Source organism: Sulfurovum sp., from assembly GCA_020525365.1.
Classification (GTDB): Bacteria; Campylobacterota; Campylobacteria; order Campylobacterales; family Sulfurovaceae; genus Sulfurovum.
In genome coordinates, this window is the sequence record JAIZOF010000001.1 from 1,374,558 (window position 1) to 1,415,158 (window position 40,601).

The window sequence follows — 40,601 nt, forward strand, 5'->3', positions numbered from 1 at the left end:
GGCTACTGTCAAAATAGGAATATCGATATCAATATCAAAAGGTTTAACCAGTGGTGGCATGGTATTCTTGGGGAGCTGATCCATATTTTGCATCACTTTATCATAGAGCTTTAGATTAGAAGATTCACGATTCTCTCCAATATAGTACTGCACATTGACAATACCAAAATTGTTCATTGCTGTGCCGTAAACATGCTCCACCCCTTTGATTTCACGTATACGACGCTCAAGTGGCTTGATAACCACATTGAGTACCTCTTTGGGTGAAGCGCCTGGCATTGCCACTATAACAGCACCGCCACTAACCTCAATCTGTGGATCCTCCTCCCTTGGCATTGTATTAAGAGAGATAAACCCCAAAAGAAGAATGGCTACAGCAAGAATAGGTGTGAGTGGATTACTAAGAAATGTTTTTGAAAAGTATCCAGCAATATTTTTTATTTTATAATTTTCCATTACGGTCATTATAGCAACAATTAGCATAAAATAACTATTTTTATATTCATTTTAATTGATTATTTTATCTATAAAGATAAGAATAAACTAATACATCTATAAATATTTTTATGGCACAATGTTTACCGAAATACATAAATTAGAATTTAAGGATAGATTATGACAAAGACAATTACAAGGCTTACAATAACAATCTTGCTCTTTCTGTTTGCCTCTACAACTGTAGAAGCAAAAGAGAAAACTGCCTACTTTAATGCATCGTATGCTAGTACAAAAACGGTTGTTTCCAAACTTAAAAAAGCAGGTTTTACTGTATTGACTACCTATTCACCGGCACAAAAGGGATACCTAAAAGTTATTGTTGTCACCAACAGCATACTCAAAAAAATAGCACGTAAACCAAAGCGTGGTTTTGCTGCAATCCAAAAAATACTAGTTAACTCCAAAACAAAAACCGTATTAACAACCAACCCAACCTACTGGCTCAAGGCATTTCTCCAAAAAGACTACAATAGCGGTGTTGCAAGCAGTACCAAGAAGATGCTCAGTCAAGCACTTGGAAAACTAATACCTACAAAAGATATACTCGATGATGAAGAACTTTCTGGATACCACTTTATGATCGGCATGCCCTACTATGAAGATATGCTCAAACTTAAAAAAGATGCCAAAGGAATCAAAGGAACAAAACAACTCTTTGCATTGAAGCTCTCTAGCAATACAACACTTTATGGTATCAAAATGGGTAAAGATGTAGAGAGTTTTATTGATACCATCGGCGAGGATAAAGCACTTGTACTTCCCTATACCGTACTGATTGAAGGAGGAAATGCATATGCGCTACATGCAAAATATTACCTTGCCATCTCCTACCCATTGCTAACCATGGGTGAATTTATGAAGATCTCTAGTATTCCCAATACTATTGAAACATTACTTACAAAAGCAGTTCAGTAGTATAATAACCCATGTATACGTTTTATAAACAAGAATCTCATTTATGAGGATAAAACATTCAAGTATATAAAACCAAATAGGTACAATGGGTATACCACAACAAAACAATAATGGAGTAATGGGATGGAAGGCTTGATAGAAGTAAGTTATACGGTGATGTGTGAAAACGATGTAGCACTTGAAATAACACTCAAAACACTCCTTGAGAATGAAAAAGTGATGCGCGTCATCAAGGGTGAGTTTGCTAAAGGGCTACGAAATATTATTCTTAACAGTAAAGATGAAGAGGCAAAAGTTTATCTGAAAACTGATAAAACCGTATATACCTTTACTGCTAACAAGAATGATTTTGCCGACCTGCTTGAACTTGCTGAAGAGGATGCACGTAAACATAAACGACTCAAAAAAGAGTGTGATGGGGTAGAGTTGGTAGATATTCGGACAGTTAATTAGCAAATAGCTTTCTCACTATTGCCTGCTATCTACTTCTTGATTTTGCTATAATCCCTCTATGGCAACAAAGAAAAGAAAATATCTGATTAAACTCAACAACAAAATACGAAACTACTTTCATGGACTTCCTTTTGAAGAAGGAATCACTACACTCGATGATGACATCCTGCTAGGGCTATTGATGTTGCTAGAGATACAACTGCCCTCTTTTGATCGCAATGAGATGATTCGTGCACTCAGACGTATTTGGAGTGAAAAAGGCGTAGGTATACGTGAAAGTATTGTCTCTTACCTCACACAACCACACAAGGCAATACATAAAAGTTCACAGCAAATGCATGATACAGACAAGGTGGGAAAAATACTCTCTATTCTCTCTAAGCATACATATACCAAGCATGAGGAGGCACTTATTCTTGAAGCCTTCATCGATAAACGCCACTCCAAAATCACCCCAGAGAAAATCCTCAACAAACTTCACTATCTTCGGATAAAAGAGCAACTAAAAAATTTAGAAACAACACTAGAAGTAGCTTTTAGTACCCTTAATAAGATGGAGTTTATACACCATTTCACCTTTAAGCTCAAAACCTATGACTTCACCAAACCACTACTTTGTATCACTGACTCAATTGATCTTGATGCATTACAAAAAGAGGAGAGTAGGATAGTACTGGAGATACTTGAAAAGCTTAAACAAGAGAGTATTGAAACAAAACAGAAAGAAATTGAGACGTTCCTTGAAGCACTTTATGCTCACTCTCATCCTTATCTTGATGAAGAGACTATTACAGCAGCACTTAAGTGTATGCCACCAGAAGCAACCCTTTATCATGCACCACTCCCTCCTGCTATTATCAATAAAATATTAAAAAATATAGATAGTCAATATGAGATTTTTGAAAGTGCAGATCATTTCATTATTGAAAAAAAGAAATTTCATCATCTTTTCGATACAGTACTCCACTATACTACTTCAGTTTCCTATGAAAAACCTTCTCTTTATGACCTCGTATGGCGGGGCAAAGAGCTACCAATCAAGGAGGATCTTTACCATATCAACAATAATCTAATTTCTCATTTTAAAGCTGCTATTGACGATTTGCTTGAAGAGATGTGTTACGAAAGCCAAAAACTTAACTTGGAGGAGAAGATACTTAAGGACATGATTGTCCGCTTTATTGTGCCACAGATAGAGAGCTCTCATACCCTTAAGCTCAAAGAGAAAACCAAACGGCGTACTCTATTTCATTTCAGAGAGTATATTAAGCCATTACTTAAAAAACAAAAACGTGAAGAGCTACTGGCAAAGACCATCCGAGACTTTAAGTATCTCTATCCACTTGCACGTAAATTAAAACGCCAGATTATCTTTCATGTAGGACCAACCAATTCAGGTAAAACCTATGAAGCACTTCAGCATCTTAAAGCAGCAACGACTGGATACTATCTTGCACCACTAAGACTACTTGCGCTAGAGGGATACGAAAGTCTCAAGTCTGATGGCATGAAAGTTTCACTCATTACTGGCGAGGAAGAGATTATTGATGAGGAGTCTACCCACATCTCCTCAACTATTGAAATGATGAACGCTTCAGTCGATGTCGATGTTTGTGTTATCGATGAGATACAAATGATCGCAGATCGTGATCGTGGTTGGGCATGGGCAAACGCACTCATTGGTGCACCAGCAAAGAAAGTTATTTTAACTGGTTCAATTGACGCATTACATGCACTTAAAGAACTCTGTATCTATCTTGAAGAACCCCTAAAAGTAGTAGACTTCGAGCGAAAAAACCCATTGGAGATAATGAGATATGCTACCCCAATGAAGCAGATTAAACCACAGACTGCGATAGTAGCATTCTCTAGACGAGATGTGCTTTCACTCAAACAGCAACTCTCGCAAAAATATAGTGTTTCAGTTGTTTATGGCAATCTCTCTCCTGAAGTACGGCGTGAGGAAGCACGCCGTTTCCGTGAGGGAGAAAGTGATATACTTGTTTCCACTGATGCCATTGCAATGGGGCTTAACCTTCCTATCCGTACCATTCTTTTTGCCAAAGATAATAAATTTGATGGACTTAGACGACGCGAACTGTTACCAAATGAAGTACTTCAAATTTCTGGACGTGCTGGGCGTTATGGTATTGAGGAGAAGGGGTATGTGGGTGCACTCGATATACATACACTCAAGACTATCAATAAAGCGTTCTATACACCTCTGTTTAATATCGAATTGCCCGTTTCAGTTATGGCAAGCCTAGAACATATCATGCTCATAGGTGAAATACTTGAAACTGAAAATATTACTACTATTTTGAGCTTCTTTGCAGAAAATATGGAATTTGATGGCCCCTTTGTTGCTGCCAACATTGAGAGTATGTTAGAGATTGCTGCTATCGTTGATGAATATAGCCTTGATCTGCGTACCCGTTATTACCTCAGTTGTGCACCCGCAAGTATCTCATCTCCTTATATCGAATCAGTCTTTCACCGGTACATCCGACAAATTGAGGCGGGCAGCAAAGTACTCTATATTCCACCGCATGACCTCCCCACCTTTGCCCAGACTAACGATATGCTTCTTAATGCTGAAGATAGAGTACGAGAAATTTCGCTCTATCTCTGGCTAAGCTTCAAATTCCCTGACTTCTTCGAAGACACACAAAAAGCTATTCAAATGCGTGTAAAACTCAATACTTATATTGAAAATTCTCTACGAAAAGGACTCTTCACCAAAAACTGTCGACGCTGTGGAAAGGTGCTTGACTTCTCTTATCGGTTTTCTATCTGCGATGCATGCCACAATAAAAGAAAACGTGGATCATCTGGCTCACATCATCATCGTAGCAACCATCGAGGAAAAGTAAAAAAATAATTGATGTACTACAGTAACTGATATTGCAAATGATTAAAAAAATATCCCACTGTAGTAATATATTTAATTAGGAGTAAATATATCTTAGTTAACAAAAATTGTGCTATACTTACCCATCTAAAATAAATCAAAAAGGATTAGATATGCCAAAAATTAATAAATATGTAGATATCGACACGGTTGAAAGAGAAGCAAAAAAAGATCTTATTGATAGACACTCACCATTCATTACCGTTCAAGGTGAGGCAAAAAAAGGTGAAATGCTTGCTGTCAATGTTAAAATGGGTCAGGAATATACACATCCTGATGATTTTGACCATTATATTGAATCTATTACACTTTTCGATGGTGATACCAAACTTGCAATGACAACTTTTGTTCCAGGAACACTTGGGAATGAAAAGTCTCATGCCGAAGTGACTTTTAACATTAGACCAACTAAAAGTAAACTCAACCTCATCGCCCATGGATACTGTACAAAACATGGTATTTGGGAGTCAACACCAGTTGAAGTTCAGGTTGCTGGCTAATACTTGACTGGAGAGCTTTTCTGGCTCTCTTTTTTACAATATATACCAAAAATAAATCTATTCTTTTCTTTTAATCTACTGCACATCCAACAGTGCATTAATCTGTGCAAGCTCTTTCATGTCTTCATCTGCTATTATCTTCTCATAATAGAGCTGTAGTGCTGTACGAAATAAATTGGTAGTATCATCTCCTGTCAATTTCTGAAGCTCCTGAAGCTTCTGTACTTGATCACTTGTGAGTGTAATTGTAAACTGTTGCGGGGCTGCCATCTCCAATACTCCTCTTATGATTATTTTTATACATTCTATCATATCAATATAAAGTATAAGGACTTTTTAAAATTGAGCTATTAAATAGACAGGTTAAGATATATGAAAGAATGTACTTCCGCTTCCTGAAAAGAACCACTCTTTTGGTGCAACTTCTTTAAGCTCTGGATAGGTAATTTGTGCAGCAGCATAGAGGTCGTTTAGCATAGTCGGATCGGAAACAAGCTCAAGAAGGTCACGACTTTTATGGTTTTCCCAACCAACAAAGGAGGAAGGATCAATACGTTCAAGCATTTGTGTTCTGAAGGTTTCATAAACCAATGCAGTATTGCAATCAATATTGGGGGTAAAAAGTTCTAACTGAAATACCTCTTCTTCAAAAGGCTCTACAATCTCCCCAAACCCACTAACATTTGCCGAGGGATAATTGTAGATAAAAAAAGGTAGATCTGCACCAATTTGACTACCTAGTTTAGCAAGTGTTTTGGTATCTATTTCTAATTCACACACCTTATTTATCAATCGCATAAAAGCTGCTGCATCAGAACTACCACCACCCAAACCTGCCTGTGAAGGGATACGTTTTTCAACAGAAACCTTGTATGATGTAAAAAAATCTTCCAATTTTTTAGAGCCGGTATACGCTAAAAGTACTTTATAGGCTTTAAAGATAGTATTAGAAGTGGTCGGTATGTCATCACATCCATCAATGGTAAAGGCATTGCACCGATAAGGTTTGAGGGTAATAGTATCATAGAGGTTGTCTACACGCATGAAACGAGAGAGAATAGTGTGATAACCATCTTTGTATCCAGTAATCTTAAGGAAGATATTTACTTTGGCGTAAGCATTTATGGTTTGCATCTCTTTTCCTTATATTTTTCAAGACGATTAAGTTTATAGGTGACTATATCTTGTTTAATTTCAAGAATACTAAAAAAATTAGAAGTCTCCACCAAATAGGTACCATTCTCTTTATTTTCAAAATATTCTACCGATATTTTTTTTCCTAGTTCAAGATATGCATCATCACCAAAATAGTTATTGCGTGGTATCTTCAAATACTCAAAAGGGTTAAGGGGTTTTTCGTTCTCATAATAAAATTTTCCTTCACAAATACGGTGTAAAGATGAAAGTGTAGCATCTACTCTCAACTTATCGGCAATCATCTCACCAAGGCTTCGAATATAGGTACCTTCACTTACTGTTGCCTTAAAGTGAATAAAAGGATGGTTATAGGTCATCAGTTCAATATCATAAATAGTCGAGGTAACCTTTTTGAGTCTAACCTCTTTTCCTTCTCGCGCTAGATCATAAGCATGTCTGCCTCCAATTTTTTTGGCAGAATACTGAGGTGGACAGTAGGTAAGTTCACCTTTGAGTGAATCAAGTACTGTTTTAATCTTCTCATATTTCAATGGTGCTATCTCTTGAATCGTATTAATATTTTCAATATCAAGTGAGGGGGAATTGGCACCCAACCAAAGGGTGGCCTTATAGCTTTTAGGTGTCTTGTCAAGATATTGAAAAAGTTTAGTGTATTGCCCTGTAGCAACAATAAGGCAACCAGTAGCAAATGGATCCAAGGTACCAGAAAAACCAACTTTTTTGGTATTATATTTACGTTTAACGTAGCCCATATAGCTATTTGATGAACGAAAAATGGGCTTTTGTACAACAAAAAGACAATTCACTGAAACCACCTTTTTGTCATAGATGCATACTCCCCACTCTTCATTTTTATTCTATGCTATATTTAAATTGGTTGCACAAATGAACTAAGTATCTCTTTCTTGTTTCCGCCAAAGTTAATAAGAAGCTTATACTCTTTGCCCGATTTATTAGCAGCCTGTACACGACCAATACCAAATATTTTATGTTTAACCAGATCACCTTTTTTATAGGCAGACACTTTAGTGATTTTGAGTGAGGTGTCCTGAATGAGTCCAGCTTCACCAAGAAATCGACTTTTCTCAACCATTTTACGACGACCTCTATAAAAACGGCTGTCAACATAACAAAGTGTTAGATCACTTTTGGCACGGGTGATAGCAACATATCCTAAACGACGCTCTTCTTCCATATTGCACCCCTCCCCTAGTAGTGGAAAAAATTCCTCTTCCATTCCAATAATAAAAAGATGTTCAAACTCCAGTCCCTTAGCAGCGTGAATGCTCATAATAATGATAGCATTCTCTTCTATTTGATCCTGATCACTTTGTAGGGAAATATCATTAAGGAAATCATCAAGCGTAAGATTGGGGTTCTTGTCGACAGTATCACGAAAGTAGCCATAGAACTCCTCAATATTCAAAATACGATCAAAACCATCAACCATGGCAGCGTAGTAGTCTTTGAATTTAATATGCTCTTCAAAAAGGCTGAGAAAACTATTCAAATCATGTTTTATTTCTTCTTGAAGTATATGGATATCTTGAACCAGTTTTTCCAACCCGTTAGCAACCTTTTTGCTCATCACTACAGGCTGTTTGCCTTTTATGCTTTGTTCAATATATTCATAGAGAGAAAGATGGGCATCGAAAGCAGCCTTTTGTATTTTATTGATGGAAGCTTTTCCGATACCACGTTTGGGTTTATTGATGATGCGTAGCAATGAGAAGTCGTCATGTGGGTTAGCAAACACACGAAAGTAAGAGATAATATCTTTAATCTCTGCACGTTCATAGAAACGCATACCACCTATGAGTTTGAAATCAAGACTCTCTTTGGTAAATCCCTCTTCAAGAGAACGTGAAAGGGCATTGATACGATAGAGTACAGCAATTTCATCAGGATCTGTACCCTTATTGAGTAAATCTTTGATCTGATGAGCAATTGCCTTGGTCTCCATGGATTCATCAAATGAATGAAGAAGCTTTACCTCTGGTCCTTCTCCTTTGTGAGAGATCAACGTTTTCCCCAAACGGGTAGAATTATGATCAATCAATGCGTTAGCTGCCTTAAGAATAGGTTCAGTAGAACGGTAATTGGTCTCAAGTTTAACTACTTTGCAATGATCAAAATTATCAGAAAACTCAAGAATATTACGAATATTTGCCCCACGCCAACTGTAGATACTTTGGTCTTCATCGCCAACCACACAAAGGTTTTTATGCTCAGAAGAGAGTAACTCAAGTAAACGAAACTGTAGTTCATTGGTATCTTGATACTCATCAACCATAATATATTTATAACGGTTGCTAGTCTCTTTTCGTAGCTTATCATCACTTTTAAGTATCTGATAAGTAAGCATGAGCAGATCATCAAAATCAACAAGATTATTCTCAATAATATTCTGTTGATATTTCTCATAGATAGAAGCAATTTTTTTATAGTCAGATAGTTCTGCTTTTTCTATAACCACTTTGGGCGTAAGCAGAGAGTTTTTGTATTTAGAAATCTCTGAAGCAATAAATGAAAGATTAAGATTTATCTTGAGATCTTTGGCAATACTGCGTAACAGCTGTTTTTTATCATTGCTATCGATAATAACAAAACTGTTGTCACGACCAAGTTTTTCAATATGGAATTTTAAAAAGAGTAGTCCAAACTTATGGAAGGTACACAGTAGTGGTGGATGGGAGATTTTATTGGGTATTAGCTTAAGCGCACGTTCACGCATTTCAGCAGCAGCTTTGTTGGTAAAAGTGAGTGTGAGTGTATCTGTAGGGTCTATGCCTATCTCTCCAATTAAGTAGGCTAAGCGTGTCGTTAATGTCTTTGTCTTTCCGCTACCCGCACCAGCGAGAATAAGCATAGCTCCATCAACATGTTCAACCGCTTCACGTTGTGCCGGATTTAGACTACTGAGTATCTCTTCCATATTGTGAAACTCCTATAGATACTCTTATTATATCGCTTTTATCATTAAACGTTTTCATGGAGCAAAAAAGTCACCAATACAGTATGTATTACACATACTTAAGAGAGTGTTGATATTGTGAATTTCATTGACCCAATGGATGAAAACGCCTTACGGTTTCTTGTAAATTTTGCTTTTGGATGTGCGTATATATTTGTGTTGTCTCTAGTGAGCTATGGCCGAGAAGCTCTTGTACCACACGCAAGTCTGCGCCCCCAATAATGAGAGAGGATGCAAAGGAGTGGCGCAGTACATGTGGAGAGATATGAAGGTATTTTTTGACAATCTTGTAGGCACTGATACGACTGAGTGGGTCACCGCGATAGTTAAGCCAAAGGTAACTGCTTACCATGGTTTCCCTAGAAAGGTAAGCCTCAAGTGCCTCTATGGCAATAGGAGCAAGTGGCACTACGCGTTCTTTTTCACCTTTAGCAAAACGAATTTTAAGCCACCCCTCTACTATGTCGCTACGCTGAATACTGAGTGCTTCAGAAATGCGACAACCACTAGCATAAAGAAAGAGAATCAATGCATAATCGCGTAATCCCTGAAGCGTACTACGATCAATTAGTGAAATACCTGCCATAATCTCTTCTAGGCTAAGATATTTAGGTAGGTTTTTGGGTACTTTAGCCATAGGAATTTTAATCTTTTCATAGGTAAAGTTTTGACGATGACAGAAAGTAAAAAAAGTATTAATAGAGGAGAGTTTACGATTGAGGGTACGTTTATTATCAAATGCAGAAAGAAATGTTAGTACATCGGCTGTCTTGAGTTTGGTAAGTGGCTTTTCAACCTGCCCTTCAAGCTGCTGAAGATCACCAAGATAAGAGGAGATAGTCAAATCATCAAGTGCCTTGGTTACACTTAGGTATTCTTTAAACGCTATGAGCAAATCGCTCATGATTGCTACTTATAACCCAATGCATCAAGACGGATAATCTTACCGTCCTTGTAGAGTTTGTTTCCAGAGATAAATACTGGTGATTTCACTTTTCCAACATCGTAAACCTTTGACTGTTTTAGCTTGGTATCGGTAACAATGAGTGAACCTTGCATATCAAGTACATATATTGTACCTCCAATAACTGTAGCTGCAGAAAATTTTGCAAATCTAAACTTCTTTTTAGCAAGTCTTTTCAATTTGGTATTGAGTTTGACAATCTCACCCTCTTTGGTAAAGAGATAAATATGGCCTCTGTATACAGCAACCTCTGCAATGTTGGCATGGTGATAAAATTCTTTATCTGTGCCAAGTGCAAGAAGCTTTTTGGGTGTTGCTGCCACAAGTGTATTGCCTGCTCTTAAAAGGAAGATGATATTGTTAAATACCTTTTTGCCACTTAGGTAGATCACTTTGGCTGCTTCTGTGTCATCTGTATCAAAAATAATAAGTTTCCCATCAAGCATTGGTACCACTACTATAGAATCAATAAAGAGTGGATCTGCCATCCCGCTATCAATCGCATATGTATGCTCTGCATGGTTCTCTATAAGCTTTTTCCCATCTCGTAGTCGGTAGAGTCCAAAAGTATTATTGCCAAGAATATAGGCAATCAATCCATTTTTAATACTTGCTGAGACAACAATTTCATGCAACTCAATACGTTTTTTGACTTTCCCACGCTTTTTATCAATCAGTGCAAGTGTCCCATCCTTATTGCCAGCTAATATATATTTTCTGTTCTCATTTAGGAAGTGGAATCCTGCCTCCAGCGTGATCCGACTGATCCCCTTTTTATCAATATAGTGTCCATTATCAAGTGTTGCACCATGGTGACTTTTATGAACAATTGTACCGCTATAATGACTCTTTATCTGAGAAATAGCATGGGTCTGCTTTGGCTCAAAATACTGTTTTGGACTACAGCCAGAAAATAGCAATAGCCCACTTGTCAATAAAAGAAAAAAATATGGTCTCATATCAATTAGTCTTCAGTGTGCCATGCTCCAAAAGTTTTGCCGGCATAAAGAGCGGAGAGCGCTCATCAATCAGTCTAAGTTTATTTTTTGCTCTTTTTTTGTCACCTGCTTTGATTGAGAGATATGCCTGCTCAAAATAAGATAAATCCTTATAGAACTTAGAACTAGTAGATTTTTGCTCAATTGCGTCTATGGAGTATTGGCTTATATCAGAGATAATCTCATTCTTGCTACCTGAAAGTACTTTAAGTGCGGCAATATCTTTTTTCTTTATTGCCTGAGAAAATTCAAAGAGCTCATAGAGCGCTGGATTTTTCTCTTTGAGTACCTTACGTGCTTCTGCATTATCTGCTTTTTGCTGCAGGGTCGACAATGCCTTGTTTGCTGCTTCTAGTTTGGACCGATATATCGCATCCATCCCTGTTTTGATTGTAAAAATAAGAAGCAGCACAATCACTGTTCCCCAAATCATTATTTTATATTTTTTATAGAATGACTCAAGTTTAAAGGCACTCTCGAGTATTTTCTCATCACTACTCAACTCTGTTTTCACATAATTGACATCATCTTTGATACTCACATAGAACTCCTGCAATTTTACTTGGCAATATTATACCCTTTGGAGTTAAAAATTAGCCCAAATTTTGTGCAGGAGATATCACCTATCAGATACGGGGCGAGATTTAAAAGTATTATCTTTCCTTATAGCTAAAATAGATAGTTACATTTTCTCAAAATGAAGAGAAAGGATAAAATGTGCCACAAGGGAACCAAGAAAAGCCAATCATACAAAACTGGTTAGAGGTTATATTTTCCAGTTTAAACAGTTCCTTTCTCGAAGGACAAAATCGGTTGCAATGGAAGGAGATATTAACCAACATTTTTCGTTACATCAAAGGCACTTTCGTCTGTTCAATTTCCTGTTCCCCAAGAGATTCCCAATCTTGATAAGAGCTCAATCTCATTAAAAACAGGGTTTGGCTCTAGAAAGAGAGATTTATGCATTTGTAGTGATGATTTTGGTTTTGCTTTGGCTTGCTCAAGGCGTCCAAAGTCTGCCAGAGAGCCCGGTAGCTGGATAGGTGAAATAGAAATTCCTGAAGCAATCATGGAACATTGGGGTATTTTACCACCGATGGGGAAGATTAACCCAGGCGCGATGCAAGAGCTAATGAGTTTAGAGCGTGCTATTAAGCATAATAAGGGGAGATCAAGGAGACCACATCGTCTGACGCACTCTACTAAACTTCGTGACTATTTGGCAGATCGATACACAAGTACATTTTTTCATAGTGGAGAAAGAGACTCTTTTGGTGCGTGGCGGTTCAATCATGCACTTAAAGCAACGGTAGTAGGGCGATCATCTGGTGGCTTTTTATGTTATCCCCAACATAATTTCTCATCTTAAAGAGAAAGGCAGCACTCTTAAGTAGCCGTTCGGAACTGATTTGGCGCTACTGCAGAAGCAGTTTCTGAAATATTTCATCAATGGGGAGCGCTTTCTCTCATTTTATCAACAAACCTACGATCGATTTGACCATTATCAAGCAAGGGTTAGTTTTGCCCGTATGATGGAGTATAGTTTATTCTACCAAGCAAAGGCAAGCAAGTTATCTTGCACAGCTTTATTCACCCTGCCATTGAGAATCCTGTACCTGTTAGTATCGATATGTCCAAACCAATTTTTAATCCACAGGGGTGAATGCCGGAGGAAAGACTATGCATAATCAGTCCTCTCGGCAGTCTACATGAGTGAAAGTATCTACTGCCTTTTTAAGTGTGATGCAACACGTACAAAAGTGGGGCACTACAAAGAGTATTGAGGCTGTTATTGATGATCCGCAGTCGGTGAAGAATGACATCTCCACTTTTGCAGGGCGCATGCAGGAGTTTGCTAGACTTTTTTACCAAGAGTGATGCCATTGTTGGGGTTTGGTGAAATTGAGCTTGGAACAGACTCGGATGAAGCGGCATCACTCTTTCGTGTGATGCTTGAGACATTCAAAAATCGTGGTATCAGTTTGTAGTTACAGCCATCATAAACGTCTAGCCTCTTTGATGGCAAAGTAGTGATGACGTAGAACTGGTTGCCGCACTCTATGATGAAGGAAACAGCGTGTACCTACCTATACTTTTGCAGGGAGTATTGGAAGAGTTATGCATTTGAGACAGCGCAGCTATGGGGTTCCTCCTGCCATTATACAGGAGGCAAAAAAGGATTTATGGTGGACAAAGAGAATCTCCGATCATAGAGAGATCTACCTCTTTAGAGCGAAATGCGACAAAGATTGGACGGAGTAGACCATGAACTTAAAATCATTGAAAAACAGAAGCAAAAGCTTCTTGATGAAAGCTTCCCTGAAAAGTAACACCGAAAAACACTGGCAACACTGGAAATCGTTATAATGCTGCGACCAAAGGCGTGAAGTGCTTAAGGTCAAAAGAGCTTGGGTAGAAGGGGCACAGATTGCTCCAGCAGGGCACATAAGCGTAAACGGGTGTGAAGCTGGAAGAGGCAAAACTACAGGAGACTGAACCACTGAAAGTAGGAGATAACATCGAGTACCGATCCCACAGGGGAACTGCTTGCTATTCGTAGTAAGATGCAGCCATTGAGGTGGATGGTCTGAAGATGCGCGCGTACCACTTAAGGAGCTTAAAAGCAACGAAGCGCGTAAGCCCAAAGTACCCAAAACCCAAAGGTAATGCACTATGTTGAAAAAGCGGAGCCTCTGTCTCATAATAACTGCTTGGGATGTATGCACAGTGAAGCCATTGAGACTGTTGACAAGTTTCTTTCTGATGCACTGGTGAACAACCTGAGTGAAGTGCAGATCATACATGGTACTGGCGGGGGTGTCTTGGCAAAGCTGGTGACTGATTACCTCAAACGGCATCCAAAGAGATACAGACGTTCTACCGTATGCCTGGAAATCTAGGCATTACGGTTGGTCTGGAGTCCTGGTTTCCAATTGGTGAGATAAATACTTGAGGGAGAATGAGGCACTCTCATGTGGCATTTAAATGAAGCCTTCACTCAGTTACACCTTAAAAGGCAAATTGAAGATCTATGCTGTCTCTATCGATATGCAGTATCGTATTAGTATAGAGTTAAAGCTGTAGATGATGGATATGGTCGATAGCGATTGCCTGACTTTTTTGAGAGATTTCTCGTTCTTTGGTTTCTAAGGTTTTTGAGAGAAGAGATCTTAGACATTCAACCGTCTGACCCCTAAAAGTTAGGTAATGATGGATACAGAATTTTGCTTACCCCAAGAGATTATATTGCTAGACTCAACTATCACTCTTCTTAAATGCCACCCACAATGGTAAGGACAAGCATAAACTAAAAAGCTTAACACGTTTAGTTTGCCAGAATGAATTGAGCTGTTGGGTTTACCTCTTTTTTGGTGGGGTAGAGGTGTTGGAAGTCACCACAGCTGTCGGTGCAGAAGCAACCTGTTATCTTGTTAAGCTCCTCTTCATGGATTCTCTAGGCGTTCTTCTTTTTAAAACCTTTTTTTTATATGCTCTATGTGGTTTTCTAACTCTTTGAGTGAGTTGACGTTGTAGTAGTCTAAAATCTCCTCGTTACTTAACTCTGAAAGGTGCGTGGCGAGTGTGTTTGATGGTGGTGAAGATTTTGTTTTGGTTGTTGATGCTTCTCTTAATGGATTTGAGCGATTTTTTTAGGTTCATAGCTTTTTATTATAGCATTAGAACTTATTTATTATGGTTAAGGCACTTAAGGTTGTGTTGATTCCACTCCTTACAGGGGTCAGACGTTAAATAACCACTAAATTCCATATAACTCCAAAAGGAACAGCAATGCCAAGAGAAAACCAAGAATTGACCTAGCAGGGTATCATCATTTGACCAAACCATTTTCATCTGCTTATAGAGACAGAGATGGAAAACCTCTCTTCCTTTATGGTATATAAATAAAAAGCTAGACTTCTTATCCGAAAAACGTTTAGTAGGCTACAGATAAAGAAAATTTTACTCATGCCAAACTTGTCTCTGAGTACCAAGTCTAAGAACAAATTTTACCTTACTTATTTACCTATAAAAAGTATAAACATTTAGGCGTACATAACTACAAAGCTCTTTAGATGGTGGTGTATTCTCTCCGATGAAAATGTTGATTCACAAAATTCATAGAGGCTTGAGTAAGTCGTTGAAATTGAAATGGTGGATGACTATTTGGACAGAGATAAAAGAGAAAAATAATAATTCCAGACCCCACACACCATTAAATCAGGGAAGAAGTGTGAGGTAATTTTTTCAGCGTCACAGGCCCTAAAGTTTTGGTTTCTAAGGTTTTTGAGAGAAGAGATGTAGACATTCAACGTCTGACCCTAAGAGTTGGCTGTTTGGGTTTTGTATTGAGTTTGACTTGGTTTCTTTGAGTTGGTGGGCTTAAATAGTAGTTTCTTTGTAAGTCCTTAGCTATAAACTATTACCAAAGGCACAGCAAGATGGATATATATTACAACTTTGGCAAGAGTTTGGAAGCAGGGGTAACAGCAGATGCAAAATATGCAAAAATATAGATAGAATTCCTCCACTATTACACTAGCCTTTGTAAGAGTAGGCATAGTTGGAACAAGTATAATATCTCAAGAAAGAAGATATTTTTCAAATCAATGGTAAAATAAGAAAATGGTTCTGTGAAGGTATGGGGAGTGATAAAATAAGCATTGACTTCAAGGCTTTTACTGCTGGGATTTTGGAAATAGATGATATCTCATTATTTTCCTCATTTTGTTTTGCGATACTACATATATAAAATGAATTTAAGGATAATAATGAAACTCAAATGTAAAACAATCAAAAAAATACCTCTCATCGCATCATTGGCACTTTTTGGTGGGGTGTACTTCTACACCTGGAACAGAAACTGTTTCATCTAAGGAAGCAGATAAATATGCCTATGTAAAAGAGTATATGCGGAATTTGGTACATCAAGAGCAGATGAACGATAAAGAGACCTTGTAGGGCTTTCCGGTTTGCGCTAGTAGATGAGTAAGTCACAGTCAGAGGGCTTTGGCTATGCCGACAAAGAAAAAGGTATCAAGGCAACACTTGCAGACCCGCGCTATCATTGCTGGATCCATTACCAAACTTTTTACCGATATGGCTGTGATGAAGTTGGTAGAGAAGGGGTAAGATGGATATAGATAAACCTTTTTTAAGACCTATCTGCCAGAGTTTAGTATCAAGAGTCGTTTTACTGGTTCTACCGATAATATTACGCCACGAAATATTATGACGCATCATTCAAAGACACCGGGGGTTGGGGTAACTCACGATTTGGGAATAATCCATTGCCTTTTTAAAGCGTATGTGTATAAGATTCAAAATGAGTATGTGGCATATGCACCCAATACTATGAGTTATTCTAATCTAGCTTTGACATTGTTGGGACATAGTGTAGAAAAAGTAAGTGGTATGGCATATGTAAGGAAGTATGTAGATAAAATACTATTTTCACCTATGGAGATGAATCATGCTGATTTAAAGATGGTACTCTCTGGTGATAATGAATCAAAAGTTATGAAGAAAGAAAAGAGAAGATAGAATATGCTGATGGTTTTAATACACTGCTGGGCATTAAATATTTCTGTTACAGAACTTGCATTTTAGCTATGATGATAAATGCTATTAATTTTATATAAAATCATAGAATTCTTACAATCTTCTACGTTACATAAGATGTTTACCGTACAAAATAAAAATGTTAAATTGGATATAGGGAAAGAGATAGGCTTGGGAATTATTTTATAGATAGTACATTATTAGGTAAAAGATAAAGTCTATCATCATGGGTGGTGCTATTGATATCCCAAAATGCTTTCTTTTGCGTAAGCCCACATGAAATAAGCTTGGTGTAGTAGTGATGTCAAACAATGCAGGAAGAGATGCTGAGGATGTTACTTGGAAAAATTACTGCAAAAACATGGGAATGAAACAGCTAAAAAAGTCAAAAGAAAAACATTCAGTCACGCATGCATCTGAGGATTTCCTCCTGGTGTATATGCTACGGTAGTAGGGAGGGCTACTTTCTGAAAATTCAAATAATGACTATATACCTGCCTATACAGATGATGGTACATTCAAGCTGTATAAAACAAAAGATAATCTCTATAAATTAAAGTACAGAGCTTTTACAGGATTACTTCCAATAAGTAATGATGAGCTTGATGAGGTTGAGCTTTATACCGATGAGATAGAGGACATCATGTCATCATTGCATTCTGGAAAGGAAATAAGTTTATAGCAGGAGTGAAAGTAGAAAAACCAAAGTATATACCACAGTGCATGGAAAAATGTTGGTTACTATAAAGTGTTGAATAATTTGAGTAGAAGGTGGAAAACAAAAGATGTGGTGTTTAATTATGAAAATGGCTATACACTTATTAAAGTTATATATTCTTCAGGCAAAAAACAAACATACATTCCTAAGACCTAACGATGCAAGCTATTATAGAAGTTAGGAAGAGTATGCAGGAATATTTATATGAAGATGGTGTTTCAATGCTCAAAGTTACGATTTAAAAAATAGAAGGAGAAAACAATGATAAATAAAAGATTAATACTATTAAGTCTAGTCGATACCTCTCCTACTTAATACAGAGAATATCTACTACTAGAGACCTATGAAGTTGATGCTCCAAGGCAGGGAGTAGTGGTGCAGTAGATGGTGTGCATGATTTGACCAATATAGAGGCATACCTAAGCTGTACTAGCCAACGCTAACTTTACATCTATTATTTTAGCATGGAAATATTGGGAATTTATGCATATCAAAATTGATACAATACACCAAATAGTGTATAATGAGAGACAAAAAGGGGCATTGATGTCGAAGGTTCATATTCAGGCAAAGAGAACGATGAAAAAGCATATTGAGAAAAAAGGTGATGAATGTCTAAGCCTTATCTTTGCCTATGGTATTTTGCCTACACTGTCATCGGACTCATCAGACAGAAGTTTGGTTCATTTTCACATCAGTGACTGGGGTGTGACAGCACGGGATGTCAATATGCTACAACAGGTCAGTACGGCTGTTGCGTTGGCAGTGGATGTAGGGCTCATTGTGCTGTTTGGCCTGCAGCATTCAGGGATGGCGCGCCGAGGTTTAAGCGATTTGTGACCCGTTTTATTCCAGAAGTGAGTGAACAGAAGCACCTATGTGCTGCTCTCGGGACTTGTCTTCATTGTGATGTGCCTTTTCTATCAGCCCATTGGCGGCTATGTGTGGAGGGTGGAGAGTGAATTGCACTCTATTGGATTTGTCGCAAGCAGGCTTTGTCGGTGGATGGGTGCTTTCGGTGTATGCGAGTTTCATCATCAACCATTTTTGAGCTTTTCGGTTTTGCAACGAGATCTATCATCATGTGACAGGCAAACGCCAAAGCCATTGTCTTCAAGAGAAACAGCTCTACCGTTACATCCGCCATCCTATTCAGCTTGGGGTGCTGCTGGGTATGTGGCTGACACCGGTGATGAGCTACGGACACCTGCTACTTGCCAAATCGGGTTTACAGTCTATCTTCATTGGACTATGCGCTGAAGAAAGATCTGGTGCGTGAACTTGGTAAAGAGTATCGATGCGTACAAAAGAAAGTAGGGATGATGTTCCCCAAAAAGAGAAAAATAATAAAGACCATACAGTACCAGACAGAAAAGATTGCTCCTTCCAAGTCGTATGTATTGGGCGAAACTATGTTGAGCACATCGAGGAAACTTAGCAATGGGAATACCTGAAAATATGGTGGTGCTCAACAAACCCGCTCCGCCGTAACCGATACCTTCGTTGTTTTGGAGAAGAGACTCGTTTTTGAGGGAAATATGAAAAAGTATTTAAAATTGAAGATAAAAACATTATAAACCCAGTGTATTTGATAAAGCAGAGTATGGTACATTGGCTCTTAGTTATAATGATGAACCTTATGCATTGGCTGTAAACTTTGTACATAGAGAGTCTATCTATTTTCATGTGGGCATTAAACAATAAAGATGAAGATTTTGGCTAAAATCCAAAAGTTAGTTTTCTGTAGTAGAGGGATTACTCTATTATAGATTCTTACTTTGGATTCTCGTGGTTTAGCCTGTCAGCTACACACTTTTTAAGTCGGTGAGTATAGATGGGGTTGCTGGAAGTCATTGAGAACCAAGAGAAAGCCCTCATGTTTGAAGCCATGATGAAAAAGCTCCAACCCTCTGGTGGATGCAAATCTTTTTCTGATGAAGCATGCAATAAAGCACTTAAAACCACAGCTGTGGTAAAGATAGTACCCTCAACCATCTCTTGCAAATTCAAGTTTGGACAGCATCTTGATACTGAACGATTTGAGATGATAGTGAAGCACTTACAAGAGCGAGGTAGTGAGGTTGATTTGGCTACGGTGGAGATGATGAGAGAGCTTCGGTAGGGGTGAAAAAGAGTAACTATAATGAGGTGTAATGTTTTTGGGTAGAATATCATAAGCTACTAGACAGATAGAGGATAGCAAGAACGATATTGTAACTTTTTAAATTAGAGATAAATAGAAGTTTTTGTTTGTAGTGATTTTGATTGCTAGTTTAAATGCATTAGATTTTAGAGTAGGTGGTGGAACATATGATACAAAACTAAGATTTTAAATTTTATAGATCATGATACATCCTTTGATGCAGAAGTTTTTATCTATCTCTGCCAAAATCAAAACTAAGAAAGTATCAATGAGAAGATATTTTACTTTTGATGCAGAGATATCATATCTCAGATAGTAAAGAGAAAAACTCCAATTTGCAAATGTGTGCAAATTATCAATTTCCACTATTTGGAAGTTTTAATGATAGATTAAATAATATGATAGATATGATTTCCAATAGATGGTGATTATGAGAGTTTTGGTGGAGACTTTTAATATAGGTTTTAGGTTGTGATTTACTTACAGATAAAGATAAAGCTATTTTGCGTTAGCTATCAATACAAGGGGGCGACACTTCCAAATATTAGTGCAAAAATATTAGTCATAAAATAGATGTTGCATATGATGATAGAGTTGATAAGTGGGATATGAATATTTACACTTACAAATAGGTCCATCATTTAGGTCAAAATATAGTTTTAATGAAATATTTTCCATCTTATCTTTTTTGGTGGTTTTATTACTTTTTTAAACCTTAGCCCTTGAGTGTGAAAAACACCATTTTTCACACAAACAGTCTCCTGCATATTTTTTCCTAGCCCCTCAACAATTGCTTCTATGTCATTGATAGGGGTTATAATATGTGTACTTTTTTTACCCGATCTATAAGTCTGCTTCATTAGCATAAATCCATCTTCTATTTTGAGCTCTATCTCTTTTACCGCTATCCCTCCTACTTCAAAATTATTTAATTTGTAGTGTCCAACATATTGTCTCCATGTATGTGGTATGGGCTTTAGATTATCTACTCTCACTCCTACTATAAACTTATTTCCTTTCCAAAAAGCAATGATGACACGGTGTCCTTTTATGATATCAGTATAAAGCTTAACCCCATCAAATACATTATGATTTATTAAAGTAAGTCCTACAAGTTTGTACAGATTATTTTTTGCCTTATAAAGCTTAAACATGCCGTCATCTGTATAGGCAATATAGGTATCATCTGAATTTTCCTTAAAAATAATCCTCCCTGCTACCGTAGCATATACGCCAAAAAAATCAGACTCATGAGCAACTGAAGGCCTCACTCTTTTTACCTTTTTGCCTGTTTTGGCTTCCCACGCTTTTTGCAGTAACTTTTTTGCAATATCCTCAGCATCTGTACCTGCGTTATTTGACATTACGACTACACCTAGTTTGCTATGTGGGCTTACACAAAAGAAAGCATTTTGGGATATTGTAACACCGCCATGATAATAGACTTTATCTTTTTTACCCAATAATGTATTATCGATAAAATACCCCAAACCTATCTTATTCCCTACATCCAATTTAACATTTTTATTTTGTACAGTAAGCATCTTTTTGAGGGTAGAAGCTTTAAGTACTTGATGTTTTTTATATTTCCCATTAGCATTTATCATCATAGCCAAGTGCGCAAGATCTTCAACAGAGCTGTTGAGTGCTCCTGCTGGAACTTTACCAATAGGTAACTCCACAACTTCTCTCCCTTTGTTATAACTCTTTGATGCATTTTTTCCTGAAAGTACCATTCTTAAATCAGCATGCTTCATGTCAAGAGGCTTGAAGAGTATTTTTTTTATATATTTTGCATATTTCATACCACTGACTCTTTCTACACTATGTCCTAAAAGCGTAATAGCTAAATTTGAATAACTCATAATAGTATTGGGTTTATAGGCAGTATATTCATTTTGTATTACTTTTACATATTTTGTATAAGGCAATGGGTTTGGGGAAAACATTCTATCTAGCCAATCACCCGGAAGCCCAGAGTGATGTGTCATCATATTTCGTGGCGTAATTTTATTGGTAGAACCAAAACGACTCTTGATGCTAAATGCTGGCAGATAGGTTTTAAATGGTTTGTTTATATTCATTTTACCCTTTTCTGCCAACTTCATTACAGCCATATCGGTAAAGAGTTCGGTAATAGACCCAGCACGGTAGCGTGTTTGTGGTGTTGCTTTGATACCTTTTGATTTGTTAGCATAACCAAAGCCTTCTGACCAGACTATCTTTTGGTCATCTACTAGCGCCACTGAGAGCCCTACAAGGTCTTTATCATCCATCTGCTCTTTGATGTACCAACGCATATACGTTTTTACATAAGCATATTTGTCTAATTTGGAGTGAAACGGTTTTGGCTCAGGCGTAGAAGTACACCCTATCAAAAAAGCTAATGATACAATGAGAGGTATTTTTTTGATTGTTTCACACTTGGGTTTCATTATTGTCCTTTGCTTGAATGATCACCCTTTGCAACCACTCTAATTGTATGAATTTTAGCAATTGATGGAGTCTTAACTCCTAGCAGTTGCAATTTGTTAATCTATATCCATCTTTAAACATATAAACGAAATTATTCTCCAAAGCATTTGCACGAACTATAAAAAATAATTATCTCTATCTATGCTCTAAAATAATCCACCACTTGCATCTATGCGCCCAGAAATTGAACTAAAATCTACACTAACATCTACATCCCAGCCCCTAAACTTTTTGCTTTTGGTATAAGATAACATCAAATGTATATGTATGACTTGTTGCACTTTGTTTTAGCCTCCATTTACAAAACTCCACTTTCCAACCTTTGGACTCCATGCACTATCTTGCTCGCTAAAATCATCACTTAATGTAATAACTTTGCAATCTCAATGAGCTTTATATCTTAATGGCGATGAAGCATCGTTATTTACAACCTATTAGAGTAAACATGCTCACTATTAAAATTCTTTTCATTTTACTCTTGGTATATTTTTTAGATTTAAATTTTTGTAATTATAGTTATTAAATATGTAATGGCTTAGCGCATGTCTAGCCATGTCTTTGGAAAACGGAACGAGAAAAAAATACAGTGGCGATGACTACCGTAATCCATTTCTCATGCCACCATGGATTTGGTAGCAAAACGAAGATAGATACGTGGATAGTCGACACCACAACAGGCTTTGAGAATGACAAAGGAAGATGCCAAGTGGCTACTTGAAGTGTTTGTGCCTATGATGATAGAGAGTTCGATTAGAAAGATTATCACTATTATTGCAGAGGATAGCTCACCTCATGATGAGATATAGAGGGTCAAGCTGTAGATGATTGATATAGTCAAATGGCGATTGCTGACTTTTTAGAGATTTCTCGTTCTTTGGTTTCCTAAGGTTTTGAGGGAAGAGATGCTTAGACATTCAGCATTCTGACCCTAAAGTTATTTACCTATAAAAGTATAAACATTTAGGCATACATAACCTACAAACTCTTTAGATGATGGATATAGTCAAATAGCGATTGCTGACTTTTTAGAGATTTCTCGTTCTTTGGTTTCTAAGGTTTTGAGGGGAAGAGGTGTGTGAGATGTTTTCAACGTCTGACCTAAAGTTAGAGTCCCAGCCGTTAAATTTAAAATTTTTTTGATATAATAGTAGAATTGAGTAATGGAGTAAATAGTAAGAGATTAGAAAAAGTAGAAATAATAAAAGTATAAAAACTTTGAAAATATGGTTATTGATTTTGAAAAAATAATAAGTTTCCAGATATTTTTTCTGTTGCAAGTAAAATGGTGGAGGGAAAAGTACACTATTGCAGTTTATTTTTATTCTTCTTCATTTAGCTTTATGGATAATGCAAAGAAAACAATATATTAAGAATTTATTAAATATGTTTTCAGATATTACTGAAGAACTAGAATTTGTAAAATTTACAATTTCTTATAATGGAAAAATATAACTTAAATTTAAAATCATCCATCAAAACAGATGAATATAATTTTGACATTTATTTAGATATAAAGATACGAAGAAAGAATTGAAGAATATGAAGAAAATTTTTCAAGAATATCAAAATTATTAGGAGATACAACAAATTACAAAGTATTGATAATTTCTCCCGTGATAGAGAGATTCGTTGTTTAAAATTCATCCGTTCTAAAACAAGAAGATTATTTATATTATAATGTTATAAGGAAAATGATTTAGATGAGATTTATAAACAATTAGTCGAACTTATCATGAAAAATAATTCAGTTTCTGAAAAAGAAGCTTTAGAAGAATTGAATTTAATCTATAATGATTTACAAGATGATTTAAAGTGTTTTGGAAGAATTACTCAGTTTCCAGGCATACGGTAGAACGTCTGTATCTTTGGATGCTGTTTGAGGTAATCAGTCACCAGCTTTGCCAAGACACCCCCGCCAGTACCATGTATGATCTGTACTTCACTCAGGTTGTTCACCAGTGCATCAGAAAGAAACTTGTCAACAGTCTCAATGGCTTCATCAGCATACATCCCAAGCAGTTTTACAGAGACAGAGGCTCCGCTTTTTTCAACATAGTGCATCACCTTTTTAGGTTTTTGGGGTACTTTGGGCTTACGTATTTCTTGTTGCTTTTTAAGCTCCTTAAGTGGTACACGCATCTTCAGACCATCCACCTCAATGGTTGCATCTTTACTACGAATAGCAAGCAGTTCCCCTTTGTGGGATCGGTACTTGATGTTGTCTCCTACTTTCAGTGGTTCAGTCTCCTGTAGTTTTGCCTCTTCCAGCTTCACCTGTTTACGCTTATGTGCCTCGTTGAGCAATCTATGCCCTTCACCAAGCTCTTTGACCTTAAGCACTTCACGTGCCTTTTTGGTCGCAGCATTATAACGATTTTCCAGTGTTGCCAGTGTTTTTCGGTGTTGCTCTTTCAGGGAAGCTTCTTCATCAAGAAGCTTTTGCTTCTGTTTTTCAATGGCTTTAAGTTCATGGTCTACCTGTCCAATCTTTTGTCGCATTTCTCGCTCTAAAGAGGTAGATCTCTCTATGAGATCATTGAGATTCTCTTTGTCCTCACCATAAACTTTTTTTGCCTCCTGTATAATGGCAGGAGGAACCCCATAGCGCTGCGCTGTCTCAAATGCATAACTCTTCCCAATACTCCCCTGCAAAAAAGTATAGGTAGGTACACGTTGCTCTTCATCATAGAGTGCGGCAACCAGTTCTACATCATCACTACTTGCCATCAAAGAGGCCAGACGTTTATGGTGGGTTGTAACTACAAAACTGATACCACGATTTTTTAATGTCTCAAGCATCACACGAAAGAGTGATGCCGCTTCATCCGAGTCTGTTCCAAGCTCAATTTCATCAACCCCAACAATGGCATCACTCTTGGTAAAAAGTCTAGCAAACTCCTGCATGCGCCCTGCAAAAGTGGAGATGTCATTCTTCACCGACTGCGGATCATCAATAACAGCCTCAATACTCTTGTAGTGCCCCACTTTTGTACGTGTTGCATCACACTTAAAAGGCAGTAGATACTTACTCATGTAGACTGCCGAGAGGACTGATTTAAGCAGCATAGTCTTTCCTCCGGCATTCACCCCTGTGATTAAAAAAATTGGTTTGGACATATCGATACTAACAGGTACAGGATTCTCAATAGCAGGGTGAATAAAGTTGTGCAAGATAACTTGCTTGCCTTTGCTTGGTAGAATAAACTCATACTCCATCATACGGGCAAAACTAACCCTTGCTTGATAATGGTCAAATCGATCGTAGGCTTTGTTGATAAATGAGAGAAAGCGCTCCCATTGATGAAATATTTCAGAAATCTGCTTGCAGTAGCGCCAAATCAGTTCCGAACGGCTACTTAAGAGTGCTGCCTCTTTCTCTTTAAGATGAGAAATATGTTGGGGGATAACATAAAAAAAGCCACCAGATGATCGCCCTACTACCGTTGCTTTAAGTGCATGATTGAACCCGCCACGCACCAAAAGAGTCTCTTCTCCACTATGAAAATGTACTTGTGTATCGACCAAATAGTCACGAAGTTTAGTAGAGTGCGTCAGACGATAAAGGGTCTCCTTGATCTCCCCCTTATTATGCTTAATAGCACGCTCTAAACTCATTAGCTCTGTATCGCGCTCTGGGTTAATCTTCCCCTCATCGGTAAAATACCCCAATGTCTCCATGATTGCTTCAGGAATTTCTATTTCACCTATCCAGCTGCCTACTGGCTCTGGCAGACTTGACGCCTTGAGGCGGTTAAAGTAACCAATCATCACTACAAATGCATAAATCTCTTCTAGAGCCAAAACCCCCTGTTTTTTAATGAGATTGAGCTCTTTATCAAGATTGGGAATCTCTTGGGGAACAGGAAACTGAACAGACGAAAGTGCCTTGATGTAACGAAAATGTTGGTTAATATCTCCTTCCATTGCAACCGATTTGTCTCGAGAAAGGAACTGTTTAAACTGGAAAATATAACCCTCTAAATCCAGTTTTTGTATGATTGGCTTTTCTTGGTTCCCTTGTGGCACATTTTATCCTTTCATTTTGAGAAAATGTAACTATCTATTTTAGCTATATGAAAGATAATACTTTAAATCTCGCCCCGTATCTGATAGGTGACATCTCCTGCACCAAATGCTGCTACAAGTCCTTCTGAATATTGGCGTATCACTTTGCCATCTTTAAGCACCTTAACCACACTATCCTCTCTGGTAACAGTATCTGCCATGAGTAACTCATAGCGACTAAATGCGCCCTTAAGATCAATATCTATCGATAGTTCACCTGCTGACCATATGGGCAGAATAACCAGTTCATCTACTCCCTCAAAACACTCAACAAAGCCATGCAGATTATCGATCGTACGAGAGTACTTGTGCGGTTGCCAAATCACACTGAGTGTATGAAAACCTTGTAGTTTTTTATAGACCTGAAGAGAGTGCATTGTTGCTTTAATCTCGGTGGGGTGATGTCCATAATCGTCTATAACTACTATCTGTTTCTGATTTTGGATAATATCAAAACGTTTTTTAACCCCTTTGTAGTGGCGTAGATTTTCTCTTAAGGTATCAATACTTTCACCTAACTCTAGTCCTGCCAGTATGGCAAGTGCTGCATCAAGTGCAATATGTTCACCAAAACCAAAGACTTCAAAAGTACCCATATTACGAAAAGAGAAACGGGTATATGGTTCCCCTTCAACCAATACAAACTCTATATGATGTAAATCTTTAGAAGGGTAGAGTTTCACACTCTCCATATCGAGTGAAGCAAGAAATGTATCTTCTGCATTAATGACACGTACCTTTGCTAAAGAGAGGAAATTTCGATAGGCACCATAAAAGCGATCCTCATCATACTCATAATACTCCATATGTTCTGGTTCAACATTGGTAACAATGGCAAGGTAGGGATTGGCATTGAGAAAACTCTCATCACTCTCATCTGCCTCAAACACTACCTTATTGTTTGGATAGTTTCGCACATTGGAGCCAAATGCTTTAGAAATAGCACCTATGAGTGCATTGGTTTTGGGCAAAAGTGAGGATAGCATAGCCGATGTAGTACTTTTTCCATGTGCCCCACCTATGGCATAGACCTCTTTCTCTGCAAGAATGAACTTCAGCGCCTCTTTACGAGAAAGTAACTCAATACCCATTTTTTTAGCATGCTTATACTCAGGGTTATTCGGGCGTACTGCAGCAGAATAGATAACCCTATCAACCCCTTCGACTGCATCTGGATGATGAGGAATGGTGATTTTTGCACCATAATTGATTGCTATATCATTGGTAATCTCTGTCTGTTTAATGTCAGAGCCGGAAATTTTGTGTCCATCATTGTATAGAAATTTCGCCAGTGCCGAAAGCCCTATGCCGCCTATGCCAATAAAATGGATTTTCATTTTCCCTCTCTTTTTAACCAATCAAAGTATTGTAGCACCATATTCTCCACATGGGTATTATGTATTTTTTGCTTTTTCAAGTACTTTCAGCTCCTCTTTGCCTTCTTTAACATACTTTTGGTACATCTGTAACAAAATATCTGTTGGCTGCACAAAGGTCTGAATGAAAAATGCCAACGGATCATGCGTGTTAACATCTTTGACATCAACAAGATTCTCAATAAAATCATCAAATTTCATACCTGCCATTACTGCTGCAGCATGCACCATCATGGCATCTTTGAGCTCATCGTAATCAATGGTATGGTAGAGCACCAGAAACATCTCTTTAGCACTCTTTGTATCATTTTCACTGTAACACTGTATGAACGTAAAGATATCATTAATCTCATCTTCAGGTGCCTCAATAATCAGTTTTGCATCAAGTAGCTGGTAGCCCTTATGGATACTCTTCTCTTTTTTGCACTCCTGCTCAAGTTGCTCTATATTGGCAAGAAACTCAGGGTCTTTTTTAAGTTCTTCTACGTGTATTTCAGGGGTTTCCATCTTTATCCTTATGTAATTGATATAGGCTGATTCAAAAGTACATGCCTTAACGCTCAGATTTTAACGTTTGATCCAATAGGGCAATCCTCTCTAACGCCTCTCTTGTCTTCTCCTCTTCGTACACCAGTGCCAAACGTACATACCCTTCTCCATTCCCCTCTCTGCCAAGAAAAGAGCCGGGAATCACCTTAAGATTATACTGCTCATAAAGCGTGACAGTATAGTCTATCTCATTTTCTACCTTTAGCCAAATATAGAAGGTTGCTTCTGGTGCTTCAATACCTAACACTTCCTTGGCAACTTCAAAGTTCTTTTTATATTTTTTTCTAAAGCCATCTACATGTTTCTGATCAGCCCATGCCGTTGCTGCTGCATACTGAAGTGGCAGAGGAGAGGCACACCCCACATAGGTACGATAGACCATATATGCTTTGAGAATGGTTGCGTCTCCCGCAATAAATCCACTTCGTAGTCCTGGTGCAGAAGAACGTTTAGATATCGAATTGATAACCAGTACATTTTTAAAGTTTGGGTTTCCTGCCTCAATACTGGCATTAAGCAAAGAAGGTATCGGTTTGTCCAGATAGAGATCAGCATAACACTCATCATTAAGCAGTACAAAGTCATACTTGAGTGCCAACTCTACCCATAATCGCATCTCATCCATACTCATAACCGAAGCAGTTGGATTGTTTGGAGAGTTCAAAACAACAAGGTTGGCTTTGGAAAGCACTTCTTCATCAACAATAGGTTGAAATCTACCTGTCTCATTAAGGTTAAGGTAAACCACATTCGCACAGCTTGCTTTGGCAGCCCCTTCATAGATCTGATAAAAGGGGTTGGGAAACACCATCAAAGGCTCTTTTATATCATGCAACAGAAACTGTGGAAAGTTAAAAAGTACCTCTCTTGTACCAAATGTTGGGATCATTTGATTATTGTCCAAATTGAGTAAAAAACGATTCTTCAGATACGTCAGTATGCCCTCACGCAAAACTGCTTCTCCTGCTGTTTTAGGATATTTATTTAAAAGAGAAGCATGGTCATTTAATGTATCAAGAATGAACTGTGGTGTTTGAAACTGTGGTTCACCAATAGTCAAAGAGAGTGGCACATATTGACTGTTGGGCTCGACAGGCTCAAGAAGTCTATCGAGCTTCTCAAAAGGGTAAGTTTCAAAGTTCATGTATGACCTGATTTTTTGGAATATTATATCAAACTTGGGGTTAAACAGAATAAGGAAATAACCTCATCACTCTTTACGGTTAAACAGAAATGCATGGGGATTGATTGATTCCTTTACCCTTTTGAGTATACGGTATGCTTTTTTTTCATTTGCGTAAGGACCTATTAGTACCCTATAGGCGCCGTTATCATCTACATTATATGGTAGTCCAAAATTCTCTAGACGCAATAGATATTTAGCACTGGGGGCATTATTAAAAAAGCCTACTTGAATATAATAATGTTGCGTATGTTTTGTTTCTTTTCTTGGTGAGAAACGTTTTCTAGCAACAGCTTTCTTTCCTTTGTAGGTAACCAGCCATTCAATAATTTTATTTTGTAGTTTTTCTGCTCTCTCTTTCTGTCGTTTGTTTTTGGCATTGGCAAGGATTACGGCTATATAGTACCTGCCATTACGGCCTTTGACATACCCAGCAATATTCTTAACATGCTTAAGCGTACCCGTTTTCATCCATGCACGTTTATATGCAACTGTTCTTTGAAAACGTTGCTCGAGGGTGCCATCTACACCAGCAATAGAAAGTGTCTTCATCCATCGCATACCATATCGTCTATAGGCATGTTCCAGTACACGTGTAAGAATGTTTGCATTAATTTTTGCCGTATGTGAAAGACCACTTCCATTATCAAGTTTCAACTTACCGTTGCTTCGAAGCACGCCATATGAACGAAGTATGTGCAATACTGCTTTTCTTCCTTTTTGTAGTGTAGCTGGTGCACCATATACTTTTGCACACAGTAAAAGAAGTAGATGCCTGGCATAAAGATTGTTGGAGTCCTTGGCTGTTTGTGAGACAATCTCCTCTAACGATTGCGAGTAATGGGTAAAAAGCGTACGTGCACCAAAAGGCACTTTATGTAGATACATATTCCCTTTTACCTGTACACCGGCATCATGAAGTGCCTCTTTGAGTATGTAGTAAAAAGATTTATAGGGTCGTGTGACTACCTTGTTAATATTGCGACTACCGCACCATTTAGAGATTTTTCCTTTTATCCATACCTCAGGCACTGCTTTGGAGCTATCTACTTTAACCAGGGGCCATGAGTAGCGCCCACGACAGGGTCTATTGATCCTTTGAAGTTGGTTGTGTACAATAAATGATCTATCAGGATCTTTCTTGTGTACATTGTTTTTGTTTGGCACAACGCATATAGTGCTGACGCGTTCATTGAACATCATGGCATCAGGCATGGCATTGTAGGGACTATTAGGGTTGTCATCAAAGCAGGAACTATTCTTGATTCCTACCTTAAAATAGCTACGATCAATGATAATGTTTCCCATAATCTCACGTATCCCTTTGGCTTTAATCTGTGCAACAATATCATCAAGATCATCTGTGCTAAGTGTTGGGTCACCAAATCCTTTAATAATAAGATCACCATCTAATATGCCATTTTTAATTGTTCCTGTCGCATAAAACCGGGTAGGCCACCGATAATCAAACCCCAATTTTAAAATAGCCGCATATGTTGTAAGTACTTTGATTGTTGAAGCAGGTGCATGGGCCACAGAAGCATTAAGTGAAGCAACCATACGGTTGCTGCTTCCTATCTTTTCAATATAAATGCTAAGATTTCTCTTGGGAATATTGAAATGCTTAATGATTGTCTCTATGGCAGGAGGAAGCGCATAGAGCCAACACATCATAAGAATCAAAAGCAGTACAATGCGTTTCACGTCACCCCTACCATTACCAAAATTACTTTAACCCCAATATCACACAAATAGCTAGAAGTCAGTCTTCTCTTTAGAACTCTCTATCATCGAAATAATCATCGTATAGACATTGGCAACCACTGCCCCTATCACAAGGCCTGTTGCAATCGAGTGGTTCTGATAGAATTGTAATGCAAAAAATGCAGGTATAAGGTGCAAATCAGCCACAAGTGAACCGGCCAAAAGTTCTGCTGAAAGTAGGTTACGTACACCTATTTTCATGACAGTTGAAACCACATTAACCGACCCTGCAATAAAGAGTGCAACCAAAGATTCCTCATACAAAAACGCTGCCGATGTTGTTAAAGACATTAACGTAAAAAAGATATAAAAGACTTTTCCCCATTGCATTTAAACTCCTTCAATAATGATGTTTTATACAGAAACAACCCTCAAGTTACTTCAGCAAAAATGCTTTACATAAGAAAAGCATACCAAAACTCCTTCTCTTTCATTCTTAAGTTTTGATTTTCTAAAAATGATACAATCATTTTTAGAGCGTTCCTTGTTCGTACATAGCACGCATTCTCTCTTTCTCTTTCTCTCTTTTACGCCTCTTCGCCTCTTTTTCTCGGAAACCTTTAACAGAAAAACCAAGCCACATCAAAATGGGTGATGCAACAAAAATTGAAGAGTATGTACCAACAACTACACCAACAAGCAATGTAAAACTAAAGCCCTTGATAATTTCTCCACCAAACAAGAAGAGTGTTAAAACCACAAAAAATGTAGTAAGAGAGGTTAACGTTGTACGTGAAAGTGTCTGCGTGACCGACTCATTGATAATACGGTCAAGCATACTCTCTTTGCTTTGCTGTATGCCTTCACGAATACGATCGAACACAATAATCGTATCATTCAATGAGTAACCCAGAATGGTTAAAAGTGCTGCTAGCGTATCGAGGTTAACCTCAATATCAAAGAGAACAACTGCTCCCATGGCAATGGTTACGTCGTGCACAAGTGCTAAAACCGATGCTATCGCAAAACGCCATTCAAATCGAAAAGAGACATAAATCAAAATACCCAATATTGCCAAAACGAGTGACATCATTCCTTTTTCTCTAAGCTCAGAACCAACCTTTGCACCAACCATATCGACACGTCGTACTTCAAAGTTTCCTGTTCCCTTGAGCAGTTCACGCATGGTGTCACCCATGTCTTTCCCAAGCGCACCACTACTATTTTTGGTTCGAATAATGATCTCATTATCATTACCAAAATAAGTAACACTTGCCCCTTTATACTTCGCATCTTCGGCAATGGCTTCACGCACCTTCTTGATAGGTGCATTCTGCTCATAGTGTACCTGCACCAGCGTACCACCAGCAAAATCAAGTCCGTAGTTAAACCCTTTGACAAATATTAACCCTACAGAGAGAGCCACAAGCATTAAAGAGAGGATACCAAAATGCTTACTTTTTCCCATTAGCGAAATTGGTTTATCATACTTGAATATTTCCATTACTTTCCTCCCTCTACTCTAATACCAAACCAAAAGCCCAGTTTTTTTCGGTTAATCTTTGGCAACAGCCACTGATAGATCCCATGCGTACCTACGATTGCTGTTAGCATTGAAGCAAGAATACCAATTCCCATAGTCAATGCAAAACCTTTCAGCGGTCCAGTACCATATGCCCAAAGCACCACTGCAGCAATCAGTGTTGTCACATTGGCATCAAGAATAGCCGTAAACGCTTTATCGTATCCATCTTCAATGGATTTAACAATAGACTTCCCTTCATGAAGCAGTTCCCTAATACGCTCATTGATAATCACATTAGCATCAACTGCCATACCCACTGTCAGGACAATCCCCGCCATACCTGGCAAGGTCAATGTTGCCCCAAAAAGTGACATAATGGCCAAAATAAGAAAGAGGTTTCCTATCAGTGCTACATCAGCAATGATTCCTGCCATACCATAATACAGAATCATAAAGAAAACAACAAGAATGAACCCAAGCACCAATGCCATAGAACTAGCCTTGATGTTGTCTGCACCAAGACTTGGACCTACTGAACGCTTTTCCATCACATAGACTGGTGCGAGTAGTGCACCCGAACGTAGTGCAATCGCAAGATCATGTGCTTCATTCAACTTAAAGTTTCCAGAGATCTGCACATGCCCACCACCAATACGTTCACGAATAACTGGAGCAGAATAGACTTCATTGTCCAACACAACTGCCATACGTTTTCCAACTGCCTTTGATGTAAAGTCACCAAAAATCTTTGCTCCTTGTCCATTAAGCGCAAAGTTTATGACAGGTTGATTGTTTTTGTCAAATCCTACTTTTGCATCAGTCAGCATGGATCCATCAAGAATCGGAATAGCCCGAAGTAGATACTTTTGATGTTTATCGTAGACATCTGGGAGAATCACATCCCCATAACTCTTAGCCTCATTGGGCTTCATGGCTGTCACACGCATCGCCCTATCCTCATCAACCGCCATCAACTGTAAGTGTGCAGCACGGGCAATGAGCTCTCGGATACGTTGCTCATCGGCCTGTGTTTTGATGCCTGGTACCTCAACAAGAATCTTCTCTTTTCCCTGCCTAGCAACAGTAGGCTCTGCAAGTCCAAACTCATTGAGACGATTACGAATGGTATCGACTGCCTGCTTAATGGCATTGGTTTTCGTACGTGCCATCTCTTCAGGGGTCATTGCCAATGTAAACTTTAAGCCATCCTCTGTCAGTACTGTTCCAGAGAGCTCTTTTTTCAAAATCTCTTTGGTTTTGACAACATCGTCTTTGTCAAGCAGTTCAAACGTCACCTTTTTTCCATTCGCTATTCGCAGATCATCAAAAATAATCTCTTCATCATCAAAAAGGTACTTCACGCTAGCAGCAATAGATTTCGTGCGTGATTCAATGGCAACATCACTCTTAATACCAAGCAACATATGCAATCCACCCTGAAGGTCAAGCCCTAACGTAATTTTTTTACCGCTCTCACTCTGTATTAACGACGGAATGGAGAAGAGTACACCAAAAATGAGTGCAAAAGCAAAGAGCATAACCCTAAAATTAAGCATTTTCATTGCCCTCATCAACCTTTCGGGCAACAAATGCTCTATCAAGTTTCACAATCGTCTCATGATTGAGTTTGATTTTAAGAAAATCCTCTTCAGGCTTTACTATCGTTACAATCAGTCCACCATTGGTAATGATCTTATCACCTTTTTGGAGATTTGCAAGCATCTCTTCGTGTGCTTTGCGTTGCTTATTTTGTGGTCTAATAATAAGAAAATAGAAAATCGCAAAGAGAATTAAGAGAGGAATAAACGATCCAATTACGCTACCTTGTTGTTCCATTAGGAATCCTTTATAAATAAAATGAGACAATATTTTAACACTTTTATATTATAGAACCGTTTAGGGGAATCTTTTGTTACCAAACAGACCACTGCCCAAAGCACTGCTTATTGCTATGACTGGAAGCCTTTTTATCTATCTTGCCCATATTGGCATCACCTTTTATTGGCTCAATACACTATTGGGGCTTATCTCACTCTATTTCCTGTTACAGTCTGAAAGCAAAACATGGTTTTGGAGTGGCTTCTTCTTTGGACTTCTCTGGTTTTGGTGGATAACACTCAGTTTCATTTACTATCAAATATCTTGGGCAACCCCCTTTGTAATACTCCTCATTGGGGCAATTTATGGCGCACTGTTTTGGCTCATTGCCACAACAGCATCCATAAGTCATGATTTACGATTTACGTTGGTACTAAAATCTGTAGGGCTTTTAGTGTTAAGCTACATTCACCCCTTTGGCTTTGATTGGTTCAAACCTGAACTAATATTTGTTGAGAGCTATATGGGCACACAGAAGTGGCAATTTTTACTCATATTGCTTGTGCTTGCGCTGGTACACTGGAGAAAAAACCTGTTTTTTATGCTATTGCTTCTCGTGCCACACCATATACCACAACGCCTTAGTACATTAACTCCCTCCAATACAATCACAATTGTAACCACCCATATCTCTGTTAAAGACAAGTGGGACAAAACCAAACATGCTGCTCAGTTCAATGCACTGTTTCATGCCATTGATCAGGCAATTGATGCAAACAAAACACTGGTCATTCTTCCTGAATCGGTTTTTCCGGTTTTTCTTGACCACAATCGTACACTTTTAAAAAAGCTCAAACAGCGTGCCAAAAAAATCAATATTGTCACTGGTGCACTCTATTGGGATGGTAAAACCCCACGGAACTCCACCTACATCTTTACCAGAGATGGCAGGGTCACTGTTGCCAACAAAGTCATTCTTGTACCATTTGGAGAGGCAAACCCACTGCCCGATTTTCTTGGTAATTGGATCAATCATATCTTCTACGATGATGCTGTTGACTATAAGGCCAGTAGCAACTTGGCTGATTATACCATTGAGAACAAACGCTACCGCAATGCCATCTGCTTTGAAGCCACTTCAGAAAAACTCTATGAAGGAAACCCTAAACAGATGATTGTACTTAGCAACAATGGCTGGTTTGCCCACTCTATTGAACCAACCTTACAAAGGTTGCTACTACAATACTACAGTCAAAAATATGGTACTACCATCTATAATGCTACCAATATGACACCCTCTTATAAGATTATTAACGGAAAAGTATTCATGCTATGACAGTTAAAAAAATTTTTATAGCACCCATCAGAGGCTATCAATACATCTCAAAAATGCTGCCTGCCAATTGCCGTTATTATCCAACTTGTTCGGAGTATGCAGCTTGGCAACTCCAATTCAATGGTCTACACCGTGCATTGGTAGCAAGCACACTGCGTATTTTACGTTGCAATCAGCTCTTTACAGGAGGCATAGACTATCCGGTTGTCAAATTCACTCCACCAGAAATATCAGCTTTACACACCTCTAATCCAAACTATGGCACAATCAAGGTTATATTTTGGTTGGTTCCAAAGCATCAATATCGACATAGTGTTGCCCGCTATTTTTATGTCATAAAGGATTTCAATGCCCTACCCAAACACCGTGACACTCCATAGTCCACTTGATATGCACCTGCATCTACGTGATGGGCAGATGCTACACGACACTGTCAAGGCTTCCGCAAAAACCTTTAGTGGTGCAATCATTATGCCCAACCTTGTGCCGCCTCTTACCTCAGAAGAAGCACTGGTTTCATATAAAATGCGTATCCAGGAAGCCATGGGTGATGAGACTTTTATCCCCTATATGACTCTCTTCTTTAAGTCAACCTATAGCAGAACGTTTCTTGAAAGTATACGTAACAAGATGACTGCAATCAAACTCTACCCCGCAGGCATTACAACCAACAGTGAGGGTGGAGTGAGTGGTTTTGATCTGGAGGATCTTAGAGAAACCCTTGAGGCAATGAGTGACTTACATATTCCTCTGTGTGTCCATGGAGAGACCAATGGATTTGTCATGGACAGAGAAGCAGAGTTTATCCCTATTTATGAAAAATTGGCAAAAGCATTTCCAAAACTTAAGATTATCATGGAACACATTACAACCGCAGAAAGTGTTGCTGCACTTGACCGATTCGATAACCTCTATGCAACCATTACCGTACACCACCTACTCATTACACTTGATGATGTGGCAGGAGGCATGTTGCAACCTCATCTTTTCTGTAAGCCCATTGCCAAACGACCAGAAGACAAAGAGGCACTACTGAGGGCTGCTCTTACAGCACACCCCAAAGTAATGTTTGGTTCTGACTCTGCACCACATCCAAAAGAAGATAAAGAGTCTTGCGGTTGTGCCGCCGGTGTCTTTACAGCACCTATTGCCATACAACTACTCATTGAGCTCTTTGAAAAACATGATGCACCCTTAGAGAACCTACAAAAGTTTCTTAGCGATCATGCAAAAAGCATTTATGGCATCACACCTCCCACAAAAGCGATTCTACTTGAAAAAAAACCCTTCAAAGTACCATCAAATTATGGTAGCATCGTGCCAATGTCTGCTGAAGAGATGCTTCAGTATACTATTACAGAGGTGAAGCATGGATAATCATTTCAGGCATTTGAAGGACCGCGGTAGCTGGAAAAGTGCATTGTCGCCGATAAAATCGTTTAAAGGCTAGTTGAAGGGCATACCCAAAGGCACTCTTTATTGGGTGTGGCTGACCACGTCGCACCTGCCATGATCCGCTGGTTCCAGACGTTGATCTTTTTTATTATTCGCAATGTGGAAATTTTGTTTTATTCCGCCTGATGCAGACTATCATGCCACACATCTGCTATTGAGTATGCCGTTAGCATACTCAATGTCTCCGATATCATTGTTTGCGGACACTCCCATTGTGGTGCCATTGCTACACTTTATAAAAATATTGAAGAGGGTCCGGAGAACATCCATACAATCAAATGGCTAGAGCTAGGGCATGCTGCCAAAAAAGTGGCACTATTGACCCACAAGAACCATCCCAAAGAAGAGCTTTTACGTTACACCGAGAAAATTTCAGTCATTCATCAAATTGACAATCTCCTCACCTATCCTGCGGTAAAACGGCGTGTTGATGAAGAGAGGCTCTTTTTGCATGGATGGTATTACGACATTGAAAATGGAGAGATAGCATACTACGACAATGAAGATTATGAGTTCAAACCTCTTAGTCAAAAGCCATAGTCATAGGCAACAACAAAGGATAAAACTGTGATTGCTCAAAATATTGAAGAACTTATTGGAAATACACCATTGGTAAAGATCAACTCACTCTCAGAAGAGACCGGTACGACCATACTGGGAAAATGTGAATTTATGAACCCTACCTCCTCTGTCAAAGACAGAATTGCTTGCAACATGATTAACAAAGCAATAGAACGTGGAGAGATCACCAAACATACAACTATCATAGAACCTACCAGTGGAAACACGGGCATAGGTCTGGCTGCAATCTGTGCAGCAAAAGACCTGCGTCTCATTCTCACAATGCCTGACTCTATGAGCATAGAGCGACGTAAACTACTCAGTCACCTTGGTGCAGAATTGGTACTTACACCTGCTGCCAAAGGCATGGGAGGGGCTATTGAAAAAGCCCATACATTGGCACAGGAGATAGACAATGCCCTTCTATTGCAACAATTCAACAATGCAGACAATCCAGCAATGCACCGCACAACAACTGCCATAGAAATTTTGAAAGATACCAAAGAGCATATAGATATTTTTATTGCAGCTGTGGGTACAGGAGGCACAATCACCGGTACGGCTGAAGTGCTTCGAGAAAAGATAGCATCTGTACACATTGTTGCTGTTGAACCAGCTGCTTCTGCCGTACTCGGAGGAGAACCTGCAGGACCTCATAAAATTCAAGGTATTGGGGCTGGTTTCACTCCTGACATACTCAATACTCAAATATACAATGAGGTTGTTGCCGTCTGCGACAATGAGGCTTTTCGTATGGCTGCTCGCATAGCCAAAAAAGAGGGACTTCTCATAGGGATCTCATCTGGTGCCAATCTTGAAGCAGCCTACCGTTTGGCACAAAGACCGGAAAACAGAGGAAAAGTCATTGTCACCATTCTTTGTGATACTGCCGAACGCTACCTCTCAACAGAACTCTTTGACCACTAAACCAATCATGCCCATCCAAAGACCACTTTTACTAGAAACAATCAAAATCAAAGAGGGGGTCATTTGCAATCTTCCCTACCATCAAAAACGCATGAACTATAGTCGCACACATCTTTTTCAAACATCCTCTACCATTGACCTTGCATCAAAAATCACCATACCTTCTCAAAAGGGTATTTTCCGTTGTCGTGTGCTTTATGCTCAAACGATCGAGAGTATCCAATACACTCCCTATACACCAAAACATATCAACACACTTCACATTGTTTCATCCAATATTGAGTACCATCACAAATATGCCAACAGAGAAGTACTTGACAGTCTGCTTTCTCTCTCCCCTCAAGCTGATGATATCATTATTGAAAAAGATGGGCTTCTCACTGACACCACCATTGCCAATATTGCTTTCTTTGCTAAGGGGAAGTGGTATACCCCTAAAAAACCGTTACTAGAAGGAACTATGCGAGCAAAATTATTGGACAAGGGCATGCTCCATCTTAGGGATATTGCTAAAAAAAATATGGAAGACTATACACACGTGGCTTTAATCAATGCTATGGTAGGATTCAAAGTTCTAAATCAAATGACCATCAAACAGATCAAGTGAATAGACCATGACAACCAACCTTTTTCAGACACAAGACTACAAAGCACTGATGCAAGAGCATATGACCAAGACGATTGCTTATCTTTTTTCCAAAGACCAAGAGTTTGCAATTGCCTGTGAGATGAAATATGTCAACTTCAACCCTCCATTGTCTGACGATATACTCGATACCTTTAAAGAGATAGCTCTATTTGTATTGAGTGGATATACCTACGAAAGTGCCACATTAGAAGAAGATATTTTTTCATTTGAAGCAGGGTTTGGCAGTCAAAACATTGGATCAATTGTTACGGTACCACTGCTTGCTATCAAGCAAATCATTATTGAAGAGTACCCCATCATGCTCAATTTGGCACAACCTATGTCTCAAAAAAGGTTCTCAGATAAGCATTCCATGGAAATACTTCTAAGCAATCCTGAAAACCAAAAACTTCTTAAAAAAAAGAGACCCTAGTCAATATAACTTAGCATCGTCCTGTAATAATATAGTCAACCACATTATCTATATAGGCATTGTGCTTGTTCTCTTTGGCATAAACAATGTAAAGTTTACGTGTCATCACGTAGCCACGCAATCTTGCTTCAAACAGTTCACCATGTTGCACCTCATCTTCAATCGTGTATTTAGAGATGATGGAAACAACTGGACTCTGGGGGTCTTTTTTGGCTTTTTTAATTGTTTGCAGTACTGCAGTTGTGTTGCTCACTTCAGAAAGTACATTAAAGCTCTTACAAGAGACATTTAGTTCTTCAAATACTTCTGAAACCACACGCCTTGTGTGTGAACCCTCCTCTCTGCAGATCCACTGATACTCATACAACTCTTCGGTTTTAACGGTTTTGGGGATTGGAACATTACTCACCAGCACAAGCTCATCTTCATGCCACTCACGGTAGATAAGGTCCGCATCCATCACCGGTGACTCAATGAGTCCCACATCAAGTTTTCTGTCTTTTAGTTTTTGAACAATCTTATCACTTACATCAATACTAAGGTTAATATCATTATTGATAGCCTTGCCCATAGCATTCAGACACTCACCTGGAATAATATAAGTTCCAATGGTATAGGAGGCACCAAGACGGAAGGTTAGCTTTTTGTTTATAATCTTAAGGATATCTTTTTCTGCTTCATGTATCTCTTTTTCCAAACATGTCGCAACCTTATAGAGCTCTTCGCCTTCTGTAGTGAGCCTTATACCATTCTTCTTTCGTTCAATGGTTTTGAC

At 38.5% G+C, this 40,601-nt stretch carries 36 protein-coding genes and 1 pseudogene (1 of these 37 only partly in view); 18 read left to right on the forward strand and 19 right to left on the reverse strand.

The window, feature by feature from the left end; genetic code table 11:
- A pseudogene (locus LGB01_06855) lies at positions 1–424 on the reverse strand (efflux RND transporter permease subunit); it reaches 3,161 nt to the left of the window's first position.
- Positions 425–615: 191 nt separating this feature from the next.
- Here LGB01_06855 and LGB01_06860 point away from each other — a divergent pair.
- The 4 genes from LGB01_06860 (at position 616) to LGB01_06875 (ending at position 5,277) form a co-directional block, all read left to right on the forward strand.
- The gene (locus tag LGB01_06860) at positions 616–1,413 is read left to right on the forward strand and encodes a hypothetical protein (protein MCB4753916.1); all 798 of its coding nucleotides are present in this window, start codon (positions 616–618) and stop codon (positions 1,411–1,413) included.
- A 123-nt stretch (positions 1,414–1,536) separates the two neighbouring features.
- Positions 1,537–1,866 (forward strand): hypothetical protein, encoded by a 330-nt coding sequence (locus LGB01_06865; protein ID MCB4753917.1) that lies wholly within the window; start codon positions 1,537–1,539, stop codon positions 1,864–1,866.
- A gap of 58 nt (positions 1,867–1,924) precedes the next feature.
- Positions 1,925–4,747, forward strand: a complete 2,823-nt coding sequence (locus tag LGB01_06870; GenBank protein MCB4753918.1) for a helicase — start codon at positions 1,925–1,927, stop codon at positions 4,745–4,747.
- 143 nt (positions 4,748–4,890) lie between these two features.
- Positions 4,891–5,277: a class II SORL domain-containing protein gene (locus tag LGB01_06875; protein ID MCB4753919.1), complete on the forward strand. Its 387-nt coding sequence runs from the start codon at positions 4,891–4,893 to the stop codon at positions 5,275–5,277.
- Positions 5,278–5,352: 75 nt separating this feature from the next.
- Here the strand turns inward: LGB01_06875 and LGB01_06880 are convergent, their stop codons facing one another.
- The 7 genes from LGB01_06880 to LGB01_06910 form a co-directional block, all read right to left on the reverse strand.
- Complete coding sequence (locus LGB01_06880; protein MCB4753920.1) at positions 5,353–5,547, reverse strand: ribbon-helix-helix protein, CopG family; 195 nt, start codon at positions 5,545–5,547, stop codon at positions 5,353–5,355.
- 93 nt (positions 5,548–5,640) lie between these two features.
- Positions 5,641–6,411, reverse strand: a complete 771-nt coding sequence (locus LGB01_06885; GenBank protein ID MCB4753921.1) for a 4-(cytidine 5'-diphospho)-2-C-methyl-D-erythritol kinase — start codon at positions 6,409–6,411, stop codon at positions 5,641–5,643.
- Positions 6,399–7,241, reverse strand: coding sequence for a tRNA pseudouridine(55) synthase TruB (truB, locus tag LGB01_06890; GenBank protein MCB4753922.1), 843 nt, complete (start codon positions 7,239–7,241; stop codon positions 6,399–6,401). The genes LGB01_06885 and truB overlap by 13 nt, the downstream gene beginning before the upstream one ends.
- 62 nt (positions 7,242–7,303) lie before the next feature.
- The gene (locus tag LGB01_06895; protein MCB4753923.1) at positions 7,304–9,370 is read right to left on the reverse strand and encodes a UvrD-helicase domain-containing protein; all 2,067 of its coding nucleotides are present in this window, start codon (positions 9,368–9,370) and stop codon (positions 7,304–7,306) included.
- Positions 9,371–9,494: 124 nt separating this feature from the next.
- On the reverse strand, positions 9,495–10,313 hold the full coding sequence (locus tag LGB01_06900) for a tyrosine-type recombinase/integrase (GenBank protein ID MCB4753924.1): 819 nt from the start codon (positions 10,311–10,313) through the stop codon (positions 9,495–9,497).
- Between the two features lie 5 nt (positions 10,314–10,318).
- On the reverse strand, positions 10,319–11,332 hold the full coding sequence (locus LGB01_06905; protein ID MCB4753925.1) for a WD40 repeat domain-containing protein: 1,014 nt from the start codon (positions 11,330–11,332) through the stop codon (positions 10,319–10,321).
- Position 11,333: 1 nt separating this feature from the next.
- Positions 11,334–11,912: a hypothetical protein gene (locus LGB01_06910; GenBank protein MCB4753926.1), complete on the reverse strand. Its 579-nt coding sequence runs from the start codon at positions 11,910–11,912 to the stop codon at positions 11,334–11,336.
- 450 nt (positions 11,913–12,362) lie between these two features.
- On the opposite strand from LGB01_06910, the gene LGB01_06915 reads away from it, so the two are divergent.
- From LGB01_06915 to LGB01_06945, 7 genes are all read left to right on the forward strand, one after another.
- Positions 12,363–12,740, forward strand: a complete 378-nt coding sequence (locus LGB01_06915; GenBank protein ID MCB4753927.1) for a hypothetical protein — start codon at positions 12,363–12,365, stop codon at positions 12,738–12,740.
- A 1,351-nt stretch (positions 12,741–14,091) separates the two neighbouring features.
- Positions 14,092–14,271, forward strand: a complete 180-nt coding sequence (locus LGB01_06920) for a Smr/MutS family protein (GenBank protein MCB4753928.1) — start codon at positions 14,092–14,094, stop codon at positions 14,269–14,271.
- Between the two features lie 2,082 nt (positions 14,272–16,353).
- Positions 16,354–16,512, forward strand: coding sequence for a hypothetical protein (locus LGB01_06925; GenBank protein ID MCB4753929.1), 159 nt, complete (start codon positions 16,354–16,356; stop codon positions 16,510–16,512).
- Positions 16,513–16,534: 22 nt separating this feature from the next.
- The gene (locus LGB01_06930; GenBank protein ID MCB4753930.1) at positions 16,535–16,912 is read left to right on the forward strand and encodes a beta-lactamase family protein; all 378 of its coding nucleotides are present in this window, start codon (positions 16,535–16,537) and stop codon (positions 16,910–16,912) included.
- A 1,282-nt stretch (positions 16,913–18,194) separates the two neighbouring features.
- The gene (locus LGB01_06935; protein ID MCB4753931.1) at positions 18,195–18,488 is read left to right on the forward strand and encodes a hypothetical protein; all 294 of its coding nucleotides are present in this window, start codon (positions 18,195–18,197) and stop codon (positions 18,486–18,488) included.
- 457 nt (positions 18,489–18,945) lie between these two features.
- Complete coding sequence (locus LGB01_06940; protein MCB4753932.1) at positions 18,946–19,086, forward strand: hypothetical protein; 141 nt, start codon at positions 18,946–18,948, stop codon at positions 19,084–19,086.
- 396 nt (positions 19,087–19,482) lie between these two features.
- Positions 19,483–19,770 carry a hypothetical protein gene (locus tag LGB01_06945; GenBank protein MCB4753933.1) on the forward strand — a complete coding sequence of 96 codons (288 nt, stop codon included), beginning with the start codon at positions 19,483–19,485 and terminating at the stop codon, positions 19,768–19,770.
- A gap of 680 nt (positions 19,771–20,450) precedes the next feature.
- On the opposite strand, the gene LGB01_06950 is transcribed toward LGB01_06945, so the two are convergent.
- From LGB01_06950 to yajC, 10 genes are all read right to left on the reverse strand, one after another.
- On the reverse strand, positions 20,451–22,226 hold the full coding sequence (locus LGB01_06950) for a beta-lactamase family protein (protein MCB4753934.1): 1,776 nt from the start codon (positions 22,224–22,226) through the stop codon (positions 20,451–20,453).
- Positions 22,227–24,096: 1,870 nt separating this feature from the next.
- Positions 24,097–26,292 (reverse strand): endonuclease MutS2, encoded by a 2,196-nt coding sequence (locus LGB01_06955; protein ID MCB4753935.1) that lies wholly within the window; start codon positions 26,290–26,292, stop codon positions 24,097–24,099.
- A 62-nt stretch (positions 26,293–26,354) separates the two neighbouring features.
- Complete coding sequence (gene murC / locus LGB01_06960; GenBank protein ID MCB4753936.1) at positions 26,355–27,668, reverse strand: UDP-N-acetylmuramate--L-alanine ligase; 1,314 nt, start codon at positions 27,666–27,668, stop codon at positions 26,355–26,357.
- A gap of 57 nt (positions 27,669–27,725) precedes the next feature.
- Entirely contained in the window at positions 27,726–28,214 is a 489-nt protein-coding gene (locus LGB01_06965) for a hypothetical protein (GenBank protein ID MCB4753937.1), read from the reverse strand.
- A 46-nt stretch (positions 28,215–28,260) separates the two neighbouring features.
- Positions 28,261–29,400 (reverse strand): succinyldiaminopimelate transaminase, encoded by a 1,140-nt coding sequence (locus tag LGB01_06970; protein ID MCB4753938.1) that lies wholly within the window; start codon positions 29,398–29,400, stop codon positions 28,261–28,263.
- Between the two features lie 66 nt (positions 29,401–29,466).
- On the reverse strand, positions 29,467–31,143 hold the full coding sequence (gene dacB / locus LGB01_06975; protein ID MCB4753939.1) for a D-alanyl-D-alanine carboxypeptidase/D-alanyl-D-alanine-endopeptidase: 1,677 nt from the start codon (positions 31,141–31,143) through the stop codon (positions 29,467–29,469).
- 51 nt (positions 31,144–31,194) lie between these two features.
- The gene (locus tag LGB01_06980; protein ID MCB4753940.1) at positions 31,195–31,533 is read right to left on the reverse strand and encodes a DUF6394 family protein; all 339 of its coding nucleotides are present in this window, start codon (positions 31,531–31,533) and stop codon (positions 31,195–31,197) included.
- Between the two features lie 142 nt (positions 31,534–31,675).
- Positions 31,676–32,647, reverse strand: coding sequence for a protein translocase subunit SecF (gene secF, locus LGB01_06985; protein ID MCB4753941.1), 972 nt, complete (start codon positions 32,645–32,647; stop codon positions 31,676–31,678).
- Positions 32,647–34,230 (reverse strand): protein translocase subunit SecD, encoded by a 1,584-nt coding sequence (gene secD, locus LGB01_06990; protein MCB4753942.1) that lies wholly within the window; start codon positions 34,228–34,230, stop codon positions 32,647–32,649. The genes secF and secD overlap by 1 nt, the downstream gene beginning before the upstream one ends.
- Positions 34,217–34,504, reverse strand: a complete 288-nt coding sequence (gene yajC / locus LGB01_06995; GenBank protein MCB4753943.1) for a preprotein translocase subunit YajC — start codon at positions 34,502–34,504, stop codon at positions 34,217–34,219. The genes secD and yajC overlap by 14 nt, the downstream gene beginning before the upstream one ends.
- 73 nt (positions 34,505–34,577) lie before the next feature.
- Between yajC and LGB01_07000 the strand changes: the two genes are divergently transcribed.
- The 7 genes from LGB01_07000 (at position 34,578) to LGB01_07030 (ending at position 39,826) form a co-directional block, all read left to right on the forward strand.
- The gene (locus LGB01_07000; GenBank protein MCB4753944.1) at positions 34,578–35,822 is read left to right on the forward strand and encodes an apolipoprotein N-acyltransferase; all 1,245 of its coding nucleotides are present in this window, start codon (positions 34,578–34,580) and stop codon (positions 35,820–35,822) included.
- Positions 35,819–36,202, forward strand: coding sequence for a membrane protein insertion efficiency factor YidD (gene yidD, locus LGB01_07005; GenBank protein ID MCB4753945.1), 384 nt, complete (start codon positions 35,819–35,821; stop codon positions 36,200–36,202). Before LGB01_07000 ends, yidD begins: the two co-directional genes overlap by 4 nt.
- Complete coding sequence (gene pyrC, locus LGB01_07010) at positions 36,171–37,199, forward strand: dihydroorotase (protein MCB4753946.1); 1,029 nt, start codon at positions 36,171–36,173, stop codon at positions 37,197–37,199. Before yidD ends, pyrC begins: the two co-directional genes overlap by 32 nt.
- A gap of 231 nt (positions 37,200–37,430) precedes the next feature.
- Positions 37,431–37,817 carry a hypothetical protein gene (locus tag LGB01_07015; protein ID MCB4753947.1) on the forward strand — a complete coding sequence of 129 codons (387 nt, stop codon included), beginning with the start codon at positions 37,431–37,433 and terminating at the stop codon, positions 37,815–37,817.
- Between the two features lie 27 nt (positions 37,818–37,844).
- The gene (cysK, locus tag LGB01_07020) at positions 37,845–38,765 is read left to right on the forward strand and encodes a cysteine synthase A (protein MCB4753948.1); all 921 of its coding nucleotides are present in this window, start codon (positions 37,845–37,847) and stop codon (positions 38,763–38,765) included.
- Complete coding sequence (locus LGB01_07025; GenBank protein MCB4753949.1) at positions 38,755–39,372, forward strand: aminotransferase class IV; 618 nt, start codon at positions 38,755–38,757, stop codon at positions 39,370–39,372. The genes cysK and LGB01_07025 overlap by 11 nt, the downstream gene beginning before the upstream one ends.
- Before the next feature lie 7 nt (positions 39,373–39,379).
- Complete coding sequence (locus LGB01_07030) at positions 39,380–39,826, forward strand: hypothetical protein (protein ID MCB4753950.1); 447 nt, start codon at positions 39,380–39,382, stop codon at positions 39,824–39,826.
- Between the two features lie 10 nt (positions 39,827–39,836).
- Here LGB01_07030 and LGB01_07035 read toward each other — a convergent pair.
- On the reverse strand, positions 39,837–40,601 hold a 765-nt coding region (locus tag LGB01_07035), incomplete at its 5' end, for a LysR family transcriptional regulator (GenBank protein MCB4753951.1).

Coding starts and splice junctions, on each gene's coding strand:
- LGB01_06965 (MCB4753937.1), bottom strand. CDS start 28,214: ATGGAAACCCCTGAAATACACGTAGAAGAACTTAAAAAAGACCCTGAG.
- yajC (MCB4753943.1), bottom strand. CDS start 34,504: ATGGAACAACAAGGTAGCGTAATTGGATCGTTTATTCCTCTCTTAATT.
- pyrC (MCB4753946.1), top strand. CDS start 36,171: ATGCCCTACCCAAACACCGTGACACTCCATAGTCCACTTGATATGCAC.
- LGB01_06940 (MCB4753932.1), top strand. CDS start 18,946: ATGCGTACAAAAGAAAGTAGGGATGATGTTCCCCAAAAAGAGAAAAAT.
- LGB01_06880 (MCB4753920.1), bottom strand. CDS start 5,547: ATGGCAGCCCCGCAACAGTTTACAATTACACTCACAAGTGATCAAGTA.
- LGB01_07030 (MCB4753950.1), top strand. CDS start 39,380: ATGACAACCAACCTTTTTCAGACACAAGACTACAAAGCACTGATGCAA.
- LGB01_06925 (MCB4753929.1), top strand. CDS start 16,354: ATGAGTAAGTCACAGTCAGAGGGCTTTGGCTATGCCGACAAAGAAAAA.
- secD (MCB4753942.1), bottom strand. CDS start 34,230: ATGAAAATGCTTAATTTTAGGGTTATGCTCTTTGCTTTTGCACTCATT.
- LGB01_06865 (MCB4753917.1), top strand. CDS start 1,537: ATGGAAGGCTTGATAGAAGTAAGTTATACGGTGATGTGTGAAAACGAT.
- LGB01_06885 (MCB4753921.1), bottom strand. CDS start 6,411: ATGCAAACCATAAATGCTTACGCCAAAGTAAATATCTTCCTTAAGATT.
- LGB01_06980 (MCB4753940.1), bottom strand. CDS start 31,533: ATGCAATGGGGAAAAGTCTTTTATATCTTTTTTACGTTAATGTCTTTA.
- LGB01_06900 (MCB4753924.1), bottom strand. CDS start 10,313: ATGAGCGATTTGCTCATAGCGTTTAAAGAATACCTAAGTGTAACCAAG.
- LGB01_06870 (MCB4753918.1), top strand. CDS start 1,925: ATGGCAACAAAGAAAAGAAAATATCTGATTAAACTCAACAACAAAATA.
- LGB01_06895 (MCB4753923.1), bottom strand. CDS start 9,370: ATGGAAGAGATACTCAGTAGTCTAAATCCGGCACAACGTGAAGCGGTT.
- LGB01_06950 (MCB4753934.1), bottom strand. CDS start 22,226: ATGAAACCCAAGTGTGAAACAATCAAAAAAATACCTCTCATTGTATCA.
- LGB01_06945 (MCB4753933.1), top strand. CDS start 19,483: ATGGGGTTGCTGGAAGTCATTGAGAACCAAGAGAAAGCCCTCATGTTT.
- LGB01_06935 (MCB4753931.1), top strand. CDS start 18,195: ATGTCGAAGGTTCATATTCAGGCAAAGAGAACGATGAAAAAGCATATT.
- LGB01_06905 (MCB4753925.1), bottom strand. CDS start 11,332: ATGAGACCATATTTTTTTCTTTTATTGACAAGTGGGCTATTGCTATTT.
- yidD (MCB4753945.1), top strand. CDS start 35,819: ATGACAGTTAAAAAAATTTTTATAGCACCCATCAGAGGCTATCAATAC.
- LGB01_06970 (MCB4753938.1), bottom strand. CDS start 29,400: ATGAACTTTGAAACTTACCCTTTTGAGAAGCTCGATAGACTTCTTGAG.
- LGB01_06860 (MCB4753916.1), top strand. CDS start 616: ATGACAAAGACAATTACAAGGCTTACAATAACAATCTTGCTCTTTCTG.
- murC (MCB4753936.1), bottom strand. CDS start 27,668: ATGAAAATCCATTTTATTGGCATAGGCGGCATAGGGCTTTCGGCACTG.
- secF (MCB4753941.1), bottom strand. CDS start 32,647: ATGGAAATATTCAAGTATGATAAACCAATTTCGCTAATGGGAAAAAGT.
- LGB01_06875 (MCB4753919.1), top strand. CDS start 4,891: ATGCCAAAAATTAATAAATATGTAGATATCGACACGGTTGAAAGAGAA.
- LGB01_06920 (MCB4753928.1), top strand. CDS start 14,092: ATGCACAGTGAAGCCATTGAGACTGTTGACAAGTTTCTTTCTGATGCA.